The sequence below is a fragment of the Flavobacterium araucananum genome (assembly GCF_002222055.1).
In the GTDB taxonomy this organism is placed as follows: domain Bacteria; phylum Bacteroidota; class Bacteroidia; order Flavobacteriales; family Flavobacteriaceae; genus Flavobacterium; species Flavobacterium araucananum.
Genome location: NZ_MUGS01000056.1, coordinates 1 through 49,082 on the forward strand (window position 1 = coordinate 1; position 49,082 = coordinate 49,082).

General features: G+C 34.1%; 43 protein-coding genes and 1 pseudogene. 17 read left to right on the forward strand and 27 right to left on the reverse strand.

The features are described from left to right. Positions 1 to 314 precede the first annotated feature (314 nt). From B0A64_RS20395 to B0A64_RS20410, 4 genes are all read right to left on the reverse strand, one after another. Complete coding sequence (locus B0A64_RS20395) at positions 315 to 1,784, reverse strand: lipopolysaccharide biosynthesis protein (protein WP_089481331.1); 1,470 nt, start codon at positions 1,782 to 1,784, stop codon at positions 315 to 317. Between the two features lie 52 nt (positions 1,785 to 1,836). Further along, positions 1,837 to 3,123 (reverse strand): glycosyltransferase family 4 protein, encoded by a 1,287-nt coding sequence (locus tag B0A64_RS20400; RefSeq protein WP_089481332.1) that lies wholly within the window; start codon positions 3,121 to 3,123, stop codon positions 1,837 to 1,839. 64 nt (positions 3,124 to 3,187) lie between these two features. Beyond that, the gene (locus B0A64_RS20405) at positions 3,188 to 5,647 is read right to left on the reverse strand and encodes a YfhO family protein (protein ID WP_089481333.1); all 2,460 of its coding nucleotides are present in this window, start codon (positions 5,645 to 5,647) and stop codon (positions 3,188 to 3,190) included. Positions 5,648 to 5,698: 51 nt separating this feature from the next. Further along, positions 5,699 to 5,983, reverse strand: coding sequence for a DUF4834 family protein (locus B0A64_RS20410; RefSeq protein ID WP_029269064.1), 285 nt, complete (start codon positions 5,981 to 5,983; stop codon positions 5,699 to 5,701). Between the two features lie 125 nt (positions 5,984 to 6,108). On the opposite strand from B0A64_RS20410, the gene B0A64_RS20415 reads away from it, so the two are divergent. The 4 genes from B0A64_RS20415 to B0A64_RS20430 all read left to right on the forward strand — a co-directional run bounded on the left by B0A64_RS20415 (position 6,109) and on the right by B0A64_RS20430 (position 10,823). Next, the gene (locus B0A64_RS20415; protein ID WP_089481334.1) at positions 6,109 to 7,086 is read left to right on the forward strand and encodes a transporter; all 978 of its coding nucleotides are present in this window, start codon (positions 6,109 to 6,111) and stop codon (positions 7,084 to 7,086) included. 92 nt (positions 7,087 to 7,178) lie between these two features. Continuing rightward, on the forward strand, positions 7,179 to 8,867 hold the full coding sequence (locus tag B0A64_RS20420) for a hypothetical protein (protein ID WP_089481335.1): 1,689 nt from the start codon (positions 7,179 to 7,181) through the stop codon (positions 8,865 to 8,867). 71 nt (positions 8,868 to 8,938) lie between these two features. Beyond that, positions 8,939 to 9,532: a hypothetical protein gene (locus B0A64_RS20425; RefSeq protein WP_089481336.1), complete on the forward strand. Its 594-nt coding sequence runs from the start codon at positions 8,939 to 8,941 to the stop codon at positions 9,530 to 9,532. A gap of 172 nt (positions 9,533 to 9,704) precedes the next feature. Beyond that, on the forward strand, positions 9,705 to 10,823 hold the full coding sequence (locus tag B0A64_RS20430) for a GNAT family N-acetyltransferase (protein ID WP_089481337.1): 1,119 nt from the start codon (positions 9,705 to 9,707) through the stop codon (positions 10,821 to 10,823). Between the two features lie 82 nt (positions 10,824 to 10,905). Here B0A64_RS20430 and B0A64_RS20435 read toward each other — a convergent pair whose 3' ends face one another. Both B0A64_RS20435 and B0A64_RS20440 read right to left on the reverse strand, forming a co-directional pair. Further along, on the reverse strand, positions 10,906 to 11,382 hold the full coding sequence (locus tag B0A64_RS20435; protein ID WP_089481338.1) for a hypothetical protein: 477 nt from the start codon (positions 11,380 to 11,382) through the stop codon (positions 10,906 to 10,908). A 121-nt stretch (positions 11,383 to 11,503) separates the two neighbouring features. Then, positions 11,504 to 12,766, reverse strand: a complete 1,263-nt coding sequence (locus tag B0A64_RS20440; RefSeq protein WP_089481339.1) for an aminotransferase class I/II-fold pyridoxal phosphate-dependent enzyme — start codon at positions 12,764 to 12,766, stop codon at positions 11,504 to 11,506. Positions 12,767 to 13,061: 295 nt separating this feature from the next. Between B0A64_RS20440 and nirK the strand changes: the two genes are divergently transcribed. Genes nirK through B0A64_RS20455 form a run of 3 tightly spaced genes read left to right on the forward strand, consistent with a single transcriptional unit; the run spans position 13,062 to position 15,905 of the window. Next, positions 13,062 to 14,510, forward strand: a complete 1,449-nt coding sequence (nirK, locus tag B0A64_RS20445; RefSeq protein ID WP_089481340.1) for a copper-containing nitrite reductase — start codon at positions 13,062 to 13,064, stop codon at positions 14,508 to 14,510. Positions 14,511 to 14,520: 10 nt separating this feature from the next. Continuing rightward, entirely contained in the window at positions 14,521 to 15,288 is a 768-nt protein-coding gene (locus tag B0A64_RS20450; RefSeq protein ID WP_089481341.1) for a formylglycine-generating enzyme family protein, read from the forward strand. Between the two features lie 17 nt (positions 15,289 to 15,305). Further along, positions 15,306 to 15,905, forward strand: a complete 600-nt coding sequence (locus tag B0A64_RS20455; RefSeq protein ID WP_089481342.1) for an SCO family protein — start codon at positions 15,306 to 15,308, stop codon at positions 15,903 to 15,905. A gap of 133 nt (positions 15,906 to 16,038) precedes the next feature. Here B0A64_RS20455 and ric read toward each other — a convergent pair whose 3' ends face one another. From ric to B0A64_RS20470, 3 genes are all read right to left on the reverse strand, one after another. Next, on the reverse strand, positions 16,039 to 16,761 hold the full coding sequence (gene ric, locus B0A64_RS20460) for an iron-sulfur cluster repair di-iron protein (RefSeq protein ID WP_089481343.1): 723 nt from the start codon (positions 16,759 to 16,761) through the stop codon (positions 16,039 to 16,041). A 105-nt stretch (positions 16,762 to 16,866) separates the two neighbouring features. Then, positions 16,867 to 17,388, reverse strand: coding sequence for an azurin (azu, locus tag B0A64_RS20465; protein WP_089481344.1), 522 nt, complete (start codon positions 17,386 to 17,388; stop codon positions 16,867 to 16,869). Positions 17,389 to 17,412: 24 nt separating this feature from the next. Beyond that, a complete protein-coding gene (locus tag B0A64_RS20470) occupies positions 17,413 to 17,862 on the reverse strand; it encodes an RrF2 family transcriptional regulator (RefSeq protein WP_089481345.1) in 450 nt (149 codons plus the stop codon). Positions 17,863 to 18,063: 201 nt separating this feature from the next. Between B0A64_RS20470 and B0A64_RS20475 the strand changes: the two genes are divergently transcribed. Then, positions 18,064 to 18,846, forward strand: coding sequence for an NYN domain-containing protein (locus tag B0A64_RS20475; protein ID WP_089481346.1), 783 nt, complete (start codon positions 18,064 to 18,066; stop codon positions 18,844 to 18,846). Between the two features lie 34 nt (positions 18,847 to 18,880). Further along, positions 18,881 to 20,392, forward strand: coding sequence for an FMN-binding glutamate synthase family protein (locus tag B0A64_RS20480; RefSeq protein ID WP_089481347.1), 1,512 nt, complete (start codon positions 18,881 to 18,883; stop codon positions 20,390 to 20,392). Positions 20,393 to 20,437: 45 nt separating this feature from the next. On the opposite strand, the gene B0A64_RS20485 is transcribed toward B0A64_RS20480, so the two are convergent. Together B0A64_RS20485 and B0A64_RS20490 are read right to left on the reverse strand one after the other, a co-directional pair. Continuing rightward, positions 20,438 to 20,842 (reverse strand): hypothetical protein, encoded by a 405-nt coding sequence (locus tag B0A64_RS20485; protein WP_089481377.1) that lies wholly within the window; start codon positions 20,840 to 20,842, stop codon positions 20,438 to 20,440. Between the two features lie 209 nt (positions 20,843 to 21,051). Continuing rightward, a complete protein-coding gene (locus B0A64_RS20490) occupies positions 21,052 to 22,830 on the reverse strand; it encodes an ABC transporter ATP-binding protein (protein WP_089481348.1) in 1,779 nt (592 codons plus the stop codon). 75 nt (positions 22,831 to 22,905) lie between these two features. Here B0A64_RS20490 and B0A64_RS20495 point away from each other — a divergent pair, with 75 nt between their 5' ends. From B0A64_RS20495 to B0A64_RS20505, 3 genes are all read left to right on the forward strand, one after another. Further along, positions 22,906 to 23,484 (forward strand): non-canonical purine NTP diphosphatase, encoded by a 579-nt coding sequence (locus tag B0A64_RS20495; RefSeq protein WP_089481349.1) that lies wholly within the window; start codon positions 22,906 to 22,908, stop codon positions 23,482 to 23,484. Positions 23,485 to 23,688: 204 nt separating this feature from the next. Continuing rightward, the gene (locus B0A64_RS20500; protein ID WP_089481350.1) at positions 23,689 to 25,617 is read left to right on the forward strand and encodes a DEAD/DEAH box helicase; all 1,929 of its coding nucleotides are present in this window, start codon (positions 23,689 to 23,691) and stop codon (positions 25,615 to 25,617) included. An 88-nt stretch (positions 25,618 to 25,705) separates the two neighbouring features. Beyond that, positions 25,706 to 26,482 carry a carboxypeptidase-like regulatory domain-containing protein gene (locus B0A64_RS20505; protein WP_089481351.1) on the forward strand — a complete coding sequence of 259 codons (777 nt, stop codon included), beginning with the start codon at positions 25,706 to 25,708 and terminating at the stop codon, positions 26,480 to 26,482. 317 nt (positions 26,483 to 26,799) lie between these two features. Here the strand turns inward: B0A64_RS20505 and B0A64_RS20515 are convergent, their stop codons facing one another. From B0A64_RS20515 to B0A64_RS20525, 3 genes are all read right to left on the reverse strand, one after another. Next, a complete protein-coding gene (locus tag B0A64_RS20515) occupies positions 26,800 to 28,260 on the reverse strand; it encodes an aminoacyl-histidine dipeptidase (protein ID WP_089481352.1) in 1,461 nt (486 codons plus the stop codon). A gap of 233 nt (positions 28,261 to 28,493) precedes the next feature. Continuing rightward, the gene (locus B0A64_RS20520; RefSeq protein WP_089481353.1) at positions 28,494 to 28,787 is read right to left on the reverse strand and encodes a type II toxin-antitoxin system RelE/ParE family toxin; all 294 of its coding nucleotides are present in this window, start codon (positions 28,785 to 28,787) and stop codon (positions 28,494 to 28,496) included. Continuing rightward, positions 28,784 to 28,996 carry a hypothetical protein gene (locus B0A64_RS20525; protein WP_089481354.1) on the reverse strand — a complete coding sequence of 71 codons (213 nt, stop codon included), beginning with the start codon at positions 28,994 to 28,996 and terminating at the stop codon, positions 28,784 to 28,786. Before B0A64_RS20525 ends, B0A64_RS20520 begins: the two co-directional genes overlap by 4 nt. Before the next feature lie 83 nt (positions 28,997 to 29,079). On the opposite strand from B0A64_RS20525, the gene B0A64_RS20530 reads away from it, so the two are divergent. The 3 genes from B0A64_RS20530 (at position 29,080) to B0A64_RS20540 (ending at position 31,444) form a co-directional block, all read left to right on the forward strand. Beyond that, entirely contained in the window at positions 29,080 to 30,141 is a 1,062-nt protein-coding gene (locus B0A64_RS20530) for a DUF3810 domain-containing protein (protein ID WP_089481355.1), read from the forward strand. Between the two features lie 167 nt (positions 30,142 to 30,308). Next, positions 30,309 to 30,803, forward strand: a complete 495-nt coding sequence (locus B0A64_RS20535) for an RNA polymerase sigma factor (protein ID WP_089481356.1) — start codon at positions 30,309 to 30,311, stop codon at positions 30,801 to 30,803. An 8-nt stretch (positions 30,804 to 30,811) separates the two neighbouring features. Next, positions 30,812 to 31,444, forward strand: a complete 633-nt coding sequence (locus B0A64_RS20540; RefSeq protein ID WP_089481357.1) for a hypothetical protein — start codon at positions 30,812 to 30,814, stop codon at positions 31,442 to 31,444. 180 nt (positions 31,445 to 31,624) lie between these two features. Here the strand turns inward: B0A64_RS20540 and B0A64_RS20545 are convergent, their stop codons facing one another. After that, entirely contained in the window at positions 31,625 to 32,434 is an 810-nt protein-coding gene (locus tag B0A64_RS20545; RefSeq protein WP_089481358.1) for a lysophospholipid acyltransferase family protein, read from the reverse strand. 125 nt (positions 32,435 to 32,559) lie between these two features. After that, positions 32,560 to 33,210, reverse strand: a complete 651-nt coding sequence (locus B0A64_RS20550) for an NUDIX hydrolase (protein ID WP_089481359.1) — start codon at positions 33,208 to 33,210, stop codon at positions 32,560 to 32,562. A 124-nt stretch (positions 33,211 to 33,334) separates the two neighbouring features. On the opposite strand from B0A64_RS20550, the gene B0A64_RS20555 reads away from it, so the two are divergent. Next, positions 33,335 to 33,769 (forward strand): DUF4268 domain-containing protein, encoded by a 435-nt coding sequence (locus tag B0A64_RS20555; protein ID WP_089481360.1) that lies wholly within the window; start codon positions 33,335 to 33,337, stop codon positions 33,767 to 33,769. Positions 33,770 to 33,865: 96 nt separating this feature from the next. Here B0A64_RS20555 and B0A64_RS20560 read toward each other — a convergent pair whose 3' ends face one another. From B0A64_RS20560 to B0A64_RS20610, 11 genes and pseudogenes are all read right to left on the reverse strand, one after another. Next, the gene (locus B0A64_RS20560) at positions 33,866 to 34,276 is read right to left on the reverse strand and encodes a hypothetical protein (protein ID WP_089481361.1); all 411 of its coding nucleotides are present in this window, start codon (positions 34,274 to 34,276) and stop codon (positions 33,866 to 33,868) included. Between the two features lie 19 nt (positions 34,277 to 34,295). Continuing rightward, on the reverse strand, positions 34,296 to 35,240 hold the full coding sequence (locus B0A64_RS20565; protein WP_089481362.1) for an NAD(P)H-dependent flavin oxidoreductase: 945 nt from the start codon (positions 35,238 to 35,240) through the stop codon (positions 34,296 to 34,298). A gap of 12 nt (positions 35,241 to 35,252) precedes the next feature. Continuing rightward, a complete protein-coding gene (locus B0A64_RS20570; RefSeq protein WP_089481363.1) occupies positions 35,253 to 36,854 on the reverse strand; it encodes a S8 family serine peptidase in 1,602 nt (533 codons plus the stop codon). 45 nt (positions 36,855 to 36,899) lie between these two features. After that, the gene (mnmA, locus tag B0A64_RS20575; protein WP_089481364.1) at positions 36,900 to 38,087 is read right to left on the reverse strand and encodes a tRNA 2-thiouridine(34) synthase MnmA; all 1,188 of its coding nucleotides are present in this window, start codon (positions 38,085 to 38,087) and stop codon (positions 36,900 to 36,902) included. A 137-nt stretch (positions 38,088 to 38,224) separates the two neighbouring features. After that, complete coding sequence (locus B0A64_RS20580) at positions 38,225 to 38,941, reverse strand: toxin-antitoxin system YwqK family antitoxin (RefSeq protein ID WP_089481365.1); 717 nt, start codon at positions 38,939 to 38,941, stop codon at positions 38,225 to 38,227. A 98-nt stretch (positions 38,942 to 39,039) separates the two neighbouring features. Further along, positions 39,040 to 40,943 (reverse strand): annotated as a pseudogene (yidC, locus tag B0A64_RS20585) (membrane protein insertase YidC). Between the two features lie 83 nt (positions 40,944 to 41,026). After that, positions 41,027 to 42,640, reverse strand: coding sequence for a CTP synthase (locus tag B0A64_RS20590; RefSeq protein ID WP_089481366.1), 1,614 nt, complete (start codon positions 42,638 to 42,640; stop codon positions 41,027 to 41,029). A 248-nt stretch (positions 42,641 to 42,888) separates the two neighbouring features. Beyond that, the gene (locus B0A64_RS20595; RefSeq protein ID WP_089481367.1) at positions 42,889 to 43,125 is read right to left on the reverse strand and encodes a DUF3820 family protein; all 237 of its coding nucleotides are present in this window, start codon (positions 43,123 to 43,125) and stop codon (positions 42,889 to 42,891) included. Positions 43,126 to 43,304: 179 nt separating this feature from the next. Next, positions 43,305 to 45,233, reverse strand: a complete 1,929-nt coding sequence (gene nagB, locus B0A64_RS20600; protein WP_089481378.1) for a glucosamine-6-phosphate deaminase — start codon at positions 45,231 to 45,233, stop codon at positions 43,305 to 43,307. 301 nt (positions 45,234 to 45,534) lie between these two features. Then, the gene (locus tag B0A64_RS20605) at positions 45,535 to 46,410 is read right to left on the reverse strand and encodes a sugar phosphate nucleotidyltransferase (RefSeq protein WP_089481368.1); all 876 of its coding nucleotides are present in this window, start codon (positions 46,408 to 46,410) and stop codon (positions 45,535 to 45,537) included. Between the two features lie 9 nt (positions 46,411 to 46,419). Next, positions 46,420 to 47,511: a mevalonate kinase family protein gene (locus tag B0A64_RS20610; RefSeq protein WP_089481369.1), complete on the reverse strand. Its 1,092-nt coding sequence runs from the start codon at positions 47,509 to 47,511 to the stop codon at positions 46,420 to 46,422. Positions 47,512 to 47,742: 231 nt separating this feature from the next. Here B0A64_RS20610 and B0A64_RS20615 point away from each other — a divergent pair, with 231 nt between their 5' ends. Continuing rightward, positions 47,743 to 48,783: a LacI family DNA-binding transcriptional regulator gene (locus B0A64_RS20615; RefSeq protein WP_089481370.1), complete on the forward strand. Its 1,041-nt coding sequence runs from the start codon at positions 47,743 to 47,745 to the stop codon at positions 48,781 to 48,783. Positions 48,784 to 49,082 lie beyond the last annotated feature (299 nt).

Below are 49,082 nucleotides of genomic sequence, written 5' to 3' on the forward strand. Positions count from 1 at the left end.
CTAGCGATAAGTTAGTTATCCTTACTAACAAATATAAAAACAAAATAGATTAGAATTTACATTACTTTCTCTTTTATAAATAGAGATAACCCGTTGGGTGTAATACTCGTCTGTTCGCTTCGCTTGGGGCAAAAAATATATATTTAACACATAGAAACATAGATTTTATACCTAATAAAGAATACAAAAAGAAACACATTTCTTTGACATAGTCAAACTCTGTGCATTTTAGCTAAGTGAAACGCCTTTTTGAGAGGCTAGAGTCTATGTTTCTATGTGTTAAAATTAAGTACCCCCAATGAGTTAAAATCGTATTAAATTTTAATTCCTATTTTTCTAAAAAGCATATTGATTACTTTATTAATATCCGGAGAAATAGTAAACTTGTAATTTAAATACACATATAAAATCGTTACTAAAACTGATTTTAAAGCAATTCCGATTAATGGATAAACCGGAAATTCCCAAAAATAAAACATTAAAAATAAAGCTCCGGTAACTGCCAGCGAATGTAGATTTTGTTTGGTAAACGGGTATAAATCAAGTTTCTTAACCACAAACAGTAACTTGGCCAAGCTGTAAAGAGTAATGGATAATAATGTAGCAAATGCAGATCCTTTAATACCAAAAATTGGTATGAAAATGATATTAAGAACAAAGGTTGCAACCACCAAAGCCAGTCCTAAAAACAAAACGGTACGATAGTATTTTGTATTGAAGATGATCGCATTATTATTCCCTAAAATCAGATCAAAATACTTCGATAAACCAATCATAAAAACTACGGGAATACCTCCTCTGTAATCTTTGGGAACGATTTCATAGAGTTGGCTAATATTAACAAAAATGCATAACATTACAAAACCACCAACTATTTGCAAATTGATCGACGTTTTTTTGTACAGTAAATTCAATTCGTCGTGTTTGTTTTCATGCATTAATTTTGCCGTAATTGGATATACAATTTGGTGCATTGCACGACTTGGTACCGAAATTACCAAAGCAATATAAGTGGCAACAGAGTAATAGGCAATATTTTCAATCTTCATGTATTGATTGAGTATTAACTTATCTCCATCTAAAAGTAAATTAGCGACACTTCCTGAGAGAATAATAAAGAAAGTATATTCCATCACACTTTTTACATTTACCGGAATATTGATTTGAAACTTTGGCTTTTTGACATAAAATGCATAAAACATTGTCACTATAAATGCTACAAAATAAATAGCGGCTGTTACATACACAAATTGAATAAGTGTCATCCAGTTAAAATACAAACCTACCAAAGCAATAGTAGAAACCAAACGTAAACCAACCTCTTTTATAAAATTCCCAAAAACGGAATGCATGTGTACTCTTGCCCAGGCATAAAATATCTCGAAATATGCCATACAGATCCCTATAAACGGAATCAAAAACATAAATTCTTTTACAACAGGGTTTTTCTTGGTAACAAATGCGGTGATATCGTCAAAGAAAAAAATACCTATAATTCCTAACGGGATACACATTAATATTGGAAATAAAGCGGTAAAGGACAAAAACTGCTCCCTTTCTTCTTCGGTTTCATATTGCGAATAAAATTTTACCAGTGTGTTTTGCATCCCAATCGCGAACAACGGCATGATAACATTTGCTGCTGACAAAATATAATTAGTTAAGGCATAATAGGTTGCACCTAAATAAATGGGGTATAAATAAAGCGTATTAATTGCTCCAATTGCGAAGCCAATGTAGGTTATAATGGTGTTTTTGAAAGACTGATTTAAGACAATACCCATGCTTTGATTTTAGATTGTAGAGTTCTGATTTTAGAATTTAGATTTTTATCGTTTATTCGTTAATCAATTGTGCTAATTGTCTGGTGAGGTTTTTTCTTGAATATTGTTGTAAACCAACACCATTAGCTTGTAATTTTCCTTCCAAAAATTGATTATAAAAGTCCAAAATTACACTTTTTAACTTCTCTTTTTCAGAATAATCAAAAAATACTCCTGTATTTGTTTCTTTGATAATATCGGCAAAATCAGACCCGTTAGGACCAATAGCAATTATTGGGCGATTTGAGACCATATACTCAAACAATTTACCGGGAATAATGCTTTTTGTATCTTCAGAATTAATCTCTATTAAAAGTAAAACCTGAGATTTTTTTTGATGTGCTATTGCTTCGTGATGAGAAACATAACCCAGAAGATTCAAATACTCTTTCAATTCAAACTCTGTTATTGAATCTAAAACTTCCTGGCTTACTGCGCCAATTAATTTTATTTCTAAATGTGCTTTAAAATCCGGGATTTCGTGAAGCAATTCGACCAGAGATTCCCATAAAAACTTAGGATTTCTATCTGACAAAAAAGATCCGATGTGCGCCAGAGTAAATTTGGCATCCAGTGTTTGTTTCTCGACATTTTCGATATCATAACCATTAGTAATTACCGAAATTGGTTTATTGGTAATTACTTCAAATTCTGTCTTTGTCGTTTTACTGGTTACGATAATTGTATCGGCAGTATTTAATACCTTATGCTCGAGATTTTTGTGTTTTTGAGCTGCATAACGGGACAGTCGCAAAGCTTTATGATAGCCAATTGTTGTCCAGGGATCACGAAAATCAGCAAACCATTTTACGTTTAGTTTTTCTTTTAATTCTAACCCTATTAAATGCAGACTGTGCGGAGGTCCGGAAGTTACAATTGTATCTATATTATTTTCCCTGATATATTTTTCAAGATACGCTACTGATGGTTTTACCCAAAAGACGCGGGCATCCGGAATAAAAAGATTACCCCGAACCCAAAGAAAGGTTTTATCTAAAAAGGTTTGTTTTTTCTTATGGGGAAAAATTCCGGAACTAATTTTCTTGGTTTTATTTTTCGAAAAAATGGAAGCCAATTGATAGGGCTCCCAAATTTTATTTTTAAGCACTATTGCCTTTTCAGAGATTTGATTCACCAAACCTTCATCAATTATAGGATATGTGGGGTTTTCAGGAACATAAACAATTGGCTCGACACCAAATTCAGGCAAGTACTTTACAAATTTTAACCAGCGCTGTACACCGGGACCTCCGGCTGGCGGAAAATAATAGGTAATGATTAAGAGTTTTTTTTGTTCCATTAGGTTTGTTCGATTTCACAGAGATTCACAAAGAATTTACTAAGTTTCGCAAAGATTTTTAAAATTATTTTTGAGTATCTCTTTGAATTCTTTGCGAATCTTTGTGAAAGAATCTTTCAAAATAAATCCCGCCAATCAAAAGCAATAACATTGCAATTGAACTTGCCAACGTAATCATACTACCTGTTTTCACGACCTGAGGTTCAAATTTAAACTCAATGGTATGTTGTCCTCCTGGAACTTCCATTGCTCTTAAAACATAATCTACCGGAAAATGATCTGTCAATTTACCATCAACATAAGCGTTCCACCCATTTTTATAATAGATCTCAGAGAAAACCGCCAAACCATCTTTTGCGTTATCAGATTTGTACTTGATATAATTTGGTTTGTATTGTACTACTTTGATAGTTCCTGTCGTATCCCATTGTTTCTTCAATCGGGCACTTCTAAACTTACTTTCATGCTCACGAACATTAAAAACAGCTACTTTTTTAGTATCTATATGATCGAGCGCTTTCATTACATCGTCTGGTTTGTTGACTAACTTTACAGTTCCTACAAACCATGCATTTCCGTTTGTTTTTGGATTTACAGTTGGAAACTCTTTTCCTTCTTTATCAGTCTGAATGATGTATTTTACATTGAGCATATCCAAAACCTCCATATTATTTTTTGCGATCTGATAATCAAATAACTGTTGTATCCTTCTGGGTTTAGCAGCATGATATCCGCCAAGAGAATGATGAAAATAAGAGGCACGGGCACTGGACATGTTTCCGTTTACTTCAAAAACTCTGTAATGTGTGGTATCTTTTAAAATTTGAGCATCAGAAGGTGTTTCCTGAAACGGAGCCGCAATTTGTACGGGACTCACAAAATCCTTAGCTGAAACATATTTTTTATCAACAAAAAACAAATCAAAAATCATTAAAAGACCAACAATAATCAAAGTTGTATTTTGAACCAATTTATTTTTGATGAACAACCATAAAATTCCAAAAGTAATTACAATAAAAAAGCCTGAACGCAGTAAATCTGCAGAGTACAAACTCATTCTGTCTTCTTTTAATGCATCTACAAAAGCCGGTCCGTAACTTTGTGCAAAGTAACTATCACTGCTTCCCGTAAAATGAAACATACTTTTGGCAAAAACTAAAATTATTATAATACCAATACCAAAAACTCCGGTTTGTAGTAGCGCTTTTTGTTGTAGTTTAGGTTCTTCTTTTGCTTTAAAGAAAGATTGTAATCCCATAATAGCCAGAACAGGAAAACACAATTCAAGAATTACCTGAATCGATGAAACTGCTCTAAACTTATCATACATTGGCACATAATCGATAAAAAAGTCTGTTAACAAAGAGAAGTTTTTACCCCAGGAAAGCACTAATGAAACCAATGCACCTGCAAGAAATACATATTTTACTTTTCGATCGTCTATAAATAATGCCAAAACTGCCAGAAAGAAAACCACAACTCCTATGTATGCCGGAGCAGCAACAATAGGCTGATCTCCCCAATAAGTAGGCATTCCGGACACAAAATCCTGTGCTTGCTCTGATGGAACTCCCTGCTCCATCATAAAAGCATACATGCGGCTGTCTGTTCCTACATTTTCATGATTGGAACCACCAAAAAGTCTTGGAGCAATTAAGTTAAAACTTTCCGGAATTCCGTAACTGTATTCTGTAATATACTCACGGCTTAAAGCATTTTCGTTTGTCTTTTTAGTTCCGTCAGGATTAAAAGTCAACTCGCTGTTGCTACGCGTACTAAATTTGGCGTACTCGCTGGTAGCCATTAAGTTAGTTGCATTGGCGCCAATGGCAAAAATTCCGGCAACCGCCAAAACTCCAAATGCTGTTAAAAGAGGTTTGTATTCTTTTTCTTTGATAAAATTAAAAGCAAAATAACCTGAAAGTATCAATAAGAAAATCAGTAAATAATAGGTCATTTGAAAGTGATTGGCATTAATTTCTAATGCAACCGCAAACATGGTGAGCAAACCACCCCAAATATATTTTTTCTGAAAAATGAGGATAAACCCGGCAATCACAAGCGGCATATAAGCAATTGCATGGGCTTTTGCGTTATGACCAACTCCAAGTATAATAATTAAGTAGGTAGAAAAACCAAAGGCAATTGCACCAATAAATGCTTTTAGAGGATCTATTTTTAAAACCAATAATAAACCGTAGAAACCTAAGAAATATAAAAACAGATAATCAGCAGGACGTGGTAAAAAACGCAAAGCATCATCTATTTTACCCACATAATCGTTAGGATAATTAGCGCCTAACTGATAGGTTGGCATCCCGCCAAATGCTGAATTTGTCCAATACGGCTCAGAATGTTCTGTAGCCCTAAAATCATTTTGCTCTTTTGCCATTCCGGTATATTGAGCAATATCCGATTGAAAGATTTGTTTTCCTTGTAAAACTGGATAAAAATAAATTAAAGAAACGAGAATAAAGCCCAGTATAACAAGGGCATGCGGATAGAACTTATTTACTATTTTCAATTTAGGCTGGTTTGGGTTAAATGATGAATCCTATAAATTTAGGTCACAAACTTAATCTATTTCTTCGTAATCAACATAATCGCCAACCTTTTTGGTTTCGCGGGGATTTTTGGCATTGGCGGTATTAATGATTATCTCATCATTATTTGTACGCGTTTTTTGCCATGTATTATCCTGACTGTATTGTTGTTGTCTCTGAAAGTTCTCGCCTGCTTTTTCAACTGCTTTTTTTACCAGTACCGGTAAAAAGATTCGGGCCAAAAATTTAAAAATATAATAAAACGCAATAATCCACATTATCGTTTTAAACAAATTTGTAAAAGATGCTTCTTGCATGATCGTATAATTTTTTTCCAAAATTAATAAATCAATTGTTTAAAATTAAAATATCAATCTTAAATAAATAATAAAATATAGTACATTTGAAATGCGTTATTACTTTTTAATCAAACAAAACATTTATGTTAAAAAATAAAAACTTACTTATTACAGCTCTTTGTTTAGTTCCTCAATTTTTTTTCGCACAGTATACTGATGTTATTAATTCTAACCGTCCGGGCGAAACAATGTCTGCGTACGCAGTTGGAAAATCTGTTATCCAGGCAGAACTTGGTGTATATGGCATCAAGGAAAAACACGATTTATTAGATTATGATGCCAGCGGTTTTGGTACCGATATTACATTGCGTTATGGTGCATTTCTTGAAAAACTGGAATTTATTCTGGATTTGCAATACCAAATGGAAAATTTTGACACTCCTTATACAAGTTATAAAAAGAATAATTTCAGACAAACTGTTTTGGGTGCCAAATATTTGATTTATGATCCTTATAAAAACTACAAAAAAGAGGCAAACATATACAGCTACAAAGCCAATCATGCTTTTAACTGGCATGAATTAATTCCTGCTGTTTCTGTTTTTGCAGGAGCCAATTTTGTTGGCGCAGAGAATCCGTATTCCTTTTCGCCACAATCAAGCATATCTCCTAAAATCGTATTGATTACTCAGAATCTTTTTGGAGGTGGTAAATGGGTTTTTGTAACCAATATTATTGCTGATTATATTACGACAGATTATCCTAGTTATGGTTATGTGTTAACCCTGACACATGGCTTTAATGATAAATGGTCTGGTTTTGTTGAAAATCAGGGATACAAGAGTGACTTTTATAGTGATGCGATTGTTCGTGGCGGAGCGGCTTACCTGATCAACTCAAATCTTCAGGTTGACGCGTCTGTAAGTACCAACTTTAAAAACACTCCTTCTATCTTTTATGGTGGTGTTGGGGTTTCCTGGCGCTATGACGGAAGTTATAAAGAGAAACAAATGGAGTTTAAAGGTAAAGAAAAGGCTAAAAAGAACAAAGATAACGAGTTAGAGCAACGAGAAATCGACTATCAGGCTAAGGAAAGAAAACGTAAAGCAAAATACGAATAAACCAATAGTAAGAAAAAATTTAAGAAAAAGTCTAATGTTATAGAAAAATACCTATATTTGAAAATCAACCAAATTAACTAAAATTTTCAAATATGAAACAAATTTACTTACCAAAACCAACCAAAATTGGGCTTTTTTTTAAAATTTTTTTATTACAATTTGCACTCTTTTTCTCTTCATGTGAGAATGAAAACTACGATTCGGTAAATAAAAACCAATCAGCAAAAACCGAAATTCAGGTAAAAAACGGAAGATTGCTCTTCGAATCGAAAGAATCTTTTGCCAAAACGTACAATGAATACGTAAATCTACCCGAAGAAAAATTAAATGATTTATTAATGCCGCTTTATAAAAAAGGTTTTCTTTCATTAAGACCTGTTGTAACAGAAAAAAATGAAGAAACTATCTTTAATCTTTATAAAGAAAAATTAAAATTACAAACACCCAGAGGTGGTATCACGTCTAAAGGTTCACAAACAGTACCTGCACCGGTAGATCCTATACTTGATGATCCTCTTGGTCCAGTTGAATTTATTGGAGACGATACTTTTGCCGGATTTTTGAATATTGACGGTGAAATACAAATTGGAGAAGAAATCTATAAATATACAGATGTTGGTCTATTTATTGCTGAGGAATCAGAATATGCTACACTAAATGATTATCTTGGATCTGAAGATATCTCTACAGATCCTTTTGTCGAAACAGAGCTAAGAATTAAAGAAGATGTTACTTTAATATTGCCTGAAAACTATCCAACACCTATTGGGGTTAGCAATACAATTGTGTATTACAGACCTAGCAGCACTCAATCTACAACTTCAAGTACAACTTATAGCGGACCTGTAGCGGGATCTGCTGCAGCTACTGATCCTACTTATAATAGTTTTTTAAGTAATCTTAGTACTTGCGATCCTCATAGCGGATTATTTGGTAACTTGTTTGGCGACAATGATGTTTGTATTGATAAATATGAAAGTAAAAGACGCGTAAAAACAAAAGCATTTAATTACAACTATTTGCTTGTTTACCACATGGGTGTTAAATGTGTTCACCAGTTTAAAGGATGGACCGGATTTTGGAGAGTTGAAGCTACTGACGAGATCAGATTGGTAGTAGAGGCTGCTCAATTTGAATATGATGTAGACAAACTATTAGGAAATACGCTAATAAACAATAATTCGCAAATAAAAGATTTCTATTTTAATGACAAAAGAGTTAGCTACGGCCCGCTTAATTTTAATGTTAGTGGTCCATTTGGCTTTAGCTATAGTAATTTAAGTGAATCTACTTTGCCACAAATTTTTCAAAATAGCGGACTAGGTTTGTCTTTTGAATGGTTTGGAACAGGTAATACGACCTTGGATAATTTAGTTCAAAACGGTATAAATTCAAATCTAAATGCCAAAAAGATTAACGAGCATTTTTATGGTTTTGCTTACAGTCAAGCCAGAGATCTTTTAAGACAAACACCACAAAATGGTTCTTATACTCCACCACCTAACAGAACTTTTGCTGCTAAGTTTCCGCAAAACGGAAAAATCTTAATTCAAAAAGCTGTTCTGGATCAAGGTTTAAATATTGGTGTCAGAGAAAAAACATTTGATTGGGGAGCTGAAATTAGATTTAATGCTAAAGATTCCGGAGACGGAAAATGGAATATGACCGGAGGACAAGGTAACCTCTTGGCAAGACCAAAAAATTTCAGAGTAAAAATAATCGGGGCTGCCCGTAAAGGAAATCAATGGCACGGAAGTAAATTTAGTGTTGGTATTGATTAAATCCTTTCTTTTTAATCTATAATTTACAAAGGTTATATATCTTTATATATAACCTTTGTTTAAAAAATGAAATGAAAAAAATTGCCCTAATCCTGTTGTTTTGTTTACAATTAATGTCTTGTGCATTCCCTTCTTATGTTTCTCAAGACAGAAAAATACAAACCGGATTAGACTTTCATAGTGGCAAATGGTTATTAAACACTATTGACGCCCCGTATCCCTCAGATGAGAAATTGACTAAAATCGCTCTAAAGGATTTTACGAAACATTTGAAAAATAATTTAAGTTATGTACCTAAAACAAAAGGTATTTTATTACCCCGAAACATAACATTTGATCCCACTAAAAAACAATTAACAGATCTAAAGGCTGGAACCAATTTTGATTATTTTATAAATGTAAAAGCCAAAGTTGTTAAAGAAGAAATTGGAGCAGTTGATTTTAGTACACACAATCACCGCGGTAAATCCTATAGAAATGAAGTAACGGTGATAGTCGAAATATATGATTTAAATAATTTAGAAATCATTTATTCGCAAACGGTTAATGGTTCTGTTCAGATTGTTGAAAATTCAAATGATTTTTATATGGCAAAAACAACCGACGGATTGATTGTGGGAGCCTACAAAAAGATCATGAAGGATATAAACAAAAAATCGATCTGAAAACATATCCTATAACTCTGTTATACATCTTTGAATCATAAAAAATGAAGCCCATTTATTTGGGCTTTTTTAATATCAGAACTTTTTTCTTATAGTAAAGATGGCTATATTCGTTGCCATCAATTTTATTGATATTTTTACTTAGAATATTGTTTAAAACAAATAAATCGTAATGATTACAATTAGAGAAGCCAAGACAAAAAAGGAATTAACGGATTATATCAAATTTCCGTTTTCACTCTATAAAGACAATCCATATTGGGTTCCGCCTATTATTGCTGATGAATTAGAATCTTTTGATAAAACAAAAAATCCTGCTTTTGAGAACGCTGAAGCTTATTTTTATCTGGCATACAAGGACAATGAGATTGTTGGCAGAATTACTGCGATTATCAATTGGTCTGAAGTAAACCATCAGCATAAGAAAAAAGTACGTTTTGGCTGGTTTGATGTAATTGATGACATCGAAGTTACCAAAGCTTTATTAGCTAAAGTATATGAATTAGGAAAACAAAACAATCTGGAACACGTAGAAGGTCCAATGGGATTTTCAAATTTAGATAAAGTTGGTGTTCTTACTGAGGGTTATGACCAAATGGGTACCATGATTACCTGGTACAATAATCCGTATTATGTAACTCATTTTGAGCAATTAGGCTTTCAGGTAGAGAAAGAGTATATCGAAAGTATTTTTCCGTTCTCGAATGTTAAACCGGAATTTTTCCTTAAAGCGCAGGAATTAATCAAAAAGAGGTATAATTTACGCTCGTTAACTTTTACCAAAACAAAAGACATTATGCCTCATGTAGACAAAATGTTTGATTTGTTTAATGACTCTTATGCCAGTCTATCGTCGTTTGTGGCGATTTCAGATGTTCAGAAAGATTATTTTAAAAAGAAATACATTAGTTTTATCAATCCTGAGTATATCAAATTTGTGGTAGATAAAGACGATAATCTCGTTGCTTTTAGTATTGTAATGCCTAGTTTTTCTGAAGCATTGCAAAAAGCAAAAGGAAAATTATTTCCGTTTGGATTTATTCATCTGCTAAGAGCCAGAAAAAAGAGCAAAGATGTAGTATTTTACCTTATTGGTGTTCATCCGGATTATCAAAACAAAGGTGTTACAGCAATTATATTCGATGAATATTTTAAAACTTTCTCGGAAAAAGGAATTAAAAATTGCATCAGAACTCCGGAATTAGCAGATAATACTGCTATTCATTTATTATGGAAAAACTTTGACCCGAAAGTGCACTGTCAAAGAAAAACATACTTAAAGTATCTTTAAAAAAGTTTGCAGTCTCAGTTTACAGTCTCAGTATTCAGTTTACTGTTAGCTGAGACTGTAAACTGAATACTGGAACTGAGAACTATTCTACTTTACATGCTACTTTTGTCAGGACCATTTTTGGATCAAATTTCAATTTCTTTTTATCTTTAAAGGTTACTTTTCCGTTTGCTTCTGCAACATCAGTATAACCTTCAATAAAAGTATTTTCTCGCTGTAAAAAAGCAACTTCTCTAACAGAAGAAACTCCTTCTGACATAAAAGTATAATCTCCTATTAGCGTATCCCCTTTCATATTTCCAATCAGGGTTCCTTCATTTTTATCTTTTCCGTACAACTTATAAGTCAGTTTTCCGTTTACTTCCTGATGCGAATTAACGTTAAAACTCAATTCAACATTACTACTATCATTTGCGAAAGCATAACATTGGTCTCCTGATGGCTCTGCAACTTCGGCCTGTTTAGGAGGATTTGGAACAATCTCTGGCGCAGGTGCTGTTTTTTTGCAAGACACAAAAACAACTAAAACTATTACTGTTATGGCTAATACTTTTTTCATACTATTTCTTTTTTACTGTGGTTTAGAACTATAAATTTAATAGAAATAAAAAAAATCCATTCGCATAACGAATGGATTTTTTTATATAATTCCCATATTCAGGAATTTATTCATCAAGAAATTAAGCGTCTAAATCAACTTTTGTTCTGCTTGCAATTTCTTTATAAGTTCCGTTTTCTAATTTTTCACGAATTGCTTCAAATGCAACCAACGTTTCATCAATATCACCTAAAGTGTGTGATGTTGTTGGAATCATTCTTAACAAAATAATTCCTTTCGGGATTACCGGATAAATTACGATAGACAAGAAAATACCGTAGTTTTCTCTTAAATCGTTTACCATAACCATTGCCTCAGGAACACTTCCTTCTAGATATACCGGTGTTACACAAGTATTTGTATCTCCAATATTAAAATTTCTGGAACGTAATCCGTTTTGTAATGCATTTACATTTTCCCAAAGTTTATCTTTCAATTCAGGATGATTACGCAATAACTCTAAACGTTTCAAAGATCCAATTGTTTGAATCATTGGTAATGCTTTTGCAAACATTTGAGAACGTAAATTGTATTTTAAGTAATCTATAATATCTTGATCAGCGGCTAAAAAAGCACCAATATTAGCCATTGATTTTGCAAATGTCGAGAAATAAACGTCAATACCATCCTGAACTCCCTGCTCCTCACCTGCTCCGGCTCCTGTTTTACCAAGTGTACCAAAACCGTGTGCATCATCTACCAGTAAACGGAAATTATATTTTTCTTTTAAGGCTACAATTTCTTTCAGTTTACCTTGTTGTCCTCGCATTCCAAAAACACCTTCAGTAATAAATAAAATTCCACCACCTGTTTCTGTAGCCATTTTTGTAGCACGTTGCAGGTTTTTTTCCATACTTTCGAGATCGTTGTGTTTGTAAGTAAAACGTTTACCCATGTGCAAACGAACACCATCAATAATACAAGCGTGAGAATCTACATCGTATACAATAATATCATTTTTAGTTACCAAAGCATCAATAGTAGACACCATTCCCTGATAACCAAAATTCAATAAATATGCCGCCGGTTTCATTACAAACTCAGCTAATTCTTTTTCTAATTGTTCATGATATTTTGTGTGCCCTGACATCATACGAGCTCCCATTGGGTAAGCTGCTCCAAACTCTGTTGCTGCATCAATATCTGCCTGACGAACTTCAGGATGATTTGCAAGACCTAAATAGTCATTCAAACTCCAATTTAAAATATCTTTTCCACCAAATTTCATTCTTGGACCAAGTTCTCCTTCTAATTTAGGGAATACAAAATACCCCTCAGCTTGTGAAGCCCATTTTCCTAATGGCCCTTTATTGTTCTGAATTCTTTCGAATAAATCTTTTACCATAAATATATTTTGAAGTAATAATTTTAATTTATACAGGGTGCAAAAATAATGATTATTATTCGAAAATTGGGTTAGGCATTTATTTTTCTTAAAAAATATCCCGAATCTCAATATCCAAAAGGTCTTACCTTAATATCTATCCCCTGTTTAACCAGATTAAACTACTGTAAAAAAAGCTAAACAACTTAAAATCAACAATAAATTATAAGTAAAATATGACTTTTATCATAATAAAAGATAGTTTAGTCTTTTATTTTTACCCTAGATTTTAAAACTAAAATGAAACCAATTTATTATGAAAAAGAATTATAATGTCTCGATTAAAGCAATAAGAATTATCTGTTTTTGCATTGTAATGATGCTTTTAGGCAGCTGCAAAAAAGAAGAGAAATCAGGTAATTATACTGATATTATGACCGAAGGAGAAATGGTCGCTGTACTTACTGCACCACCAATGGTACCTAAACCTGTAGGTAACAGAACGGCGATGAAGCTAAAGGTAAATATGGAAATTAAAGAACAGGAAGGTACAATGACCGATGGTGTAAAATATACGTATTGGACATTTGGAGGATCTGTACCCGGCAGTTTTATCAGAACCCGTGTTGGTGATGAAGTCGAATTTCACTTAAAAAACCATCCTGATAATAAACTACCCCATAATATAGATTTACATGCTGTTACTGGTCCCGGCGGTGGTGCAACATCGTCATTGGTCGCTCCGGGACATGAAAAAGTATTTAGCTTTAAGGTAATTAATCCGGGCTTGTATGTTTATCATTGTGCGACTGCTCCTGTAGGAATGCATATTGCAAATGGTATGTACGGTTTAATTTTGGTCGAACCGGAGGGCGGACTTCCTCCTGTTGATAAGGAATACTACGTAATGCAGGGCGATTTTTATACCCAGGGCGAATATGGAGCCAAAGGCCTACAGCCTTTTGATATGAATAAAGCCATTAAAGAAACTCCTGATTATGTAGTTTTTAACGGAAAAGTTGGTTCACTGACCAACGGAAATGAACTAACTGCAAAAGTGGGCGAAACGGTTCGTTTATTTGTAGGGAACGGTGGTCCAAATCTGGTTTCTTCTTTTCATGTTATTGGCGAAATCTTTGATCATGTTCATGTAGAAGGTGGTGCACTTATCAACGAAAATGTTCAAACTACCTTAATTCCTGCCGGTGGTGCTGCAATTGTAGACTTTAAAGTAGAAACACCCGGAAATTTCATCCTTGTTGATCACTCTATATTCAGAGCTTTTAATAAAGGTGCTTTAGGAATACTAAAAGTCGAAGGTGCTGAAAATAAAAACATTTATTCCGGAACTATACAGGAAGGAATTTATCTTCCTGAAGGTGGAACAATCCAGAAAATGCCTGATAATGGTGTCGCTAAAGTAGCCACTCCTAAAAGAACTGCAGCAGAAAGGGTAATAATTGGAAAAGAAATTTTTGGCACAACCTGTTTCGCCTGTCATCAATCTGAAGGACAAGGCATACCGAATGCTTTCCCTCCTCTTGCCAAATCAGATTATCTAAATGCAGACCCCAAACGAGCTATCAAAACAATCTTGCATGGTTTAAGCGGTGAAGTTACTGTAAATGGCAAAAAATACAATAATATTATGCCCGGTCAGAATTTATCTGACGACGAAATTGCGAATGTTATGACCTATATCTATAACAGTTGGGGAAATAATAAAACGGTTGTAACACCAGAAATGGTAAAAGCACAACGCTAAAGATACAACTATGCAAAAAAGCATTTTTATGCTGGTTTTCTTCCTGCAAATAACATTTGTGAGCACACAGGAAACTAAAATGGTTCTGATACAAGAGGGCTCTTTTATCCCTCTTTACGGAGCCGTAACAAAAAAACCAGTGTTTGTAAAACCCTTTTATATTGATATTTATCCGGTTACGAATGCTGATTATCTGACTTTTGTCAAAAAAAAATCAGACTATCGTAAAACTAAAATAAAAGGAATTTATGCAGACAAAAGCTATCTGTTTTACTGGAAAAGTGATTTAGATTTCGGGAATGTAAACCCTAAATCTCCTGTAACAAGTGTTTCGTGGTTTGCAGCCAAAAAATATTGCGAATGTCAGGGAAAGCGATTGTCTACAATGGAGGAATGGGAATATGTTGCGATGGCTGATGAAAAAAAAATCGATGCCCGAACCAAAGCCGAATTCAATAAATATATCTTGTCCTGGTATGAAAAATCAAAGACTTATGAGAATCAAATTGGGAAGACTTTCAAAAATTACTGGGGAGTTTATGACCTGCATGGTTTAGTTTGGGAATGGACTTCTGACTTTAACAGCATTTTTTTATCAGGAGAATCCAGAAAGGATAAGAGCGAAGATAAAAACCTGTTTTGTGGCGCTGCATCTGTCAATGCTACAGATCTTATGGATTATGCCGCTTTTATGCGATACGCTTTCAGAGGCAGTCTTAAAGCCCAATATTCGACACGCAATCTTGGTTTTAGATGTGCGGGTACAACAAAACCATAATTTTTAAATTACTGAAAATGAAAAAAATAATATGCACAATTTTTATATTGGCGCTGAGTCTGCAAAGTTGCAAAGACACCAAAACTACCACGATTGTAAAACCAAAAGAAAAACCAATTACGGATTTATCGATCTACAATCTTCCATCAAAATGGACCAATCAGGAGGGTAAAGATCTTGAACTAAAAAGCCTGAAAGGAAATGTGCTGGTCATGGTTATGATTTATACTTCATGCAAAGCAGCTTGCCCGAGATTAATAGCAGATATGAGAGCTATTGAAGGAAAACTGGATCAAAAAACTAAAAAAAATGTAAAACTTATTTTAGTAAGTATTGATCCTGTAACAGATACTCCGCAAAAATTAAAAGCATTTGCGATAACCAATAAAATGAATCAGGAACCTTGGATTTTTCTGCGTTCTACGGAAGAAAATACCAGAGAATTTGCAGCAATTTTAGCCGTCAATTACAAGGAAATATCTCCTATGGAGTTTTCGCATTCAAATATTATAAGCGTTTTCAATACTGATGGAGAATTAGTCTACCAACAAGAAGGATTAGGTGTAAATAATGACAAAACCATTGAGACAATAAATCTGGAAGCTCAAAAAATTTAAATAGGTTGATTAGTAGAAAAGCAAGAGCGAATTTTAAGTAAGGGTCTCTTGCTTTTTGTTTCTCTTCAAATAAAAATGCACCAACACTAATCTTTTTTTGATTGTGCCGGTGCATTTATTCTACGATAGTATTTTAAGCAAATTCTTTTTCCAGAATAACGGCTTTATTAAAAAGTATATTATTCTCCAGATGAATGTGTTTATGCAAATCTTCTTCAAATTCTTTAAGCATTGCAAACGCTACTTTATAAGTAGTACAACCATCACTAGGTGGAGTGTAATTATTGGTTAAACTTGCAATTTCTCTGTAACGATCCCCTTCATTATCATGTTCGTGCATCATCATCGCAATTGGGTTAGATACTGTACCAAAAGACGGCTGGGATAAAACCCCATCTTCTTGTTTTGTTTTTACCATTCTTTTTATGAAAGGAAACAAGATCAATTCTTCTTTTTTCATGTGTTGCGCCAATTCTTCTGCACCTGCCGTAAAAAGCTCATTTACCTTAAACAATTCCGGATGAGCAGCTCCATGAACTTTACATAGCTTATCCAGAAACTGAGTCAGGATAATTGTTTTATCCTCGACATAACGATGGTGCGTTTTTTCGATATAATCTACCATTAAGTCCAAAGGCCACGAATTAAAATCTACACCATTATTATTTTCAGATTCTAAAACATCATTCAAATTTTGTAACAAAGTATCCGGATCAATATTTTGCTTTTCGCAAACTTCGTTTAATGTTCTGTTTCCTTTGCAACAAAAATCAATTTGATATTTTGTAAATACGCCTGCTGTTCTAAAATCCTGTGCTACAAAAGAGCCAATTGTTTTATTCTTTAAATTTTCCATCTTATTAAAATTAATTATGATTTGACTTATAATAAAAGATATTTTTGTCTTTTATTGTGTTATTAAAAAACTCTAATACCTAAAAACAGCATTAGAGTTTGTCCCTTATTCTACAATCAAAACGCCTTTCATCATGGCAACGTGTCCAGGGAAAGTACATAAAAAATTATAGGTTCCTTTTTTATCAATTGTAAATTCAATTGTATCTGTTTCTCCCCCACCCAATAATTTGGTATGAGCAATAATCGACGCTTTTTCTGAAGCTGGAATATAATCAGTGTCTTTCGCATTAATCGCCTTAGCAGCAAAAGCAGCTTCGTCTGTACCTTCCTGCAAAATTACCAGATTGTGCCCCATAGCTTCTTTTGGTATTTTGCCTGTGTGTTTTAAAGTCAGCGTAATTGGTTTTCCTGCTATTGCTTTCAGTTCTTTAGTATTAAACTGCATCTGGTCATTACCTTCGATCACCAAAACATTTTCGACAGCTGCTTCCGGTTGTACACCTTCTGATTCTGTTTCATTGACCTCTGTTGATTGATCTGCAGGTACCGTTTCCTTTTTTCCGCAAGAAGTTATTGCTAAAAATCCCATTAGCATTAACATCGAAATTTGAACTTTTTTATTCATTATTGTATATTTAAATTATATAATCTATTCACTTTTATTAAATATTTTGAGATAAAAATCTCCTGAATTAACGCCTAAAGCCAGCTCTTCTAAGGTGGTATTGGTAAGCATCGTCAATAATAGTTCCCGGATTTTTTTAAATTGATTGTGTACAGGACAAGGATGAGTTTCTGAACATTCCTTTAGACCAATTCCGCAACCTTTATATATAGCATCGCCGTCGATAGCATCTACAATCTGGATGAGCTTTATCGATTTTATAGCCTCATTTGAAATTTCAAATCCTCCTCCTACACCTTTTGCCGATTCTATAATTCCGCTTTTGGTTAAAATTTGCATTATTTTACCCGTAAAAGGCTCCGGCGAATCAATCTCTTTCGCTACATCTTTTATACCTACCCTAATTCCTTCAGAAGATTTGGTTGCAATAAAAATTGAAGCCCTGATACCGTACTCGCACGCTTTTGAAAACATAGATAAATTTGTTAATTGAATACAAATGTATTTAAAATCATATTAAAAGACAAATTTATCTTTAATTGTTTTCTTACCGTAAATTCCTTATTTATAACCAAAATAATTAATATAAAACAAAACACATATTTCAGATCAAATTCAAATAAAACTAATTTTAATTTTACCTTTGGAAGTACTAATTTTTCTAACACTTAAATAATGGCTTTAAGCAACTCAAAAGATCTAAAACTAGCCGTTCTTATTGATGCCGATAATGTGCCTTACAGCAATGTAAAAGGCATGATGGAAGAAATAACAAAATTTGGAACGCCAACCACAAAGCGTATTTATGCAGACTGGACCAAACCAAATTCGAACGGATGGAAAGCTGTTTTACTCGAACACGCCATTACACCTATACAGCAATACAGCTATACAGTAGGAAAAAATTCATCTGATTCTGCTTTGATTATTGATGCTATGGATTTGCTTTATTCCGGAAAACTAGACGGATTTTGTATTGTTTCCAGCGATAGCGACTTTACCCGTCTGGCCATCAGATTAAGAGAATCCGGTATGAAAGTAATAGGTATTGGCGAAAAGAAAACGCCTAACTCTTTTATAGTTGCCTGCGACAGATTTATATATATTGAAGTGCTTGACGGTGCCATCCAGAAGAAAAAACCTAAAGCAACTACTGCAACAGATGCTAAAAAACCTGTCGAAAAACCGGCAGAAAAAGCATTACACAAAATAGACAAACAAACGATTGACCTTATCGAAGCCACGATTGAAGATATTGAAGATGATGACGGATGGGCGTTTTTGGGAGATGTTGGAAATTTGATTGTGAAGAAAAAACCGGAATTCGATCCAAGAAATTATGGTTTTTCTAAACTTACACCAATGCTAAAATCGCTAACTGATATTCTTGAAATTGACGAGAGAGAATCAGACAAAAAAGGTATTAAACATGTTTATGTTCGCCTGCGGTTCAATTAATTATTAAACTATTACCCTCTAATTTTTTACAAACATGAGAAAAAAATTCTTTATCTACGGATTCTTATTGTTTCTAATTGTTGTTACAATTTACTTTTATACCAAGCGTGGTTTTTTACTCGTTATCATTATTCCGATACTATTGGTTGTTGGTCTTTATAATATTTTTCAAAAGAAACATGCGATCCTGCGAAACTTTCCTGTTTTAGGTTATTTCAGGTATTTATTTGAAATGATTGCTCCGGAAATTCAGCAATATTTCATAGAAAGATCTACTGATGGAAGGCCTTTTTCCAGAAATCAACGATCTTTGGTATACCAAAGAGCCAAAAATATAGATTCAAGTACCCCTTTTGGAACACAACAAAACCTGAATCACGATAGTTACGAAGGAATAAAACATTCTATTTTTCCGGCAAAAGTCAACGAAGAATTACCTCGTGTATTAGTGGGCGGAAAAGATTGTAAGCAACCTTATTTAGCTTCTTTATTTAATGTTTCGGCCATGAGTTTTGGTTCCTTAAGCGAGAATGCCGTTCGCGCCATAAACATTGGTGCCAAAAAAGGAAACTTCTACCAAAATACAGGAGAAGGTGGTTTGACTGAATTTCATCTTGCCGCCGGTGGTGACATAACCTGGCAAATTGGTACAGGATATTTTGGCTGTCGTGATGCTGAAGGTAATTTTAGTCCTGAAAAATTTTCAGAAAAAGCCAATCTTCCAAACGTTAAAATGATCGAAATTAAGCTTTCGCAAGGTGCAAAACCGGGTCACGGAGGTGTACTTCCGGCTGCTAAAAACACCAAGCAAATTGCCAAAATAAGAGGAGTTGAGCCCCATACCATGATCCTTTCCCCTCCCGGTCATCATGCTTTTTCAGACAGCAAAGGACTTATTCATTTTATAGCACAATTGCGTCAATTATCAAACGGAAAACCAATTGGATTTAAGCTATGTATTGGAAACACAGCCGAGTTTGAAGCTATTTGTCACGAAATGATTTCTGAAGATATTTTTCCCGATTTTATTACTGTAGACGGTGCCGAAGGAGGAACCGGAGCAGCACCTTTAGAATTTGCTGATGGTGTGGGAATGCCTTTTGAGCCTGCATTAATATTTGTAAACAAAACTTTAATAGGTTTAAATATTCGTGATAAAATACGAATTATTGGTAGCGGAAAAATCATTTCAGGTTATTCTATCCTGCATGCAATAGCTTTAGGCGCAGATATGTGTAACAGTGCGCGTGGTTTTATGTTTTCATTAGGCTGTATTCAGGCATTGCGTTGCCACAATAACGAATGTCCTACCGGAGTTGCTACTCAAAACAAAATGTTGATGAAAGGATTGGTGGTCACCGATAAATCAGATCGTGTATACCATTTTCATAAAAATACACTGCACTCTGCCAATGAGCTTCTGGCAGCAGCCGGAAAGAAAAGTTTTGCCGATGTTGATATTAATATCTTTATGCGTGGCGATGAATTTGGTAATCTCTCAGATTCGTACTTCCCGGATATTTTGACAAATGTTACTAAACGTTAAAAAAAAGAGCCTCTTTGAAATTATCCAAAGAGGCTCTTTTTTAAGCTATTTCAATAATTCAGACAAAGATTCTTTATTAATTATTTCTTTTACAAGAACCGTATTGTCATTTGCCAAAAAGTAAGCGTCAAACTGAATACCTTCTTCAACAAGTTCTTTAGGAAGCTGGTTTTTAGCAATCATTTCTTTCAACATCTTAGGAAAAACAATACTTGCCGCCATTTTATTGGGTTGGTCTTGCTTTAAATTCGTTTCGAATCGCAATTCGATTTTATCATCGTTAATATAACCTCTTGCGGTTGTAAGCGTAACATTATCAGCTTTAAAACTTGCAGCTGTACTATTATAAGTCTTTACATACTCCTGAAGTTTTTGTTTGGTGTTTTTACAACTTACCATAAATACCAATAAAGCCAGAGTAAACGAAATTTGGATAATTTTCTTCATCATCATTTTAATTTTTTAGTTTTTGAAGTCTTAAAAGTGCTTCAAGATAATAATAATCTGCATAATTTAACGAACAATCTATTTCGCTGCCAGCAAGTTTATGTCCTGTAGAACGAAGCAAAAAAAGCCGAATTTATATCGTGACTTTGATAACGATCTGAAAGTGAAACAATCAAAGAACCAATTATTCTGGAAACTAATTTTTACCAATCTTAATCAAGAGTTTGTGTGATTTTGTCAATATTTAAGCTATTTGCCATTGCTGTAAATATATTGTAGTAAACCGCTTTGTTGTCATACAATTCGTCATGCGTTCCTGCTTCTACACATCTTCCCTGTTCTAAAACAATTATGTTTGAGGCATCAATAATTTGAGAAATACTGTGCGAAATAATAATTACCGTTCTGTCTTTTTTTATAGCATCAAGTGATTTTTTTATTTGTTCGGTAGCGATTGCATCCAGACTTGCTGTTGGTTCATCCAGAAAAATAATAGGTGGATTTTTTAGAAACAACCTCGCAATTGCAATTCGTTGTTGTTGTCCGCCGGAAAGTAAGTGCGCATCAGAATCATATCCTTTGGGCAATTGCAACACTTGTTCATGAATATATGCTTTCCTGGCAGCGTCTATAACTTCAGATTGCGAAGCATCCGGGTTTCCGTACAAAATATTCTCTGCAATTGTACCTTTAAAAATATGATTCTTCTGCAATACCAAACCAATATTTTTGCGCAGAAAATCAGTATTGTAATCGTTTAAAGCTACTCCGTCCAGATAAATTATTCCGGAGGAAGGCAGATAAAATTTGTCCAGTAAATTTATTATAGTACTTTTTCCGGCTCCGCTTAATCCCACCAAAGCCGTGGTTTCGTTTGGTTTAATTTTAAAATTAATATCAAAAAGTGCTTTTGTTCCGTTTGGATATACAAAATCTACATTTTTGACTTCAATAAGTCCTGTAATTTTTTCCGGAATATAATCGCCGCTGGTTTCTTTTTCATTATCTGATTCTAAAATATCAAAAAAGCCTTCAGAATAAATCAAAGCATCATTTACTTCATCATAAATACGGTGCAATTGCCTGATTGGAGCAGATACATTATTGAACAACATAATATGAAACATAATAGCTCCAATTGTCATGGTATTATTCAAAACAAAATAAGCCGTTAGAATAATGATAATTACAACACCTATTTGTTCTACAAAACCTTTGACACTTTCGAAAATAAAACTGGTTTTTCTGGTTTCCAATTGATTTTCGGTCATCTCAAACTGAATATCTTTATGACGATCAGCCTCCATTGGTTCCCGAACAAAAGACTTTATAACCGTTATAGATTCGATTAAACTGATGATTCCGTTATTCTTCGTTTCGCGATAATTGCGCATTCTTCGTCTAAAACCACTCAATTTTGTGGCTTGCAACTGACTGATATAAAAATAAATCGGGATGATACATAAACTCACCAAACCCACATAAACATTCGCATAAAACATGATTGCCAGGGCAACAAAGGCATTTGCAAACAAAGGCAAAATATCAATAAAAAAATTCTGCACCAATCTGGTCAAACTGCTAATACCAAGATCAATTCTGGTTTGAAGTTTTCCGCTTTCATTTTCATTCGAAGTATAAAACTCCATGCGATAGCTCAGGATTTTTTCGACAATAGCCTGCGAAATATCACGGGTTATAAAAATACGCAACTTCTCGCCATAGAACTTTTGACCAAACTGTACCACTGAATAAACCAATTCTTTAGAAAGTAAAACGATACTTATAATCTCTAATAAATGAAATCCTTTTGATAATGGTTCGTGTGCAACCATTAAATTACTAATAGAATCTACCGTATATTTTAAGATTAAAGCATTTACTTGTGCGGCAAACGAACCTAAAAAGGTAAGTAGTAAAGTTGCAATAACCATCTTCCGGTAAGGCTTAACGAAAGGGGTTATTTTTTTATATAATACTGAAATCTCCATTTATTTTTTATTTTACGCCACATATCAAATATAAGAATTCTAAATTTGTGTTTTAAATCTTCTAAACACATTATTATGCAACTGGTTTTTGCTTCAAATAACAAAAATAAAATTCAGGAAATTCAAAGTATTCTAAACGGCTCCATACAATTATTAAGTTTAGAAGAAATTGGCTGCCAGGAAGAAATTCCTGAAACAGCCGATACAATTGAAGGAAACGCAATTTTGAAAGCTAATTATGTAACTGAAAAGTATGGCTATGATTGTTTTGCCGATGATACTGGATTAGAAGTTCAGGCGCTAAACGGAGAACCAGGTGTATATTCTGCCAGATATGCGGGCGAACAACGCAATTCTGATGATAATATGAACAAACTTCTGGATGGTTTATCTGATAAGGAAGACCGTAGTGCACAGTTTAAAACCGTTATTGCGCTTAATATAAAAGGAGAACAGCATTTATTTACCGGAATTGCAAAAGGAGATATTGTTTTGGAAAAAACAGGAGATCATGGTTTTGGCTATGATCCTATTTTTAAACCAGAAAATTACGACGAAACATTTGCAGAACTATCATCAGATATAAAAAATAAAATTAGCCACCGCGCAAAAGCAACTAAGCAACTAATTGATTTTCTGAACACAACCAAATAATTGTTTAAAATACAACATTTTAGATAGCAAAATTTATATTTCACGACGTAATTTCGCAGGAAAATCTTCAATTCTTCATGAATTAGATTTTACAATAAGTATAACTTTTTGATAATCAAATCATAACAAATACATAATTCTTAAAATAGCATTAGTTTATGTGAATAATTAACAGTAATTTTGCACCCTATTTTAAAAATACATATGAACAAATTTGAACAATTAGGATTGAATGAATCGTTACTGAAGGCGATTTTAGATCTAGGATTTGAGAATCCGTCAGAAGTACAGGAGAAAGCGATTCCCCTATTATTGGAAAAAGACACAGATATGGTTGCGTTGGCTCAGACAGGGACAGGGAAAACGGCAGCTTTCGGTTTTCCGCTAATTCAAAAAATTGATGCTGACAACAAGAATACACAAGCATTAGTTTTATCGCCAACACGAGAACTTTGTTTACAGATTACCAACGAACTTAAAAACTACTCAAAATACGAGAAAGGTATTAATGTGGTAGCAGTTTACGGCGGGGCTAGTATTACAGAGCAAGCTAGAGACATTAAAAGAGGAGCACAAATTATTGTGGCTACTCCGGGAAGAATGCAAGACATGATCAACAGAGGTTTGGTTAACATTAAAAATATAGATTACTGTATTCTTGATGAGGCTGACGAAATGTTGAACATGGGGTTTTATGAGGATATCGTGTCTATATTATCAGATACTCCAGATCAAAAAAGTACATGGTTGTTCTCTGCAACTATGCCACAAGAGGTTGCCAGAATTGCAAAACAATTCATGAGCGAACCGGTTGAAATTACTGTTGGAGCTAAGAACTCTGGTTCTGCAACAGTTTCTCACGAATTTTACTTAGTAAATGCTCGTGATCGTTACGAAGCTTTAAAACGTTTAGCCGATGCAAATCCAGATATTTTCTCTGTGGTTTTCTGTCGTACTAAAAGAGATACACAGGCTGTTGCCGAAAAATTAATCGAAGACGGATACAGCGCTGCTGCATTGCACGGAGATTTATCTCAGGCGCAACGTGATGGTGTAATGAAATCTTTCCGTGGAAGACAAATTCAGATGCTTGTTGCTACTGACGTTGCTGCACGTGGTATTGACGTTGATAATATTACTCACGTAGTAAATTACCAACTTCCTGACGAAATCGAGACTTACAATCACCGTTCAGGACGTACCGGTAGAGCTGGAAAATTAGGAACTTCTATTGTAATTGTTACAAAAAGTGAGTTGCGTAAAATTTCTTCTATCGAAAGAATCATCAAACAAAAATTTGAAGAAAAATCTATTCCTTCCGGAATCGAAATTTGCGAAATTCAATTATTGCACTTAGCAAACAAAATTAAAGATACTGAAGTTGATCACGAAATTGACAACTATTTACCAGCAATCAACAACGTTCTTGAAGGTTTATCTAAAGAAGAGTTGATCAAGAAAATGGTTTCAGTAGAATTTAACCGTTTTATTGCTTATTACAAAAAGAACAGAGATATTTCATCTCAAGCTGGAGAAAGACGCGAAAGAACTGACTCTGAGCCAAGAGAATTTAATAATAACGGAGCAGTTCGTTATTTTGTAAACATTGGTTCAAGAGATAATTTCGATTGGATGTCTCTTAAAGATTACCTGAAAGAAACATTAGACTTAGGTCGTGATGACGTTTTCAAGGTAGATGTAAAAGAAGGTTTCTCTTTCTTTAATACTGATCCTGAGCACACTGATAAAGTTATGGAAGTATTAAACAACGTACAATTAGAAGGACGTCGTATTAATGTTGAAATTTCTAAAAATGATGGTGGCGGAAGACGTGACCATAACGGACGTAGCGGTGGCGGCGGTGGACGTAGTTCTGCTCCAAGACGCGAAGGTTCTGGTGGTGGAAGTTTTGGACCAAGACGTGAAGGTTCTGGTGGTGGATTTAGAAGCGACAGAAATTCATCTGCTCCAAGAGAAGGTGGTTTCAGAAGCGACAGAAATTCATCTGCTCCAAAAAGAGAAGGTGGTTTTAGAAGTTCTGCTCCAAGAAGCGAAGGTAGTTCAGACAGAGCTCCAAGACGTTCTGAAAGCTTTGGTGATTCGCCAAGACCAAGAAGACCAAGAAGAGATTAATTCTCTTTGTTAATTTTCTGATAATTATATTCGAAGACTGCGAAATATTTAATCCCTATTTAGTACTTTTAGTGCTTTAAATCAGGATATGAAATATTTCGCAGTTTTCTTTTTTACACTACTATCTACTACTATTGGTTTTGCCCAAGATGTTGAATCTACAGTACCACAAAGGGTTTCCGGTTATATTATTAACGATAATAGCAAACAACCACTTGCCAATGTAAACATCATTAACACCAACAAAGTGCGTGGTGCAAAGTCTGATTCAAAAGGATATTTTGAGATAGATGTTCAGCTTAATGATACAATCCACTTCTCTATTCTAGGATTTCAATCTCTAAGAATCAGAGTAACAAATGACTGGATAAAAAATAAAGTGACAAGGATTCAACTTACTGAAAAAGCAATTGCTCTTGAAGAAGTAATTATCGCTCCCTTTAATTTAACAGGATATCTTGAAGTCGATTCAAAATTAATCCCAACCAAAGAAAATTACCGTTACAGTATTTCTGGTCTTACGCAAGGTTATGAAGCCGGCGAATATTCTCCCAATGCATTTGGAAAAGTATTAGGCTCTATTTTTAATCCTGCCGATGTTCTCTATGGATTTTTCGGAAAAAATGCAAAAGAACTTAAAAAACTTAAAGAAATGAGGAAGGACGATACCGTTCGAAATCTTCTTGAATCCAAATATGATCGTGAAACGGTCTCTGTACTTCTGGGTATTAGTAAAGACGAAATTCCCGAAATTTTGCAACGTTGCAACTATTCTGACTCCTTTATACAATCTGCCAATGATTTACAAATCATGGATGCTATAAATGGTTGTTATGAGCAATATAAAGTACTAAAACGGAATTAAATTTATACGTAAAGAAAATACTTAAATCCTCAATTTTAAAAAATTGGGGATTTTTTTATGCTGTTTAAATTTTAAAAACTCTTATATTTACTCTAACAAATAGTAATATCAACCAAAATTAATATATTATGGCTAAGAGTCAAGATGCTAAAAAAACGGTAAAAAAAGAACCGTTAAAAACGGCTAAAGAGAAAAAAGAAGAAAAAAGAGAGAAGAAAAACGCTCCTAAAAGAGATTAATTTTAGTCTCAGCTTACAGTCTCAGCTTGCAGTTCTTTTAAACTGAATACTGAGACTGTGACTGAATACTAAGACTTATTATTTAACCGGAATATTAGAAAGAATCTCCAATACAAATTTCCAATATTTTTGAGCAGAAGAAATACTTGCTCTTTCATCCGGAGAATGTGCTCCATGAATTGTTGGTCCAAAAGAAATCATATCCATATCCGGATAATTTGTTCCTAAAATCCCACATTCTAAACCAGCGTGGCAAGCTACAACTTTTGGTTTTTCATTATTTTGTTTCTCATAAATCCCTACCAAAGTATCTAATATTTCAGAATTTACATTTGGTGTCCATCCCGGGTAAGAACCCGCAAGTTCTACTTCGCAACCTACCAATTCAAAAGCAGAACGCAATGCATTTGCCAAATCGAATTTTGAAGTTTCAACTGATGAACGTGTTAAACATCCAACCGAAATTTCGCCGTCTTTTACAATAACGCGAGCAATATTATTTGATGTTTCGACCAAATCTTCCATATCAGTACTCATTCTGTAAACGCCGTTATGAGCTGCATAAATAGCACGGATAATACCTTCCTGAACTCCTAAATCCATTACTTTTTCAGGCAAATCGCATTTTACGATTTCAATCACAAGGTTTGGTTCAGTTGTTTTATATTCGGCTTTAATATCATTGATGATTTCCTGCATATCAAAAATATATGCTTCATCAAACATTTCAGAAATAATTACTTTTGCAACACTTTCTCTTGGAATAGCGTTTCTTAAACTTCCTCCGTTAATTTCAGCTACCTGCAAACCAAAGTTTTCAAAAGCATCAAATAACAAACGGTTCATAATTTTATTAGCATTCCCTAAACCTTTGTTGATATCCATTCCTGAATGCCCTCCGTTTAAGCCTTTTACCGTAATAATATGCCCAACAGAACCTTCCGGAACTTCTTCTTCATTATAAGATCTTGTAGCTGTTACATCCACTCCACCAGCACAACCTATATCAATTTCATCATCTTCTTCTGTATCTAAATTTAAAAGGATCTGTCCCTGAAGAATACCTCCCTTTAAGTTTAAAGCTCCTGTCATTCCGGTTTCCTCATCAATTGTAAACAAAGCTTCGATTGCAGGATGCGGGATATCTTTGCTTTCTAAAACAGCCATAATTGTAGCTACCCCTAACCCGTTATCTGCTCCTAATGTTGTACCGCGAGCGCGAACCCAGTCACCATCTACATACATATCGATTCCCTGGGTATCAAAATCAAAAACAGTATCTGCATTTTTTTGGTGCACCATATCAAGGTGTCCCTGCATTACGATTGCTTTACGATTTTCCATTCCCGGAGTTGCCGGTTTTCTGATAATAACATTTCTGATTTCGTCTTCAAAAGTTTCTAAACCTAAGCTATTTCCAAAGTTTTTCATAAACTCGATTACGCGCTCTTCTTTCTTTGACGGACGCGGAACGGCATTTAAATCTGCAAATTTATTCCACAGTACTTTAGGTTCCAGATTTCTTATTTCCTGACTCATTATTTTTTGTTTGAAGTTTAACAATTAAGAGTTCCAAAGTTACAAAGTTAAACGGGAATGTGTTTGTTTTTTTGCCACGAATTACACGAATTAGCACAAATTATAAGCAAAGTAAATCAGATTATACAAATCTTTAGTACTTAGTTAAACCATTAAAAATAAAGCAAATTTTAATTAGTGAAATTCGCGCCTAACTTTTTACAATCAATTAATATTGAATAGATAAGTAAGTCTTATTTTGGATATTTTGAAGGATTTAATGAAGTATTAAAAACAGATAAAATATAAATTGTTTTCAACGCTTCGTCGATAAAATAGAAGATAATAAAGGGAAAATTTTTAGTGGGAATACCGTGATAATCTTTGTATCTAATTTGAAAGAAAGGATTTCGTTTCAATGTTTCTATATGACCATCAATTACTTGATAAAAATATTCACCCAGCCCACTTTGCTTAGATTCATAATAATTAATCGCATCTTGTATATCAAGAATTGCTCTTGGCTCAATTACAACTTCAAAAATCATTTTTCTGATTTAAAACATAATTGTTTTTTTGCTTCATTCCAAGGAATAAAATCATTAACCTTCGAAGTCGATCTTCTTTCATCTAACAAATTTTTCATTTCTTCAGTCACAGAAAATTCATTAATTACAGTTTCATAATTAAATTTTTCTATTAATTGCATAAAGAAAGACAATTCATTATCCGGAATATTTAAAGTGATTTGTGTCATTTTTCCTTTTATTGAATAACAAATTTACAAAAAAGAAAGGGAACTACTATTTTAATTATTATTTTTAACCCAAAAGTAAAACCGTGAGAAGAAAATACATACTTCCCTTATTCCTATTAATACAAATTATAATTTTAAAAATTCTGCCTTTTTTTCCTGAATTTACAGAACGTTTTTACAGCAACGGATTGTACTTGAAAATCTCGCATTTTTCGAGAATCCTTTTAGGCAAAATTCCATTTTCGATTGGAGATTGTATCTACTCTATTTTGATTTTATTCTTGATTCGATGGATCTGGAAAACCCGAAAAACATGGAAAACAAATTGGAAAGACAATCTGTTGAAAGCCTTAAGCTGCCTTTCTGTATTTTACTTTTTCTTTCATTTGCTTTGGGCATTAAACTATTATCGGGAACCTCTTTTCGAAAAAATGAAAATACAGCGAGAATATACTGATGCCGAATTACTTGCTTTTACAAAGAAACTAATTGCCAAAACAAACGAAATTCAGTTTCAAATCACAAAAAAAGACAGTGTAAAAATAGTTTTTCCTTATTCGCAAAACCAGGCTTTTAAGATGAACTTAAACGGTTATGAAAATCTCGCTAATAAATATCCTTATTTTAAATACGAAATCTTAAGTGTTAAAAAATCATTGTTCAGTTTACCGCTAACCTATATGGGTTTTGGCGGCTATCTAAACCCGTTTACTAATGAGGCTCAGGTAAATGATTTGCTGCCTATGTACAATTTTCCGGTTACCACTTGCCACGAAATGGCACATCAAATGGGTTATGCAAGCGAAAGCGAATGTAACTTTATCGGAGTTTTGGCAGCTGTAAAAAATCAGGATTTATATTATCAATATTCCGGATATAGCTTTGCTTTGCGCTACTGCCTGGGGATTTGGCAAGCAAAAGATGAAAGAATTTTTAAACAATTGAAGCAAACAGTTCATATTGGAATTTTAAAAAACTATCAGGAAAGCCAGGACTTCTGGAAACGATATGAGACACCGATCGAAACAGGCTTTGAGATTTTTTATGATAATTTCTTAAAAACAAATAATCAAAAAGACGGCATGGAAGGTTATAGTAAATTTGTAGATTTAATGGTGAATTATTACAAAACCAGACCTTTATAAAATTTTGCCACGAATTACACTAATTATCACTAATTTATATATCTGAAAAGCATATTTTAGATACTCTATTAATTAACGATCAAATTATAATTCGAGAAATTTGTGAAATTCGTGGCTAAAAAAATAATTCGTTGTAACAAACTACGCTTAAGTAACACTAATACATTATGAGCGAAAATCTAGAACAGTCATTTGTTGCGCAATTGCAGGCAAATCAGAATATAATCCACAAGATTTGTAGATTATATACTGCTGGCGAAGATGCTCACAAAGACTTGTTTCAGGAAATTACCATTCAGTTATGGAAAGCTTATCCAAAATTTAGAGGTGATAGTAAATTTTCGACCTGGACCTATCGTGTCGCTTTAAACACCGCCATTACTTTATACCGAAAAACCAAACGAACCGTATCGACCGTAGAGTATGAAAGTCATCAGCATTTTATAAAAGATGTCGATTACAATTATGAAGAAGAAGAACAGATTAAATTGATGTATAAGGCCGTTTATCAGCTTAATGACATCGAAAAAGCATTAGTTTTTATGTATCTAGAAGACAAAGATTATCAAGAAATAGCAGAAACCCTGGGAATCAGCGAAGTGAATGCACGTGTGAAAATGAACAGAATTAAAGGGAAACTAAAAAAAATACTAAATCCTTAAAAATTATTATGAAAGAACTGGATTTATTAAAAAAAGACTGGAAAAAGAACACGGATTCTTTTGATCAAATTTCTGAAAAGGAAATCTACAAAATGATTCACAAAAAATCATCTTCGACAGTAAAGTGGATTTTGATCATTAGTATTCTGGAGGTATTATTTTGGACCGTTTCTAACTTTTTCTCAAGCGTAGATGATATCCTAATTAAAATAAAACATCCTGAAATGATATTTTTAGGAGATGTTTTAATGTACTTTAATTATATTGTTGTGTTGGTTTTTATTTATATTTTTTACAAAAGGTATAAAACAATATCAACGGTTGAGTCTACAAAATTACTCATGAGTAATATTTTGAAAACCAGAAAAACGGTTCAGTATTATGTTTGGTATAATTTGGGAATGATCGTTATAAGCTCAATTTTTAGCTTTTTTATCGGGTTTATCTACAATCCGGATATGGCGTTCATTAGAGAGAAATTAGCCTCAAAAGGATTTGCAACCTTATTTACAGCCGGAACTTTCATTTTTATTACATTGCTGCTTTTAGGAATGTTCTGGTGTTTCTATAGATTACTTTATGGTACTTTATTAAAAAGATTATATGTAAACTATAAAGAATTGAAGAAAATTGATTTCTAGGAAGGTACAAAAATTTAAACGAGGAAGGTACAGAGATTCAAAGTAGCAAAGGTTCAAAGGTTTTTCCTGATTGAGATTACAAGATGCTAAATTTCTAAGTCAATTTTAAAACTTTAGAAAATCTAAATTCGACAATCAAAAATCTTAAATCAAAAATCTAAATTCAACAATCTAAAATCTCTAATACTCCCATCTTCTCAATTTATTCAGTTCTTCCTCTGCTTTGATTTCTTCGGCAGGAATAACTTTCAAAAATGACGGGTGTTGTTCGATAGCAAATTCTACTTTTTCAACGATTTCTTCGATGGTATCGTTTTCATAATCAATATCAAGAGGTTCTTTGATGATGAAAGACTGCAAAATTCCTTTTTTCTTCATTCGCAATCCTTTTTTATCAAACGAACGGCGAAAGCCGTCAATAACAATAGGAATTACGATTGGTTTATGTTGTTTAATAATGTGTGCTGTTCCTTTACGAACCGGTTTAAACGATTTTGTAGTTCCTTGCGGAAACGTAATTACCCAACCATCTTCAAGCGCAATTCTTATGTTTTCAGTATCATTAGGGTTTACATCGCGTTTTTCTGTAACGTCGACACCTTTTGCGCGCCAGGTTCTCTCAACCGTAATAGCACCAACGTAGGCCAAAATTCGGGGTAGCAAACCTGCTGTCATCGTTTCTTTAGCCGCGACATAATAAATATTCATCTTTGGCTGCCAGAGGTATCCAATATTCTTAATGGTATCTTGACGTCCGCTTAAACTTGCGTTAAACACGTGAAACATAGCAACTACATCAGCAAAATAAGTTTGATGATTGGATATAAACAAAACATTTGTATCAGGCAATGTCTTAATAATTTCAGATCCTTCGATCTGTAAATCATTAAAACCCCTATATCTTCTGTGGGTCATGGCTCCTAAAATTCGGATTAACCATTTCTTGATGAATAATATATGTCCAAAAGGATTTCGTTTAAACAATCCCATAGCTGTCTGTTGTATTTTTTTGTTATCACGCAAACATACAAAAATTATTCTTTTAGCAATACTATAAAGCAATTTCGGAAAGAAATTGTTATTATAATGAATATCAAATTGTTAAATTTCTGCTTTTACGAATTTCCTTCAAAGGTTGTTTGCAAAACCTCTCTCAGTTCGCTTAAAATCATTGCTGTTGCTCCCCAAACCATGTGATTTTGAATATCAAAAGCCGGAACTAAAATATTATCTCCATAAGAAGTTGACAACGTGGCTTCGACAATAATTTTATCATCCATAAATACAGCCAATGGCAGTTCTATAATATCGGCTACTTCCCTACTATCCGGAGAAAACACAAGTTCTTCTTTTGAAATTCCCAAATACGGATGCACCAAAAAATTACTTGGCGGAATATACATTGGCGAAAATTGCTTGATTACTTTTATTTTCTCCGGAGCAATCCCAACTTCTTCTTGCGTTTCTCTTAGTGCTGTTTCCTGATAATCTGCGTCTGTAGTTTCGTATTTTCCGCCGGGAAAAGCAATTTGAGAAGAATGTACTCCCTTGTAAGCATTACGGACTATTAGGACTAAATGTGTATTTTCATTTTTGGGATAAAACAACATCATTACCGCAGCAATACGTGGGTTTTCTATTTTAAAATCCTGATTTTTCAAGGCTTGTATTCTTTCTTTGGGAGCCATTTTTATATGTGCAGTAACTCCCGGTAACGGAACTGGAATTAAATTAGGAACATATTGCAAAAAATCTTGAAAATCCATAATCAAAGTTTATTTTTGTACTATTAAATTCTGATTTATAAAATTTAAACAGAATCTCAAATAATATATAAATATAGTTTAGAAAACGCGTTTCTACAAACTTTCTAAAATCAAAGCCAGAAAAATGTACAGTAAAGAAGAATCACAGAAAATAAAAAGAGAGTTTTGGGTGGCTTTCGCTGAAAAATATCCACGCAAATGGGTTCTTTATGACACCAAAATCAAAGATTTCTCTTTTAAATTTTATGTAGACAATAAAAAAGCACAGGTTTTAATCGATATCGAACAAAGAAGCGATGAGAAACGTACTGCTTATTTTGAAAAATTAGAGGCTTTAAAAAATATTCTGGAAGAGGAGTTTATTAAAGATCTGGTTTTCGAAAAAAATTATACACTGGAAAGCGGGAAAACGATAAGCCGGATCTGGACCGAAATACAAGGTGTAGGTTTCAGTAACCGTAATAACTGGGATACTATTTTTAATTTCTTTTTCGAAAAAATGAATGCTTTAGAATTGTTCTATCTGGAGTATGATGATTTTATTAAGGATATTGAGTAAAGAAGGTGCTAAGGTGCAGAGATACTAAGGTTCTAAGATTTAAAAAAAACAAACCCGACATTTTTTTCAAAAAAAATTGTCGGGTTTGTTTTTTGACTAAACACTAAAAATATTATAGACTATAATATGATCATTGTAGTTGATGTATAACTGTTTTCTGAAATCTTGTTTTTTGCGGGTTATTATCGAAATTTTACAATCAGTTCCGTCATTATCTTTACACATAAAAGAATAAACAATATCTGTATCATTTTCTTCACGTTCGATATAATCGAGAATATTAAAAAGTTGAATTTCCTGAGAATAAACTACAATTCTATGTTTATTGGTATCTAAAATTACCGATAAATTGACCAAATCAAGATTGGACCAATCGCCCCATTTTCCTTTATCATTTTTCTCCAGGACACTAAATCCGGATGTTTTAAAATGGTATGCCTGACTTTGAACCTGTTGCAAACCAAATCCTAAAAAAAGTAAAATGATATAAGTGCGTATCGAATTCATATTGTATTTCTTGCAGTAATTAAAACTCAAATTTAACCTTTTCCTGGCAAGCAATTCCGAATTCGTCCATCATTTCTTGAACAATTTGCGCAACAGGCAAAATTTCATGAATTAATCCGGCAATTTGTCCAATTTCGAGTTCACCTTCTTCAAGATCCCCTTCAAACATTCCTTTTTTGGCTCTTGCTCTTCCTAAAAGCAGTGTCAAATCTTCCTTAGACGGGGATTTTTCGTATAGTTCCTGAACATCGTTATAAAACTTATTTTTAATCAATCGTACAGGGGCAAGTTCTTTTAAGGTCAACTGCGTATCGCCCTCTTTAACTTTTACTATTGTTTCTTTAAAATTATTGTGTGCAGACGATTCTATTGATGCTGCAAAACGACTCCCAACCTGAACACCATCTGCTCCTAAAACCATTGCAGCCAGCATTCCGCGTCCCGTTGCAATTCCGCCCGCAGCAATAACAGGGATTTTAATTTTTTCCCTTACCATCGGTATCAGCGTCAATGTTGTCGTTTCATCACGTCCGTTATGGCCACCAGCTTCAAAACCTTCGGCAACTATGGCGTCAACTCCCGCTTCCTGAGCTTTTAGAGCAAAAACACTACTGCTGACTACGTGAACAACTGTAATTCCTTTTTCTTTCAAAAAAGTAGTCCATGTCTTTGGATTTCCTGCCGATGTAAAAACGATTTTCACCCCTTCTTCAATCACAATATTCATAATCTCTTCGATATTGGGATACAACATCGGTATATTGACTCCAAAAGGTTTATTGGTTGCTTTTTTACACTTCTGGATATGCTCCCTTAAAACTTCAGGATACATAGAACCAGCGCCTATTAATCCTAAACCACCGGCATTACTTACAGCAGACGCTAATTTATATCCACTGTTCCAGATCATTCCACCTTGAATAATTGGATATTTTATATTAAAAAGTTGGGTAATTTTATTCATTCAAAAATGCTATTATTGTTTGATTATCTTTCCGGTTTTATGTACACCATCAGCATCAAAAGTATAAAAATAAAGTCCACTTTTTAAAGCTTCGACAGAAAGAACCGGGTTTTGACTTGTTATTTGTTGTTCTACAAGTTTTTGTCCTAAAACAGAGTAAATGGATACAGAAGCAGTACTGTTTTCGAACAAAAACGAAACTGTTGTCTGCACGGGGTTTGGAAATACTGAAAAAACTGTAGCGGCAACTTGAAAATTTTCTACACCCAAAGTAGATCCAAAATTTGGAATTCCGTACCCATAATTAGTATCCGGAACAGCATACCGATCAGAAGATTTAAGGACCATTTGCCTAATTTCCTTGTTTGTTTTTAAGGGATAAGCCTGCCATAAACAGGCGATCATTCCTGCCATGATTGGACACGAAAACGAGGTTCCGTTTACCGTTACTATATTTCCGGCAGTATCAGAAACTACAGCAGCGGTTCCTTGCGCCATAACATCCGGCTTTATTCTTCCGTCGTAACTTGGTCCTACAGAGCTAAAATTTGATTTTACTTTTGAATCCATTACTGCGCCTACCGTAAGTACAGAAACTGCATCTGCCGGCGCACCAATATGAGGTTCTGCGGTAGCTCCTTCATTTCCCGCAGATGCTACTACAATTATTCCTTTGCTGAATGCAATTTCTGCTCCGCGCGAAATAAAATTCGTCGAGCCGTTCATATCACTATAGGTATGATTATAATTTGCATTATCAAAAGAAAAATATCCTAAAGAAGTTGTAATAATATCAACACCCAGACTATCTGCTTTTTCAGCAGCTTCGACCCAATACGATTCTTCTACAGGATTTTCTGTTGGGGCATATTCCGTAATAAACAAATAATAAGAAGCATCAGGAGCTGTACCTACTAACTCATTTTCTTTATAACCGCCCATTGTCGAGAGTACCATTGTTCCGTGGTTATTGCCAGTGTAGAAATTCTCATTTTTATTGACAAAATCATACCCTCCTAAAATTTGATTGTTATCGATCAGTTTTTTAAAGGGCTGAGCAGTATTTACGCCCGGAAAACCGGCATCTAAAACCGCTATAATTTTTCCGGAACCTGTTTTATTTTGTTGATGTAAAACTTGTCCGTTCAACATCAGAATCTGACTTGCAGAAGATCCGTATGCATAATCAGTTGTTGTTTTGAGTTTGTCGTTTGTCTGAGAAACCTGATTCTGGCTAACTCTTTTAGAACTTGTGTTTAAGGTCTTGTCTGCAAAAACTACTTTATCGACAAACAACAGTGTTTTTAGTGCTAAAATGTTAGCCTCGGTTCCTCGAATATGTAGCGCATTCATCCATTTAGATTGTGCCATTATCGAGATTCCCGCACTTGATTTTATTTGATTGATGTAAGATTGTTCTACAGGAACATCCCTTAAATCCAAACTTATATTTTGATTGGTTCTGCGATCCAATGCACGTTGTGAGAGCATTTTTGACGGAGTGTCTAAATAAGTTTGTGCACTTGGTTTATCTTTAAAATAGACCCAGGCATCTTGTTGCGAAAACATCGCAACCGAAAATATCAATAAAAGAAAGGTAAAGTTATATTTCATAGTTTACTTTTTTAAAAGGTTAAACCTTTGCAAAAAAGTATAAAGCTAAGAAATTACTCCGGAACCAACTAATTCATTATCAAAATACCATGCTGCAAACTGTCCTTCAGTAATGGCAGATTGTGCTTCGTCAAACTGAATGTACATTCCGTCTTCAAATTGGTGTAAAGTTGCTTTTTGCAAAGGCTGACGATACCTGATTCTTGCCATTACCTGCATCGTTTCACCTACTTTTAATGCTAAATCAGTACGAATCCAGTGTACCTCAGATTTTTCTATAAATAAAGCTTTTTTGAATAAACCCGGATGCAAACTTGTTAAACCTGTATAAATAGTATTGGTTTCAACATCTGTAGCAATGATAAATAACGGATCTGTTGTTCCGCCTACATTCAATCCTTTTCGTTGTCCTACTGTAAAATAATGAGCACCCTGATGTTTACCCACTACTTTACCCATTGTTGGAAGATAATCTCGCTTTTTAGCTTCAAATTTTAATTCTTCTTCTAAAGTTAGACCAACAGGTTTTTCGATGGTATAAATAGGATCATTTTTATCGATTTGAACAATTTTACCCTCTTTAGGCTGCAATTTTTGTTGCAGGAATTCCGGTAAACGCACTTTTCCTATAAAACATAATCCTTGAGAGTCTTTCTTTTCGGCAGTTACCAAATCCATTTCGGCAGCAATTTCACGCACTTCCGGTTTGGTTAAAGCTCCAATTGGGAACAATGATTTTGCTAATTGATCTTGCGATAACTGGCATAAAAAATACGATTGATCTTTGTTGTTGTCTGCACCTGCTATCAATTGATAAACGGGTTTGCCATCTACTTCGATTTCATTTTTCTGGCAATAATGACCTGTTGCTACATAATCTGCACCAAGGCTTAAAGCAATTTTCATGAAAACATCAAATTTGATTTCGCGATTACAAAGTACGTCAGGATTTGGAGTTCTTCCTTTTTCGTATTCGTTGAACATATAATCAACGATTTTTTCTTTGTATTCTTCGCTTAGATCTACAGTCTGAAACGGTATACCAAGTTTTTCAGCTACTAATAAAGCATCATTACTATCTTCTAACCACGGACATTCATTAGAAATAGTAACGGAATCATCGTGCCAATTTTTCATAAAAAGGCCAATAACTTCGTATCCTTGTTGTTGCAACAAATAAGCCGCAACACTCGAATCTACTCCACCGGAAAGTCCAACAACTACACGTTTCATTCTAAATCTTTTATATTTTTACAAGGGTGCAAAGATAAGCCCTATTTTTGATAATTGCAGTAGTTTCGATTAGTTTATATAATGCCGCAGTAGATAAAACCTATTGCTGCAAAACAATCCGTGATTTAAACGGACGATTAATTCATTTTAGGTTTTGAATCTGCCTGATAACTACTTTTGGGATCGCTCATATTTACTTCTTTGGTCAGTTTCCCTTTTAGGTAAAACTGCCACATATTGGCTTTTTTTCCGTTTACAAATTTTCCTTTAGAAGCCACAACTCCATCTGCATCATAAAAAACAGCGTCGCCATTGTACTCATTATTTTTATACGTAGTTTGTTCTAAAAGAATTCCGTTTTGCCCGTACTTTTTATAAACGCCGTCTTTTAAACCGTTTACATAAGTCATTTCTTCAGCAATTTTAGCATTAGGATAATAAACTGTCCTTAATCCTTCCAGCTTACCATCTTTATACGTTTCAAGTGTCATTAGCACCTTAGAGGCTTTATGATAATATTTCCACTCGCCTTCGCGGGCTTTACCAATTTCTTTTCCTTCGCTTACTTTATTTTTACTCTGATCATAAAAAATAGTATACGAACTTCCGTCGTTGGCTGTAAAATCGCGCGTTGCTACAACATCACCTTTTTTTGTATCATCAAAAAATTTAAAGATACCGGTTTCTTTTCCGTGATTAAAAGTTCCTTCGTAACGAGGACGCTTAGAAACTTCATAAGTTCCTTTCCATATTCCGTCTTTTTTTCCGTTAGAATCTGTTTTATTAAAATCCTGTGCAGATACTAAAACTGCATTTAAGAAAAGTAATCCGATAATTATTTTTTTATAAATCATTGCAATTCAATTTTAAGCTTTAACGAAAATGACCTTTGTAAAGTATATTTTTGATATAAAAAAATCCCGATTACTCGAGATTTTTTTACAACAACTTATTATTTTTTGTTCTGTTTTTTTGAAGCTTCTTGTTGTTCCATTACATCTTGAAGACGTTGCTGAAACTTACTTTGTTTTTTAGGCTCTTTTAATTTATTTTCCTGAATCTGAGCGTGAATTTTATCTGTATCTACAATGTAGTTTTTAATTACGAACATAATTCCAATTGTAATTAAGTTCGAAATAAAGTTATACAAACTTAAACCTGCACCATAACTATTAAAGAAAATCAACATCATCAATGGCGAAACATAAATCATGATTTTCATCATTTTTGCCATATCCGGCATACCTTCCTGCTGAGGCGCAGCCATTTGTTGGTCTCCTGAAGTCATTTTCATATAGAAGAAAATCGCAACTGCTGCCAAAATTGGAAACAAACTGATATGATCTCCGTATAACGGAATGTGAATGGTAATTTTACAACTGCATCAAATGATGATAAATCATCTGCCCAAAGGAAACTTTTTTGTCTTAACTCAAAAGCCGAAGGAAAGAACTGGAATGATGCATACATAAACGGAAGCTGAATCAATGCCGGAATACATCCTGCCATTGGGTTTACTCCTGCTTTGTTGTATAACTTCATTGTTTCTTGTTGTTTCTTCATTGGGTCTTTTTTGAATTTTTCTCCCAACTCTGTAATTTCCGGACGTAAAACTTTCATTTTAGCCTGAGACAAGAATGACTTGTAGGTAATTGGCGACATTGCCAATTTGATGATAATTGTAAAGATGATAATCGCAATTCCGTAAGGAATAAATGAAGCTAAGAATCCAAATAACGGGATAAAAATCCATTTATTGATCCAACCGAAAATTCCCCAACCTAACGGAATAATTTTTTCGAAGTTTTTATCATACGTCTTTAGCACTTTATAATCAGCAGGTCCAAAATACCAATTCATTTTATAATCAACTTCTCCGTTAGAAAAAGCCAAAGGAACAGTTGCTTTGAATTGTTTGATATAAGCTGTATCGATTTTTTCATCTTTTACTAAATCATCAGATTGTAGTTTAGATTTTTCGAATGCTTTATCAGTAGATAATATAGTCGTAAAAAAGTGTTGTTTGAAAGCGATATAGCTCACTTTTTCAGGAGTATCTTCTTTCCCTGTACCATGACTTACTGAACTGTATTTTTCATCACCGTACTCATATTCAATTTGAGCAAAACGCTTTTCTATAGAAACACTTTTTTCGTTTCTGTTCGTTTTTAAATCCCAAACTAAATCTAATGGTTTAGACGAATTCAAAACTTTGTTCAATCCTTGAGAACGAACATCAAAACCAACTAAATACTCGTTTGGTTTTAAAATATATTTGTATTCTAAAAATTCATTAGCACCTGCTTTCAAACGCATGGTCAGGATTTGATCTGCACCGTTTTTAGTTAGCGTTGGCTCAAAAAACAAATCTTTAGAGTTCAACGTTCTGTTGTCTGTTGTTTGTAACTGAATGTTTAGATTAGAATTATTGTCTTTAATCAGTTCTACTAATTGTCCTGAATTTTTTTCGAATCTTTTAAATTCTTTCAACGTAGCTTCGACTATATAACCCCCTTTGTTAGCGATTTTAAGTTTTATCTTTTCGTTTTCGATAGTTGTATAAGCTTCTTTTGCCGAAGGAAGTGTAGCCGAATATGCAAAACCTCCTAATGTTTTTTGCAATTGTGCCAATTGAACCGTATCTCCGGGAGTTGCTGTAGCAGCAACCGGCAGAACAGCTGTTTTAGTTTTATCAGCTTTCGCTTGTTCTTCTTGTTTGGCAACTAATTCTTTCTTGGCTTTTTCAGCAGCAATCTCTTTATCAGAAGGCTGATTTTGGTACATAATCCAAATCAAAATTCCAAATATCAATACAAAACCAATGATTGAATTAAGATCAAATTTTTTTTCTTCCATTATTAATTTTAAAAAAAGTTATTCGTTAAAGACTATTAGTGATGAGTTCGACTCAAAAGTTACATCCTTTTAGAATTTAGTTATTATTTTTTATGCGCATTTACTGCAGCAGCCACAAAGTGTACAAAAATTGGATGTGGGTTTGCAACTGTACTTTTATATTCAGGATGGTATTGTACCCCAATAAAAAACGGGTGATTTTCAAGTTCTACAATTTCTACCAAACCTGTATCCGGATTTACTCCTGATGCTTTTAAACCTGCTTTATGCAATTCATCAGCATATTTATTGTTGTACTCATAACGGTGGCGGTGACGCTCAGAAATTGTTTTTTGACCGTAAATTTTATGCGCTAAAGTGTTTGGTTTAATATCACATTTCCAAGCTCCAAGACGCATTGTTCCACCTTTATCCGTAATTGTTTTTTGCTCTTCCATCAAATTCACAACCGGATGTTTGGTATTTTCATTCATCTCAGTAGAATTCGCATCTGCATAACCTAAAATATTTCTTGAATATTCGATAACAGACATTTGCATTCCTAAACAAATTCCGAAAAACGGAATATTATTTTCACGGGCAAAACGAACTGCTTCAATTTTTCCTTCAATACCTCTTTCTCCAAAACCGGGAGCAACCAAAACTCCGTCAAGAACTCCTAATTTTTCTTCCACATTATCACTGTTAATATGTTCTGAATGTATAGAAATTACATTTACTTTAGTTTCATTTGAAGCTCCTGCATGAATAAACGCCTCTAAAATAGATTTGTAACAATCCTGCATTTCTACATATTTTCCAATTAAACCGATGTTTACGGTATGTTTTGGGTTTTTTAATCTGCGTAAAAAAGTATTCCAGTTTTTTAAATCCGGAGCTGCTTTTTTAGGTAAATCTAATTTCTTTAAAGCTACAACATCTAATCCTTCTTCAAGCATTAAATTTGGAACTTCGTATATTGTCGAAGCATCAATTGACTGAATAACTGCTTCTCTCTTTACGTTGCAAAACAACGCCAGTTTATTACGCAATTCATCCGAAAGCTCATGCTCTGTTCTACAAACCAGGATATCTGCTTTGATACCGCTTTCCATCAATGTTTTTACAGAGTGTTGCGTAGGTTTTGTTTTTAACTCCCCTGCAGCAGCCAAATAAGGAACTAAAGTCAAATGAATAACAATTCCGTTATTTTCTCCCAATTCCCAAACCAACTGACGAACTGACTCAATATAAGGTAAAGACTCAATATCACCAACGGTTCCACCAATTTCAGTAATTACAATATCATAATCGCCGGATTTACCCAACAATTGCATTCTGTCTTTGATTTCGTTTGTAATATGAGGTACAACCTGAACTGTTTTTCCTAAAAATTCTCCTCTTCTTTCTTTTTCAATAACCGAAAGATATACTCTTCCTGTAGTAACGTTATTGGCTTGTGAAGTAGGAACATTCAGGAAACGCTCATAATGTCCTAAATCTAAATCTGTTTCGGCACCATCATCTGTTACATAACATTCTCCGTGCTCGTATGGATTTAGCGTACCCGGATCTACATTTATATACGGATCAAATTTTTGAATAGTTGTACGATATCCTCTTCCTTGTAACAATTTTGCTAAAGATGCCGCGATAATTCCTTTTCCTAATGAAGAAGTCACACCGCCTGTAACAAAAATATATTTTGTTTGATTCATTCTGTTGTTGTTTGTATTGTAGTTGTGTAAAAAACTTGGCAAAAGTACAAATAAAATTGGACAATTAGAATTTTAGACTTCTTAGATTTTTAGAATTTTCAATTGTTGAAATTTTAGCACAATTTTGCTTTTTGAAATCTAAAACAAACATATCCAAGAATTAAATTATTTCTATTTTTTAGAATATTTCAATAGTATATCATGAAGGTTTTCTCTAATACTCTAAAAATACAATAATCTAGAAAAGTCTAGGCTATTGGTTTTGGATATTGCTTCTTTATGTTTCGAATCAATTCTTCCAGACCATTTAGTTTTAGCTCATAGACAAGAGCTAATTGTTGCCCTAACTCACCTTTTGGAAAACCTTTATTGTGATACCAAACGACATAATATTCCGGTAAATCAATTAAAAATCGTCCTTCGTATTTACCGAAAGGCATTTTTGTATGGGCTAATTTTATGAGAAGTTTTTTGTCTGGTTCCATGTTGTAAAGAAAAAAGAAGCAAGAGGAAAGAATATAGACTCATTCTTTCTTCTTGCTTCTTGTTGGTACAAAGCTATTCTAATTTTTTATTTTTTTACCACATATTAAAACAAAGTTTTCAGTTGCAGTCACGGTTTTCAGTTTACAACTGACTGTTTACTGGCACTGAAAACTGCGACTTAATAGTGCCATCTCACGAAAGCTTCCATGGCGGCATACGTTGCCAAACCTAATTCCTGATATAAAGCGGCCGTTTCGGCATTTCTGTCTTCGGCTCTTTGCCAAAATTCTCTGGCATCTGTTCCCTGAAAAACAACACCATCTTTTTGCGATTGATGTTTGAAGATTCCGTGACGTTTTGCCAACACCTGATCCGGGCTCATTGGCACAGCCATTTCGACTTCGTCAATTCCCCATTCCTGCCATGCTCCACGGTACAACCACAACCAGCAATCATCCATAAACGATTTTGGCTTTAAGGCTTTTACGGCTTCAAAAATAGCATCCAGACACACTTTGTGCGTTCCGTGCGGATCTGCAAGATCTCCTGCAGCATATATTTGATGGGGTTTAATTTTTTCGATTAAATCCATCGTTAACTGAATGTCTTCTTTGCCAATTGGTTTTTTCTCAATAGTTCCGGTTTCATAAAAAGGCAATTCCATAAAATGAATCTGATCATCGGTTAAACCAACAAAATTACTTGTTGATCTCGCCTCTCCTTTTCTTATTAGTCCTTTTATATATCGAACTTCGGGAATATCAATTTCGCTGTTCTTTTTATTCTCCAGAAAAGTTTGTGCTTTTTTATAAATCGTATCTGCTTCGGCACTTTTTATTCCAAATTTTTCATTGTAATCAATTACGAATCTGGCAAAACGCAACGCTTCATCATCGGCAACAGCAATATTTCCAGATGTTTGGTATGCCACATGCACTTCATGCCCCTGCTCTTGCAAGCGCATAAAAGTTCCTCCCATACTAATGATATCGTCATCAGGATGCGGACTAAAAATCAATACACGTTTCCTGGCCGGCTCAGCTCTCTCGGGTCTGTGGGTATCATCGGCATTTGGTTTACCTCCCGGCCAGCCTGTGATTGTATTTTGTAATTTATTGAATATTTTAATATTGATGTCATACGCAGGTCCGGAATCAGCTAATAAGTCGCTCATTCCGTGTTCGATATAATCAGCATCCGTCAGCATTAAAATTGGTTTTTTAAGCTGAAGTGCCAATCCTAAAACTGCTTTACGGGTAAGTTTATCTGTCCAGATTACTTTTTCGACCAACCACGGTTTGTTGATTCTGGTTAGTTTTGAAGAAGCTTCTTTATCCAAAACAAAAACGGCATTATTGTGTTCCTGCAAAAATGACGCTGGTACTCTATTGGTAACTTCGTCTTCTACTGATCTTTTTACAACATTTGCTTTTCCTTCTCCCCAAGCCAATAAGATAACTCTTTTGGCTTCCATGATTTTTTTTACTCCAAGGGTAATCGCTGTTCTTGGCGTATTACTTAGCCCGAAGAAATCTTTGCTTGCTGCTACTCTTGTAATATGATCTAACGCTACTAAACGAGTTTTAGAGTTTTGCAGCGAACCGGATTCATTAAAACCAATATGTCCGTTACCCCCAATTCCAAGAATCTGAAGATCAATACCACCCAAAGCTTCGATTTTAGCTTCGTAGTTGTGGCAATAATCTGCGATTTGTTCTTTTGTTAAAAGTCCGTCCGGTACATGAGCGTTTTCAGGTAAAATATCGACGTGGTCAAACAACAATTCTTTCATGAAACGAACATAACTGTTGATAGAATTTGGTTCCATCGGATAATATTCATCCAGGTTAAAACTAATTACGTTCTTGAAACTCAAACCTTCTTCTTTATGCAAACGTACTAACTCTGCATATAATCCTTTTGGCGAAGAACCTGTTGCAAGTCCTAAGATACAAGGTTTATTTTCTTTTTGTGTGGCTTGAATTAAAGCTGCAATTTCCTGAGCTACTGCTTTTGATGCAGCACCAGAATTTTCAAAAACAACGGTATTAATATTTTCAAATCGTTTTTCGAAACCTGTTGCTTTGTCTACTTTACTTTTTAACATGATATAGTTTTTTTTAATTCCTTTCGTAACATTTTCCAACTTCAATACTTGACCTTTTATTGCCTAAAAAAGAATCATTGTATAAGAGGATAATAATCAATAAATTTAATGAGTTTGACCCAATACTTGTAGCTGATTGTTAATAGAATACTTATTTTTTCTATCTAAAACAGCAGTAATTAATTGCAATTATTTTGCATTTACAACGCAAATGTATGCGTATTTTTTGCAATATAAAACAAAAGTACTTTAATAAGTTGTACTTAACAGCAAATTGGATATCAAATTTTTGTTAATTCTTTTAGGCATCCCAGTCTAAAACGGGATAATATTGTTGCAAATATTGCTTTACATCGGCAATATCTTCTTTGGCTGTTAAATCCGGAACATGTTCTGAAAACGGAATTCCTAAAGTTGTATCAGGATGTTCTTTTACGGTGTTTAAAAGTACGGTTGGCAGTTCTTTTTCGTCTCTTTCCGGATGAACGGGACAATTTTTAAGATGGGGATACAAAGTGCTTCCGTTAAATTTGAAAGCATTCATACTCACTCTTATTTTTCCTTCGACATCTTTATAATCTGCTAAAACTTCCGGGGATGGCTTTTCGAGAATATCCAGCAATTGATTGTTTTTGTCCAGTTTAGCAATGGCAAAACGCGAAATTCTTTCTAACGGAAATTCTAATGCATCACGGTCATAGGCTATAAAAGCATTTGGGCTGTTGGTTTCTCTAAGGGCTAACAAAGCTGCTGCGGAATATAAATTATCACTGTTGCAAACTGAATATTGTTGTGCATTTAGTTCCGGAAATTGTTCTACTGCCTGAAACAAAGCATCGGCAGTACCAAATGGCTTTACCCGATCTTCCGGAATGTATTGCACGGCAAACGAAATATTGAGTCCATGAAAATTATTATTTACATTTTGGCTGCCGTAAAATTCCTTAAACAACTCTCCTTGCTCGCCTATAATAATGTAGATATTTTGATATCCTGCTTTTTTAGCATTCAATAAAAGGTAATCTAACAAGGGTCTTCCGCTTGATCCTACGCCAATCAATCCTTTGCTTCTTTGGTTTGCCTGAGTAATTTCTTCTGCTGTCAAATTATCGAGAATGGCTTCTTTTTTCATGCGGGATGATGCTCCACCGGCAAGAATAACTAAATTGTTGTGCATATTTATTTTTTAAATTTCAATATTTTCAATAATTCTCACGCCCGGATCTACCGCTACTGCATAAGCTTCCTGAGCACCAGCTTTTAGGATCGCTTCGATTACCTGATTTTCTTTTTCCGGATTTGCAATAACAACTATGCTTCCGCCACCACCAGAACCTACGATTTTGGCACCATAAGCGCCTGCTCGTAAAGCCGCATTGATCATAGCATCGATTAACGGAACAGTAACTTTTAATAAATCACGCAAAACTTCGTGATGTTGATTCATTAAACCACCTACTTTCTTAAGGTCTAAAACAGGTTTTTCAAATTCTTTTAAAGCTTCTTTTGTATAATGGTAATTTTTTAGTGCAGCTTCAAAAAACGGAATCAATCGATCGGGCAAACAATTTCTATAGTGGTCTATATCTGTTATTTGAGCCGTATTTAGATCAAAATCAGGGAAATTTTGTTTGACAATAGCTATCGACATCAAAGCGTTTCCTTTTATTTCTCCAATCAGTCCAATGGTTTCTTTAGGAACGCCGGAAACTCCGGTAATCAGACCTTGCAAATGAGTTCGAATAACTTGATACGAAAAAGGAGTCTTTGTATTTATATACACCACATTTCCAGCTCCAATGCTGTAATGATCCATCATTCCGCCTGGTTCACCGTGTTCTAATACCTCAGATTCATACCCGATTTTCGAAATAAATTCGGGCGTAACTTCATGATTAACTCCAAAAGCTTCGATCAGGAAACGAATCCATGCCATTAATAAGGCTGATGAACTTGATGTTCCGGAATTGATAGGGATATCGCCTGAAATTGTAATCGTATAACCCACATTAGCCACACAACCATAACGGCGCAATACACGCAGGGAAGAGGCAAAATAATCACGAGGTTCTAATGTATCGAAAGTAGCATCAATAGCAATGGTTCTAACTTCATTAATATCGATCATATTCAATACAAAAGTGTAGGTATCATTTTGTGTTGCGGTTAACTTTATATTTCGATCAATTGCGCAGGCTATAACCGGCAATCCTAAATAATCCTGATGATCGCCAAAGAGACATGTTCTGCCCGGGGCTAAGGAAATAATTTTTCTCACGTATTTATTTTATAATAAAACATTGCAAAACAGTAAATTACAACATTATTTAGTTAAAGATTTATTTTATTTTATGGCTTTTGATTCTACGAAACTATCGATTATAATTTTATAAAACAAGAAAAAAAATAAAAATGTGCTCGAACACACTTTTAAAATGTTCTCGAGCACACTAAATAAATCCAACACCATCTTTCAAATAATTAAATCAAAGTTTCTATATTTGCTTATATGGATAAAAAGTACACCATTAAGGATATAGCAAAAATGGCAGGAGTTTCTAAAGGAACTGTTGACAGGGTTTTGCATAACAGAGGAAAAGTTTCTCCAACAGCTCTTGACAAAATAAACGAGGTCCTGAATGTGATAAACTATGAACCAAACTTAATTGCCAGAAACTTAAAAAGCACAAAAGTATATCGTATTTGTGTTTTGCTTCCGGATCCTGAAATTGATCCGTATTGGCTTCCTTGTGTTAACGGAATTCAGGAAGCTATTAAAGAGTTTAAAGCTTATAGTGTGGTGATCGAAACCCATTATTTTAATCCAGAAAGCACTAAATCATTTTTGAATACCAATGACACCATTATAAAACAATCCCCGGATGCTGTTTTAATTGCTCCTTTTTTCTATAAGGAAACACTGGAAATCCTAAAACAATACGACGAATTGAATATTATAGTAAATACGTTCAATAATCAAATTGAGGGTAAATCTATTAAAAGTTTTGTTGGACAAGATTTGCATAAAAGTGGTCGCGTTGCTGCCAGCCTGATGAACCTTATTGTAACCGACGGTCAGATTGCGATTATACATATTGACGAAAGTCTGAAAAATGCAGTTCACATGCAGGAAAAGGAAAAAGGATTTAGAAATTATTTTGAAGAAAAAAATATTTCGGAGTTCTCCCTGACTACTTTAAAATTAAAGCATCCAAATGTCGAGAGCAAGTTTTCTGCTTTTTTAGAAGAAAACCCAAACCTGAAGGGAATTTTTATTACAACCTCTAAGGCGTATCAGATTGCCTCTATTTTATCTCCTTTAAAAAATAGAAAAATTGCGATTATAGGCTACGATTTAGTCGAGAAAAACATCAACTTCTTAAATCAGGGCTTGGTTCATTTTTTAATCCATCAAAATCAAAAAAGACAAGCTTATTTAGGAGTAAGTACTTTAGTCGAGCATTTTTTATTCCGCAAAGATATTCCGGAAACTATTTTGCTGCCAATTGATATCATTAATGTCGAGAATGCTTCTTTTTATGTTTCTTAAGATTATATAAAAACGGCTCGATTAAGCAGATTTACGTTGATGATTTTTCTAAACTTTGCAAATAAAAACCTGCGTATAACGGGTTTAATCCGTCTAATCAGTGGGCTAAAAAATGGCTCGCAGATTAAGCAGATTTACGCTGATGATTTTTCTAAACTTTGCAAATAAAAAACTGCGTATAACAGGTTTGATTCGTCTAATCAGTGGGCTAAAAAATGGCTCGCAGATCAAGCAGATTTACGTTGATGATTTTTCTAAGCTTTGCAAATAAAAACCTGCATATAACGGGTTTGATCCGT

Bases quoted from the DNA above. Each gene is read 5' to 3' on its own strand.
- B0A64_RS20395 (WP_089481331.1), bottom strand. From the start codon at position 1,784: ATGGGTATTGTCTTAAATCAGTCTTTCAAAAACACCATTATAACCTAC.
- B0A64_RS20400 (WP_089481332.1), bottom strand. From the start codon at position 3,123: ATGGAACAAAAAAAACTCTTAATCATTACCTATTATTTTCCGCCAGCC.
- B0A64_RS20410 (WP_029269064.1), bottom strand. From the start codon at position 5,983: ATGCAAGAAGCATCTTTTACAAATTTGTTTAAAACGATAATGTGGATT.
- B0A64_RS20415 (WP_089481334.1), top strand. From the start codon at position 6,109: ATGTTAAAAAATAAAAACTTACTTATTACAGCTCTTTGTTTAGTTCCT.
- B0A64_RS20420 (WP_089481335.1), top strand. From the start codon at position 7,179: ATGAAACAAATTTACTTACCAAAACCAACCAAAATTGGGCTTTTTTTT.
- B0A64_RS20425 (WP_089481336.1), top strand. From the start codon at position 8,939: ATGAAAAAAATTGCCCTAATCCTGTTGTTTTGTTTACAATTAATGTCT.
- B0A64_RS20430 (WP_089481337.1), top strand. From the start codon at position 9,705: ATGATTACAATTAGAGAAGCCAAGACAAAAAAGGAATTAACGGATTAT.
- B0A64_RS20435 (WP_089481338.1), bottom strand. From the start codon at position 11,382: ATGAAAAAAGTATTAGCCATAACAGTAATAGTTTTAGTTGTTTTTGTG.
- B0A64_RS20440 (WP_089481339.1), bottom strand. From the start codon at position 12,766: ATGGTAAAAGATTTATTCGAAAGAATTCAGAACAATAAAGGGCCATTA.
- nirK (WP_089481340.1), top strand. From the start codon at position 13,062: ATGAAAAAGAATTATAATGTCTCGATTAAAGCAATAAGAATTATCTGT.
- B0A64_RS20450 (WP_089481341.1), top strand. From the start codon at position 14,521: ATGCAAAAAAGCATTTTTATGCTGGTTTTCTTCCTGCAAATAACATTT.
- B0A64_RS20455 (WP_089481342.1), top strand. From the start codon at position 15,306: ATGAAAAAAATAATATGCACAATTTTTATATTGGCGCTGAGTCTGCAA.
- ric (WP_089481343.1), bottom strand. From the start codon at position 16,761: ATGGAAAATTTAAAGAATAAAACAATTGGCTCTTTTGTAGCACAGGAT.
- azu (WP_089481344.1), bottom strand. From the start codon at position 17,388: ATGAATAAAAAAGTTCAAATTTCGATGTTAATGCTAATGGGATTTTTA.
- B0A64_RS20470 (WP_089481345.1), bottom strand. From the start codon at position 17,862: ATGTTTTCAAAAGCGTGCGAGTACGGTATCAGGGCTTCAATTTTTATT.
- B0A64_RS20475 (WP_089481346.1), top strand. From the start codon at position 18,064: ATGGCTTTAAGCAACTCAAAAGATCTAAAACTAGCCGTTCTTATTGAT.
- B0A64_RS20480 (WP_089481347.1), top strand. From the start codon at position 18,881: ATGAGAAAAAAATTCTTTATCTACGGATTCTTATTGTTTCTAATTGTT.
- B0A64_RS20485 (WP_089481377.1), bottom strand. From the start codon at position 20,842: ATGATGAAGAAAATTATCCAAATTTCGTTTACTCTGGCTTTATTGGTA.
- B0A64_RS20490 (WP_089481348.1), bottom strand. From the start codon at position 22,830: ATGGAGATTTCAGTATTATATAAAAAAATAACCCCTTTCGTTAAGCCT.
- B0A64_RS20495 (WP_089481349.1), top strand. From the start codon at position 22,906: ATGCAACTGGTTTTTGCTTCAAATAACAAAAATAAAATTCAGGAAATT.
- B0A64_RS20500 (WP_089481350.1), top strand. From the start codon at position 23,689: ATGAACAAATTTGAACAATTAGGATTGAATGAATCGTTACTGAAGGCG.
- B0A64_RS20505 (WP_089481351.1), top strand. From the start codon at position 25,706: ATGAAATATTTCGCAGTTTTCTTTTTTACACTACTATCTACTACTATT.
- B0A64_RS20515 (WP_089481352.1), bottom strand. From the start codon at position 28,260: ATGAGTCAGGAAATAAGAAATCTGGAACCTAAAGTACTGTGGAATAAA.
- B0A64_RS20520 (WP_089481353.1), bottom strand. From the start codon at position 28,787: ATGATTTTTGAAGTTGTAATTGAGCCAAGAGCAATTCTTGATATACAA.
- B0A64_RS20525 (WP_089481354.1), bottom strand. From the start codon at position 28,996: ATGACACAAATCACTTTAAATATTCCGGATAATGAATTGTCTTTCTTT.
- B0A64_RS20535 (WP_089481356.1), top strand. From the start codon at position 30,309: ATGAGCGAAAATCTAGAACAGTCATTTGTTGCGCAATTGCAGGCAAAT.
- B0A64_RS20540 (WP_089481357.1), top strand. From the start codon at position 30,812: ATGAAAGAACTGGATTTATTAAAAAAAGACTGGAAAAAGAACACGGAT.
- B0A64_RS20545 (WP_089481358.1), bottom strand. From the start codon at position 32,434: ATGGGATTGTTTAAACGAAATCCTTTTGGACATATATTATTCATCAAG.
- B0A64_RS20550 (WP_089481359.1), bottom strand. From the start codon at position 33,210: ATGGATTTTCAAGATTTTTTGCAATATGTTCCTAATTTAATTCCAGTT.
- B0A64_RS20555 (WP_089481360.1), top strand. From the start codon at position 33,335: ATGTACAGTAAAGAAGAATCACAGAAAATAAAAAGAGAGTTTTGGGTG.
- B0A64_RS20560 (WP_089481361.1), bottom strand. From the start codon at position 34,276: ATGAATTCGATACGCACTTATATCATTTTACTTTTTTTAGGATTTGGT.
- B0A64_RS20565 (WP_089481362.1), bottom strand. From the start codon at position 35,240: ATGAATAAAATTACCCAACTTTTTAATATAAAATATCCAATTATTCAA.
- B0A64_RS20570 (WP_089481363.1), bottom strand. From the start codon at position 36,854: ATGAAATATAACTTTACCTTTCTTTTATTGATATTTTCGGTTGCGATG.
- mnmA (WP_089481364.1), bottom strand. From the start codon at position 38,087: ATGAAACGTGTAGTTGTTGGACTTTCCGGTGGAGTAGATTCGAGTGTT.
- B0A64_RS20580 (WP_089481365.1), bottom strand. From the start codon at position 38,941: ATGATTTATAAAAAAATAATTATCGGATTACTTTTCTTAAATGCAGTT.
- B0A64_RS20590 (WP_089481366.1), bottom strand. From the start codon at position 42,640: ATGAATCAAACAAAATATATTTTTGTTACAGGCGGTGTGACTTCTTCA.
- B0A64_RS20595 (WP_089481367.1), bottom strand. From the start codon at position 43,125: ATGGAACCAGACAAAAAACTTCTCATAAAATTAGCCCATACAAAAATG.
- nagB (WP_089481378.1), bottom strand. From the start codon at position 45,233: ATGTTAAAAAGTAAAGTAGACAAAGCAACAGGTTTCGAAAAACGATTT.
- B0A64_RS20605 (WP_089481368.1), bottom strand. From the start codon at position 46,410: ATGCACAACAATTTAGTTATTCTTGCCGGTGGAGCATCATCCCGCATG.
- B0A64_RS20615 (WP_089481370.1), top strand. From the start codon at position 47,743: ATGGATAAAAAGTACACCATTAAGGATATAGCAAAAATGGCAGGAGTT.